Annotated in this window: 52 protein-coding genes (1 of these 52 cut by a window edge); 29 read left to right on the top strand and 23 right to left on the bottom strand. The window is 73.9% G+C overall.

Annotation, left to right across the window (positions count from 1 at the left end; all coding sequences use genetic code 11):
- Window positions 1–274 carry the final stretch of an alanine racemase gene (locus tag CFP66_RS08625; protein ID WP_094922011.1) on the top strand. The gene continues 719 nt to the left of window position 1, outside the view, so only the last 274 of its 993 coding nucleotides appear in the window; its start codon lies off the left edge, out of view; the stop codon is at window positions 272–274.
- Between the two features lies 1 nt (window position 275).
- On the opposite strand, the gene CFP66_RS08620 is transcribed toward CFP66_RS08625, so the two are convergent.
- Complete coding sequence (locus CFP66_RS08620; protein ID WP_094922009.1) at window positions 276–698, bottom strand: pyridoxamine 5'-phosphate oxidase family protein; 423 nt, start codon at window positions 696–698, stop codon at window positions 276–278.
- A 126-nt stretch (window positions 699–824) separates the two neighbouring features.
- Here CFP66_RS08620 and CFP66_RS08615 point away from each other — a divergent pair, with 126 nt between their 5' ends.
- Window positions 825–1,988, top strand: a complete 1,164-nt coding sequence (locus CFP66_RS08615; RefSeq protein WP_094922008.1) for a pyridoxal phosphate-dependent aminotransferase — start codon at window positions 825–827, stop codon at window positions 1,986–1,988.
- Window positions 1,989–2,021: 33 nt separating this feature from the next.
- Here CFP66_RS08615 and CFP66_RS08610 read toward each other — a convergent pair whose 3' ends face one another.
- The gene (locus tag CFP66_RS08610; protein ID WP_094922382.1) at window positions 2,022–2,999 is read right to left on the bottom strand and encodes a zinc-binding dehydrogenase; all 978 of its coding nucleotides are present in this window, start codon (window positions 2,997–2,999) and stop codon (window positions 2,022–2,024) included.
- Window positions 3,000–3,095: 96 nt separating this feature from the next.
- On the opposite strand from CFP66_RS08610, the gene CFP66_RS08605 reads away from it, so the two are divergent.
- Window positions 3,096–3,725, top strand: coding sequence for a hypothetical protein (locus CFP66_RS08605; RefSeq protein ID WP_094922006.1), 630 nt, complete (start codon window positions 3,096–3,098; stop codon window positions 3,723–3,725).
- A 9-nt stretch (window positions 3,726–3,734) separates the two neighbouring features.
- Here CFP66_RS08605 and CFP66_RS08600 read toward each other — a convergent pair whose 3' ends face one another.
- Window positions 3,735–3,989: a helix-turn-helix domain-containing protein gene (locus tag CFP66_RS08600; protein ID WP_198961321.1), complete on the bottom strand. Its 255-nt coding sequence runs from the start codon at window positions 3,987–3,989 to the stop codon at window positions 3,735–3,737.
- A gap of 106 nt (window positions 3,990–4,095) precedes the next feature.
- Between CFP66_RS08600 and CFP66_RS08595 the strand changes: the two genes are divergently transcribed.
- Window positions 4,096–4,974: an MOSC domain-containing protein gene (locus CFP66_RS08595; RefSeq protein ID WP_094922005.1), complete on the top strand. Its 879-nt coding sequence runs from the start codon at window positions 4,096–4,098 to the stop codon at window positions 4,972–4,974.
- Here the strand turns inward: CFP66_RS08595 and CFP66_RS08590 are convergent.
- Window positions 4,956–6,239, bottom strand: a complete 1,284-nt coding sequence (locus tag CFP66_RS08590; RefSeq protein ID WP_094922003.1) for an amidase — start codon at window positions 6,237–6,239, stop codon at window positions 4,956–4,958. The genes CFP66_RS08595 and CFP66_RS08590 overlap by 19 nt on opposite strands.
- An 815-nt stretch (window positions 6,240–7,054) precedes the next feature.
- On the opposite strand from CFP66_RS08590, the gene CFP66_RS08580 reads away from it, so the two are divergent.
- A complete protein-coding gene (locus CFP66_RS08580) occupies window positions 7,055–8,653 on the top strand; it encodes an acyl-CoA synthetase (protein ID WP_094922000.1) in 1,599 nt (532 codons plus the stop codon).
- Between the two features lie 568 nt (window positions 8,654–9,221).
- On the opposite strand, the gene CFP66_RS08575 is transcribed toward CFP66_RS08580, so the two are convergent.
- Window positions 9,222–10,037 (bottom strand): SDR family oxidoreductase, encoded by an 816-nt coding sequence (locus tag CFP66_RS08575; RefSeq protein WP_094921998.1) that lies wholly within the window; start codon window positions 10,035–10,037, stop codon window positions 9,222–9,224.
- A gap of 74 nt (window positions 10,038–10,111) precedes the next feature.
- Here CFP66_RS08575 and CFP66_RS08570 point away from each other — a divergent pair, with 74 nt between their 5' ends.
- Window positions 10,112–10,504, top strand: coding sequence for a helix-turn-helix domain-containing protein (locus CFP66_RS08570; RefSeq protein WP_094922379.1), 393 nt, complete (start codon window positions 10,112–10,114; stop codon window positions 10,502–10,504).
- Window positions 10,505–10,529: 25 nt separating this feature from the next.
- On the opposite strand, the gene CFP66_RS08565 is transcribed toward CFP66_RS08570, so the two are convergent.
- Window positions 10,530–10,931, bottom strand: a complete 402-nt coding sequence (locus CFP66_RS08565) for a VOC family protein (RefSeq protein ID WP_094921997.1) — start codon at window positions 10,929–10,931, stop codon at window positions 10,530–10,532.
- Window positions 10,932–11,065: 134 nt separating this feature from the next.
- Between CFP66_RS08565 and CFP66_RS08560 the strand changes: the two genes are divergently transcribed.
- A complete protein-coding gene (locus CFP66_RS08560; RefSeq protein WP_094921995.1) occupies window positions 11,066–11,668 on the top strand; it encodes a hypothetical protein in 603 nt (200 codons plus the stop codon).
- Window positions 11,669–11,694: 26 nt separating this feature from the next.
- A complete protein-coding gene (locus tag CFP66_RS08555; protein ID WP_233159241.1) occupies window positions 11,695–14,832 on the top strand; it encodes an ATP-binding protein in 3,138 nt (1,045 codons plus the stop codon).
- A gap of 8 nt (window positions 14,833–14,840) precedes the next feature.
- Here CFP66_RS08555 and CFP66_RS08550 read toward each other — a convergent pair whose 3' ends face one another.
- On the bottom strand, window positions 14,841–16,790 hold the full coding sequence (locus CFP66_RS08550; protein WP_094921992.1) for an acyl-CoA dehydrogenase: 1,950 nt from the start codon (window positions 16,788–16,790) through the stop codon (window positions 14,841–14,843).
- Window positions 16,787–17,428, bottom strand: coding sequence for a TetR family transcriptional regulator (locus tag CFP66_RS08545; protein ID WP_094921990.1), 642 nt, complete (start codon window positions 17,426–17,428; stop codon window positions 16,787–16,789). Before CFP66_RS08545 ends, CFP66_RS08550 begins: the two co-directional genes overlap by 4 nt.
- Window positions 17,429–17,484: 56 nt before the next feature.
- Here CFP66_RS08545 and CFP66_RS08540 point away from each other — a divergent pair, with 56 nt between their 5' ends.
- From CFP66_RS08540 to CFP66_RS08520, 5 genes are all read left to right on the top strand, one after another.
- On the top strand, window positions 17,485–18,768 hold the full coding sequence (locus tag CFP66_RS08540) for an acetyl-CoA C-acetyltransferase (protein ID WP_094921989.1): 1,284 nt from the start codon (window positions 17,485–17,487) through the stop codon (window positions 18,766–18,768).
- The gene (locus tag CFP66_RS08535; RefSeq protein WP_094921987.1) at window positions 18,768–20,093 is read left to right on the top strand and encodes a 3-oxoacyl-ACP reductase; all 1,326 of its coding nucleotides are present in this window, start codon (window positions 18,768–18,770) and stop codon (window positions 20,091–20,093) included. The genes CFP66_RS08540 and CFP66_RS08535 overlap by 1 nt, the downstream gene beginning before the upstream one ends.
- A complete protein-coding gene (locus tag CFP66_RS08530) occupies window positions 20,093–20,938 on the top strand; it encodes a MaoC family dehydratase (protein ID WP_094921985.1) in 846 nt (281 codons plus the stop codon). The genes CFP66_RS08535 and CFP66_RS08530 overlap by 1 nt, the downstream gene beginning before the upstream one ends.
- Window positions 20,939–21,030: 92 nt before the next feature.
- A complete protein-coding gene (locus CFP66_RS08525; RefSeq protein ID WP_094921984.1) occupies window positions 21,031–22,551 on the top strand; it encodes an adenylate/guanylate cyclase domain-containing protein in 1,521 nt (506 codons plus the stop codon).
- A gap of 81 nt (window positions 22,552–22,632) precedes the next feature.
- Window positions 22,633–23,532 (top strand): DMT family transporter, encoded by a 900-nt coding sequence (locus tag CFP66_RS08520; protein ID WP_094921982.1) that lies wholly within the window; start codon window positions 22,633–22,635, stop codon window positions 23,530–23,532.
- A 12-nt stretch (window positions 23,533–23,544) separates the two neighbouring features.
- Here the strand turns inward: CFP66_RS08520 and CFP66_RS08515 are convergent, their stop codons facing one another.
- From CFP66_RS08515 to CFP66_RS08470, 10 genes are all read right to left on the bottom strand, one after another.
- Window positions 23,545–24,693: an epoxide hydrolase family protein gene (locus CFP66_RS08515; RefSeq protein ID WP_094921980.1), complete on the bottom strand. Its 1,149-nt coding sequence runs from the start codon at window positions 24,691–24,693 to the stop codon at window positions 23,545–23,547.
- Between the two features lie 36 nt (window positions 24,694–24,729).
- Complete coding sequence (locus CFP66_RS08510) at window positions 24,730–25,512, bottom strand: putative hydro-lyase (RefSeq protein WP_198961320.1); 783 nt, start codon at window positions 25,510–25,512, stop codon at window positions 24,730–24,732.
- Window positions 25,509–26,390, bottom strand: coding sequence for a biotin-dependent carboxyltransferase family protein (locus CFP66_RS08505; protein ID WP_094921976.1), 882 nt, complete (start codon window positions 26,388–26,390; stop codon window positions 25,509–25,511). The genes CFP66_RS08510 and CFP66_RS08505 overlap by 4 nt, the downstream gene beginning before the upstream one ends.
- Window positions 26,387–26,992: an allophanate hydrolase subunit 1 gene (locus CFP66_RS08500; RefSeq protein WP_094921974.1), complete on the bottom strand. Its 606-nt coding sequence runs from the start codon at window positions 26,990–26,992 to the stop codon at window positions 26,387–26,389. The genes CFP66_RS08505 and CFP66_RS08500 overlap by 4 nt, the downstream gene beginning before the upstream one ends.
- Window positions 26,989–27,780: a LamB/YcsF family protein gene (locus tag CFP66_RS08495; protein WP_369804986.1), complete on the bottom strand. Its 792-nt coding sequence runs from the start codon at window positions 27,778–27,780 to the stop codon at window positions 26,989–26,991. The genes CFP66_RS08500 and CFP66_RS08495 overlap by 4 nt, the downstream gene beginning before the upstream one ends.
- Window positions 27,781–27,791: 11 nt before the next feature.
- Window positions 27,792–29,003 carry an NRAMP family divalent metal transporter gene (locus CFP66_RS08490; protein ID WP_198961319.1) on the bottom strand — a complete coding sequence of 404 codons (1,212 nt, stop codon included), beginning with the start codon at window positions 29,001–29,003 and terminating at the stop codon, window positions 27,792–27,794.
- A gap of 173 nt (window positions 29,004–29,176) precedes the next feature.
- Window positions 29,177–30,115: a YncE family protein gene (locus CFP66_RS08485; protein WP_094921973.1), complete on the bottom strand. Its 939-nt coding sequence runs from the start codon at window positions 30,113–30,115 to the stop codon at window positions 29,177–29,179.
- Entirely contained in the window at window positions 30,112–32,097 is a 1,986-nt protein-coding gene (locus tag CFP66_RS08480) for a protein kinase (protein WP_143517173.1), read from the bottom strand. Before CFP66_RS08480 ends, CFP66_RS08485 begins: the two co-directional genes overlap by 4 nt.
- Window positions 32,098–32,470: 373 nt before the next feature.
- A complete protein-coding gene (locus CFP66_RS08475) occupies window positions 32,471–33,592 on the bottom strand; it encodes a serine hydrolase (RefSeq protein ID WP_198961318.1) in 1,122 nt (373 codons plus the stop codon).
- Between the two features lie 50 nt (window positions 33,593–33,642).
- Window positions 33,643–34,263 (bottom strand): TetR/AcrR family transcriptional regulator, encoded by a 621-nt coding sequence (locus tag CFP66_RS08470; protein ID WP_094921969.1) that lies wholly within the window; start codon window positions 34,261–34,263, stop codon window positions 33,643–33,645.
- Between the two features lie 97 nt (window positions 34,264–34,360).
- Here CFP66_RS08470 and CFP66_RS08465 point away from each other — a divergent pair, with 97 nt between their 5' ends.
- Window positions 34,361–36,748, top strand: coding sequence for an ATP-binding protein (locus CFP66_RS08465; RefSeq protein ID WP_143517172.1), 2,388 nt, complete (start codon window positions 34,361–34,363; stop codon window positions 36,746–36,748).
- On the opposite strand, the gene CFP66_RS08460 is transcribed toward CFP66_RS08465, so the two are convergent.
- Window positions 36,724–37,398 (bottom strand): response regulator transcription factor, encoded by a 675-nt coding sequence (locus tag CFP66_RS08460; RefSeq protein WP_094921966.1) that lies wholly within the window; start codon window positions 37,396–37,398, stop codon window positions 36,724–36,726. The genes CFP66_RS08465 and CFP66_RS08460 overlap by 25 nt on opposite strands.
- Before the next feature lie 97 nt (window positions 37,399–37,495).
- On the opposite strand from CFP66_RS08460, the gene CFP66_RS08455 reads away from it, so the two are divergent.
- Window positions 37,496–37,921, top strand: coding sequence for a hypothetical protein (locus CFP66_RS08455; RefSeq protein WP_094921965.1), 426 nt, complete (start codon window positions 37,496–37,498; stop codon window positions 37,919–37,921).
- A gap of 23 nt (window positions 37,922–37,944) precedes the next feature.
- Here the strand turns inward: CFP66_RS08455 and CFP66_RS08450 are convergent, their stop codons facing one another.
- A complete protein-coding gene (locus CFP66_RS08450) occupies window positions 37,945–38,466 on the bottom strand; it encodes a three-helix bundle dimerization domain-containing protein (RefSeq protein WP_094921963.1) in 522 nt (173 codons plus the stop codon).
- A gap of 168 nt (window positions 38,467–38,634) precedes the next feature.
- Here CFP66_RS08450 and CFP66_RS08445 point away from each other — a divergent pair, with 168 nt between their 5' ends.
- The 5 genes from CFP66_RS08445 (at window position 38,635) to CFP66_RS47075 (ending at window position 45,447) form a co-directional block, all read left to right on the top strand.
- On the top strand, window positions 38,635–40,215 hold the full coding sequence (locus tag CFP66_RS08445) for a carboxyl transferase domain-containing protein (protein ID WP_094921961.1): 1,581 nt from the start codon (window positions 38,635–38,637) through the stop codon (window positions 40,213–40,215).
- Window positions 40,216–40,301: 86 nt separating this feature from the next.
- A complete protein-coding gene (locus tag CFP66_RS08440) occupies window positions 40,302–42,293 on the top strand; it encodes an acetyl/propionyl/methylcrotonyl-CoA carboxylase subunit alpha (RefSeq protein WP_094921960.1) in 1,992 nt (663 codons plus the stop codon).
- Window positions 42,293–43,441 (top strand): acyl-CoA dehydrogenase family protein, encoded by a 1,149-nt coding sequence (locus tag CFP66_RS08435; RefSeq protein ID WP_094921958.1) that lies wholly within the window; start codon window positions 42,293–42,295, stop codon window positions 43,439–43,441. Before CFP66_RS08440 ends, CFP66_RS08435 begins: the two co-directional genes overlap by 1 nt.
- Window positions 43,442–43,575: 134 nt before the next feature.
- On the top strand, window positions 43,576–45,024 hold the full coding sequence (locus tag CFP66_RS08430; RefSeq protein ID WP_094921956.1) for a fused MFS/spermidine synthase: 1,449 nt from the start codon (window positions 43,576–43,578) through the stop codon (window positions 45,022–45,024).
- 33 nt (window positions 45,025–45,057) lie between these two features.
- Window positions 45,058–45,447, top strand: coding sequence for a hypothetical protein (locus CFP66_RS47075; RefSeq protein ID WP_143517171.1), 390 nt, complete (start codon window positions 45,058–45,060; stop codon window positions 45,445–45,447).
- A 33-nt stretch (window positions 45,448–45,480) separates the two neighbouring features.
- Here the strand turns inward: CFP66_RS47075 and surE are convergent, their stop codons facing one another.
- Entirely contained in the window at window positions 45,481–46,281 is an 801-nt protein-coding gene (surE, locus tag CFP66_RS08420; RefSeq protein WP_094921955.1) for a 5'/3'-nucleotidase SurE, read from the bottom strand.
- Window positions 46,282–46,413: 132 nt separating this feature from the next.
- Here surE and CFP66_RS08415 point away from each other — a divergent pair, with 132 nt between their 5' ends.
- The gene (locus tag CFP66_RS08415) at window positions 46,414–47,382 is read left to right on the top strand and encodes a ribonucleotide reductase (RefSeq protein WP_198961317.1); all 969 of its coding nucleotides are present in this window, start codon (window positions 46,414–46,416) and stop codon (window positions 47,380–47,382) included.
- The gene (locus CFP66_RS08410; protein ID WP_094921953.1) at window positions 47,379–47,816 is read left to right on the top strand and encodes a hypothetical protein; all 438 of its coding nucleotides are present in this window, start codon (window positions 47,379–47,381) and stop codon (window positions 47,814–47,816) included. The genes CFP66_RS08415 and CFP66_RS08410 overlap by 4 nt, the downstream gene beginning before the upstream one ends.
- Before the next feature lies 1 nt (window position 47,817).
- Here CFP66_RS08410 and CFP66_RS08405 read toward each other — a convergent pair whose 3' ends face one another.
- A complete protein-coding gene (locus tag CFP66_RS08405; protein WP_094921951.1) occupies window positions 47,818–49,152 on the bottom strand; it encodes an MFS transporter in 1,335 nt (444 codons plus the stop codon).
- A 157-nt stretch (window positions 49,153–49,309) separates the two neighbouring features.
- On the opposite strand from CFP66_RS08405, the gene CFP66_RS08400 reads away from it, so the two are divergent.
- The 4 genes from CFP66_RS08400 to CFP66_RS08385 all read left to right on the top strand — a co-directional run bounded on the left by CFP66_RS08400 (window position 49,310) and on the right by CFP66_RS08385 (window position 51,941).
- The gene (locus CFP66_RS08400; RefSeq protein ID WP_094921950.1) at window positions 49,310–49,762 is read left to right on the top strand and encodes a MaoC family dehydratase; all 453 of its coding nucleotides are present in this window, start codon (window positions 49,310–49,312) and stop codon (window positions 49,760–49,762) included.
- Between the two features lie 14 nt (window positions 49,763–49,776).
- Entirely contained in the window at window positions 49,777–50,997 is a 1,221-nt protein-coding gene (locus tag CFP66_RS08395) for an acetyl-CoA C-acetyltransferase (RefSeq protein ID WP_094921948.1), read from the top strand.
- A gap of 100 nt (window positions 50,998–51,097) precedes the next feature.
- The gene (locus CFP66_RS08390) at window positions 51,098–51,340 is read left to right on the top strand and encodes a hypothetical protein (RefSeq protein ID WP_094921946.1); all 243 of its coding nucleotides are present in this window, start codon (window positions 51,098–51,100) and stop codon (window positions 51,338–51,340) included.
- Between the two features lie 100 nt (window positions 51,341–51,440).
- Window positions 51,441–51,941, top strand: coding sequence for a MarR family winged helix-turn-helix transcriptional regulator (locus tag CFP66_RS08385; RefSeq protein ID WP_233159240.1), 501 nt, complete (start codon window positions 51,441–51,443; stop codon window positions 51,939–51,941).
- A 39-nt stretch (window positions 51,942–51,980) separates the two neighbouring features.
- On the opposite strand, the gene CFP66_RS08380 is transcribed toward CFP66_RS08385, so the two are convergent.
- Window positions 51,981–52,517 (bottom strand): inorganic diphosphatase, encoded by a 537-nt coding sequence (locus CFP66_RS08380; RefSeq protein ID WP_094921945.1) that lies wholly within the window; start codon window positions 52,515–52,517, stop codon window positions 51,981–51,983.
- 149 nt (window positions 52,518–52,666) lie between these two features.
- Here CFP66_RS08380 and dacB point away from each other — a divergent pair, with 149 nt between their 5' ends.
- From dacB to tilS, 3 genes are all read left to right on the top strand, one after another.
- Entirely contained in the window at window positions 52,667–54,094 is a 1,428-nt protein-coding gene (gene dacB, locus CFP66_RS08375) for a D-alanyl-D-alanine carboxypeptidase/D-alanyl-D-alanine-endopeptidase (protein ID WP_158228046.1), read from the top strand.
- A gap of 35 nt (window positions 54,095–54,129) precedes the next feature.
- Window positions 54,130–55,200, top strand: a complete 1,071-nt coding sequence (locus tag CFP66_RS08370; RefSeq protein WP_094922367.1) for a zinc-dependent metalloprotease — start codon at window positions 54,130–54,132, stop codon at window positions 55,198–55,200.
- Window positions 55,201–55,295: 95 nt separating this feature from the next.
- The gene (gene tilS / locus CFP66_RS08365; protein ID WP_094921942.1) at window positions 55,296–56,333 is read left to right on the top strand and encodes a tRNA lysidine(34) synthetase TilS; all 1,038 of its coding nucleotides are present in this window, start codon (window positions 55,296–55,298) and stop codon (window positions 56,331–56,333) included.
- Window position 56,334 lies beyond the last annotated feature (1 nt).

The raw sequence follows: 56,334 nt of genomic DNA, 5'->3' as shown, positions 1-56,334 counted from the left end.
GGTGGTGTCGGTGTCGGCCGGGCACGCCGTGGCGGACGTGGGCCTCAAGGCGCTCGGCATGGACCACGGGCTGCCCAGCATCGACGGCGCGCAGGTGCGCCGCTGCGCCGACGAGCACACGACCTTCGTGCGGGACGAGCCGGTGCGGGTCGGCGAGCGGGTGCGCGTGCTGCCCGCGCACGTCGACCCCACGGTGGCGCTGCACGAGCGGATGCACCTCGTGGACGGCGACACCGTGCTGGAGACGTGGCCGGTGGACATGCGCGGCTGGTGAGCTACGACGTCAGATCGGCCGAGAGCCAGCGCTCGGGGCGCACGACGTAGACGACCTGCTCGCCGTGTTCGGCCAGCGCGAACTCGACGTACGACGCCACCCGCTCCGCGGGCAGGTACCGGGCACTCATCTCCCGTACGACCTCGTCGGTGCCCGGCTCGGTGCGCACGACCGGGCCCTCCACCGAGACGTAGCAGATCCGCTCGTCCGCTACGTCGACCATCAGCGACACGCGGCCCGCGGCGTCGATGAGGCGGGCCTTGCGCGAGCCGACCGGGGTGTGGAACCAGAGCTCGCCGCCGGGCGAGTACTGGTACCAGATCGGCACGGTCAGCGGCCCGCGTTCCGGCCCGGCGGCCACGGACAGCGCCGCGACGTGGGGCTCGGCGAGGAACTGCTCGCGATCGTGTTTCGAGAGTGGCATGGCTCGCACGGTAGGCGGGCCTCCCGACAGTTTCGGGTTTGCGCGCGGTCGAGTGCGATCTTGTCGGTACGGCTGGTGCGTTGACCCCTGCCCGGTGGGCGATCCCGGCGCCGTACCGTGCACCCCATGCTGGTCGAACGCATGCGCGCCCACTCGTCGACGATCTTCGCCGAGATGTCGGCGCTCGCCCTGCGCACCGGCGCGATCAACCTCGGCCAGGGCTTCCCCGACACCGACGGCCCGGCGTCGCTGCTCAGCGACGCCGCCGCCAACATCCAGGGTGGGATCAACCAGTACCCGCCCGGCATCGGCATCCCCGAGCTGCGCTCGGCGGTGGCCGAGCACCAGCGGCGCTTCTACGGCCTCGACGTCGACCCGGACACGGTGCTCGTCACCACCGGGGCCACCGAGGCCATCGCCTCCGCCATGCTCGCTTTGTGCGAGCCGGGCGACGAGGTCGTCACGTTCCAGCCCTACTACGACTCCTACGCCGCCACGATCGCGCTGGCCGGAGCGCAGATCCGCCCGGTCCCGCTGCGGCCGAGCGGTCTCTCGTTCGCCTTCGACCCCGACGAGCTGCGGGCCGCGTTCTCCGCCCGCACACGAGTGGTGCTGGTCAACACCCCGCACAACCCCACCGGCACCGTGCTCGACCGCGCGCAGCTCACGTTGATCGGCGAGCTCGCGGCCGAGCACGGCGCGGTGATCGTCACCGACGAGGTGTACGAGCACATGCTCTACGACGGCCGTCCGCACATCCCGATGGCGAGCCTGCCCGGGATGGCCGAGCGCACGCTCACGATCTCCTCGGTCGGCAAGACGTTCTCGGTCACCGGCTGGAAGGTCGGTTGGGTGCACGGGCCCGCCGAGCTGGTGTCGGCCGTCCGCGCGGTGAAGCAGTTCCTCACCTACGTCAGTGGCGCGCCGTTCCAGCCCGCGCTCGCCGCGGCACTCGGCCTGCCCGACTCGTTCTACGCGGAGCTGGCGGGCGACCTGCAGCGCAAGCGCGACCTGCTCTCCGGCGGGTTGCGCGAGGCCGGCTTCACCGTGTTCGACACGGCAGGCACCTACTTCGTGGTCACCGACGTCACCCCGCTGGGGTTCACCGACGGCGCCGAGTTCTGCTGGAGCCTGCCCGAGCGCGCCGGCGTGGCCGCGGTGCCGGTGTCGGTGTTCTGCGCCGACCCCGAGCTGGGCCGCTCGCTGGTCCGCTTCGCCTTCTGCAAGCGCGACGAGGTGCTCGCCGAGGCGGTGTCCCGGCTCGTCACGTTGCAGCGCGCGGCCGGCTGAGCCGGGCCCGCTCCCCGCGCGCGACCGTCCGCGTCAGGGCGCGACGGTGAGCAAGGTCTTGCCGAACACCGTCCGCGCCTCGATGCCCGCGTGCGCGTCGGCGGCCTTCGTCAGCGGGTGCGTCTGACCGATCACCGGAGCCACCCCGCCGGCGGCCGCCTCGGCCAGCGCTCCGGCCGTGAGCCGGCGAACGTCGTCGGGGGAGAGCTGCACGTCGGCGATCCCGGTGAGCCGGACGCCCCGGCGCTGCGCCTCGGCCGGGTCGATCTCGGTGAACCGCCCGCTCGGCGTGCCGTGTGCGGAGAAGCGGCCACCCGGTTCCACCAGGGTGAACGCCGCTTCGCCGACGGTGCCGCCGATGTTGTCCAGCACCACCGTGGCGCCCGTGCCGCCGAGTGCCCGGCGGGCCCGATCGACCCAGTCCGGGGCCTCGGAGTCGATGACCGCATCGACGCCCAGCTCGCGCACGCGGGCGATCTTGCGCTCGTCGCGGGCGGTGGCCACGACCGTCGCGCCGCGTGCCTTCGCCAGCTGCACGGCGACGATGCCCAGCCCTCCGCTCGCCCCGACCACCAGCACCCTGTCCTCCCCGCCGATCCGGGTGATCTCGAGCAGGGCCAGCGCGGTGACGCCGTCGTGCAGCAGCGCGGCCGCAACCTGCAGGTCAACACCGTCCGGCACCGGGGTCACCTCCGACGCCCGCACCGCCACCTGCTCGGCGTACCCGCCGGTGCCGCCGGTCCGCGCCACCACCGCCCGGCCGAGCAGGCCCGGATCGACCCCGCTCCCCACCGCCAGCACGTGCCCGGCCACCGCGTTGCCCGGAACGTAGGGCGGCGTCTGGGGCCAGTGCGGCCTCCCGTCGCCGCTCCGGATCACCGTCTCGATCCACAGGGTGTCGGCCGCCCGCACGGCGACGACCACCTCGCCCGATGCGGCCACCGGGTCCGGCGCGTCCCGGGCCACCAGGACCTCGGGCCCGCCGAACCGCTCCACCACGATCTGTTGCATCACGTCATCCCCTCGTCCGTCGCCCCAGTCTTGAACATGAAGCTGACTTCAGGGCAATAGTGCGGCGACGGGTGGCGCGACGGGATGCTGGGCTGCATGACGGACTGGGCGAGCTGGCACCTGCAGTACGAGGACCCCGGGAGCGAGCTCTCGCAGCGGCTGGTCGCGGTGCAGGAGCAGATCGCACTGGCTCTCCAGCGGGCTGCACCCGGCTCGCCGAGGTTGCTGTCGTTGTGCGCGGGCGACGGGCGCGACGTGCTCCCGGTGCTCGCCGGGCACCCCCGGGGGCGCGATGTCACGGGACGCCTCGTCGAGCTCGACCCGGTGCTGTCCGGCGCGGCGCGCGCGGCAGCGCCGCCCTCGATCGAGGTTCTGACGGCCGACGCGGGCAGCACGGCGGCGTGCGCGGGGGCGGTCCCGGCTGATCTGCTGCTCCTCTGCGGGATCTTCGGCAACGTCGGTGACGCGGACGTCGCACGGACGGTGGCGGCGGTTCCGGCTCTGCTCGCGACCGGGGGCACGGTCATCTGGACCCGCCACCGCCGCGCGCCCGACCTCACCGTCCGGATCCGCTCGTGGCTCTCCGAGGCCGGGGTGGAGGAGGTCGCGTTCGCCACCGCGCCCGGGTCGGGTTGGTCCGTCGGCGCCGGTGTGCTGCGGGCGCGGTCCGCCCCGATGCCGACACCTGGCGGGCGGCTCTTCACCTTCCAGGCGCGGGAAGGCTGATCGGGATCGTCAGGGCACCGCGCTGCGGCAGATCGCGCCCGCGAGGGTGTCGAGGGACAGGTCGAGGGTCGCGGCGAGCGCGGACACCGTGAAGAACGCGGGTGTGGGGATGCGGCCGGTCTCGATCTTGCGCAGGGTCTCCGCCGAGATGCCGGCGGCCGTGGCCACGTCGGCGAGGCTGCGCTCGCCCCGGGCCTCGCGCAGCAGCACGCCGAGCCGCTCGCCGCGCTCGCGGTCGGCCGGGGTGAGGGGGACGCGCACCATGCGTCCGATAGTAATACCGGTGTGGCCGGGCCGCGGGTCGCCCACGGCGGGTCGCCCCTCCGACCGGCCAGGTGTGCGGCGCGCCGCCGCCTGCTAGAACCGGGTGATGCCCGTCACCGCGCTCTACCGCTACCCGGTCAAGTCGATGCTCGGCGAGCCGCTCGAGAGGTGCCGGATCGACGCACGAGGTCTCGTCGGCGATCGCACCTACGCGCTGGTCGACGTCGAGACCGGCACGGTCGCCAGCGCGAAGGTGCCGCGCCTGTGGGCCGGACTCCTCGACTTCTCGGCCCGCTGCCTCGGCGAGCCGGAACCCGGCATCCCGCCGGACGTCGAGATCACCTTCCCCGACGGATCGGTGCACCACAGCGGCGAGGACGACATCGACGACGCGCTCAGCGCCGCCGTCGGCCGCCGGGTGCACCTGGCCACCACCCCGCCCGACGGCGCCGCCTTCGAGGAGGTGTGGCCCGAGATCGAGGGCCTCGCCCCCGATGCGGTCATCGCCGCCACCCGCGTTCGCGAGGAGGAAACCGGCGAGGTGGTCAGCCGGTTCGACCTCGCGGCCATGGCGCCGCAGCCCTCGTTCGTCGACCTCGCCGCGCTGCACCTGCTCACCGCGGCCACGCTGGACCGGTTGCGCGAGCTCGGGCCCGGCGCCGACTTCGACGAGCGGCGCTACCGGCCAAACGTCGTGCTCGACACCGACGAGACCGGCTTCGTGGAGAACGGCTGGCCCGGACGCGCGCTCGCGTTCGGCGGCGGCGCGTCCGTCACCGTCTCGATACCGACGATGCGCTGCGTCATGACCACCCTCGCCCAGGGCAGCGGGCTCCCGCGCGACCCGGCGACGCTGCGCACGATCGCCAAGCACAACCGCGTCGAGATCCCGGAGTTGGGCACGTGGGCCTGCGCCGGCGCCTACGCGGACGTGACCACGCCAGGCGAGCTGGCGGTCGGCGACCCCTATGAACTGCGGTCCTGACTGACGGCAGGGCGCGCGCGGAGCGCGTCCACGAACCCCGGGGCCCAGGCGAGCAACTGTTCGTCGGCACCGGGGCGGGCGACGCACTGGAGCCCGATCGGCAGGGCCGGGCCGCCCGGCTCGCGCGCGACCACCCCGGCCGGCAGGGACATGGCCGGGAGCCCGGCCTGGGTCCACGGCACGCTCATCGCCGGGTTGCCGGTGGCGTCCAGCCCGCGCGGGGCCGGACCGGTGGCCGACGGGCAGATCCAGACGTCGATCCCGGCGTCGGCCATCCGCGCCGGCATCGCCTGTCGGAAGGCGTGGACGCCGTCGAGCGCCGCCTCGTAGGTCGGGGCGTCGATCGTGGCGCCCTCGCGGATCGCGGCCGCGGACTGCGGCCGGTAGCGATCGGCGTACCGGTCGAACCAGGCGTCGTGGCCGCGGGCGAACTCGACGAGGTTCACCACGCTCTGGCGCCGGTTGACCTCCGCGACGTCGTCGAGCGCCGCGACCTCCCGCACCTCGTAGCCCGCCTCGCGCAGCGCGATGATCTGGGCGGCGAACTCCCCGCACGCGCCGAGGTCGGCCTGGTCGAGGTAGGGGCCGGTCGGCACGCCGAGAACCGGCGTGCCCGAGGGAGCGTGCGGCGTCCACCCGTCGCACAGCGCCGCGGCCGCCGCCGTGGCGAGCGCCGGGTCGGCGGCGAAGAAGCCGACCGTGTCGAACGTCGGCGCGTTGGCGACCACCCCGTCGCAGGGGATCCGGCCGTACGTGGGCTTGAAGCCGATGCACCCGCAATAGGCCGCGGGACGCACCACCGACCCGACGGTCTGCGTGCCGAGCGCCAGCGGGACCAGGCCGGCCGCCACCGCGGCCGCCGACCCGCTGCTCGACCCGCCCGGGGTGTGCTCCGGGTGGTGCGGGTTGCGCGTCGGGCCGGGGGCGAAGTAGGCGAACTCGGCGGTGACCGTCTTCCCGGCGACCACGGCACCGACCGCGCGCAGCCGCGCCACCGCGGTGGCCTCCGGTCCTGCGAACACGTCCGCGGGCAGCGCGGACCCCGCCAACGTGGGCAGCCCGTCGGCCCGGAACACGTCCTTCACCCCGAGCGGCACGCCGTGGAGCGGGGGCCGGTGCGCCGGGTCCGGCCAGCGGGCGGCGAGCGCCTCGTGGGCGGCGCGGACCCGCCCGGCACGGCCGGGTTCGTCGACGAAGGAGCGCAGCTCCCGATCGGCGTGCGCGATGCGGTCGACGACGGCGGCGAGCTCAGCGGCGGTGGGCACCCGCTCACCGTAGGCGTCGCGGCCAGGCCGGAGCAGCTGATCGTTCCGACCCGCAGGCCGTGCCCGTGCGGCGCGACGGGAGCAGGAACACGACTCATGATCGGTCCGAGCCGTACGGCAGCGGCCCCCCGCGAGTCGCCCCCCGCGAGTCGGGCCTCCCGTCCCGCGAGTCGCGCTCGCCGTCCCGCGAGTCGGGCCTCCCGTCCCGCGAGTCGCGTTCCCCGCCCCGCGAGTCGCGCCTGCCGCCCCGCGAGTCGCGCTCGCCGTCCCGCGAGTCGCGTTCCCCCACCCGCGAGTTGGGTGCGGGACGCATCTGTCGCGGGCGGGGGAGTCGTTCGGCCCTCCAGGTGATCGCTCCCAGGCGCACACGATCGCGGTCACGTCAGCGCTGAGGTGCGTCCCGCATCGATCAGGGTCACCAGGTCGCTGGTATGCGGATCGGAGGAGGCACAGGCGGTCGATCGGCCCGAGTCGTACCTGGGCGCGGTCGCCGAGTTGGTGGTGTGCTTCTCGGAAGGATCACGGCCCTTGATCGGTCCGAGTCGCGCGTGAGCGTCGTCGCTGGTCGGTGGTGTGCGGGTCGGACGGATCAGGTGGGTGATCGGTACGAGGCGCACGTCAGGGCGGTCGACGGGTCGTGGTGTGCTTCTCGGAAGGATCACGGGCGGTTGATCGGTCTGAGTCGTGCAGCAGCGCGGTCTTGGGGCCCGTCTTGTGCTGCTCGGAACGGTCTCGGGTGTGGTGATCGATCCGAGTCGCGCACCAGCGCGTTCGGACAGGTGCGCTGCGGGCCCGGGGTCCGGCATCATCCGGGCATGCCCGACGCCGCGCCGTTCACCGTCGACACCGCCGCCGCGATCGCCCGCGCCCGCCAGCACGGCGTGGGGGATCTGCTGCGGCGCACCGCCCTGCGTTACCCGGACAAGCTCGCGGTGGTGACGGGCGAGCGCCGGGCCACCTACGCCGAGTTCGACGCGGCGGTGAACCGGGCCGCGAACGCGCTCGGCGCCCGCGGCGTCCAGAAGGGCGACCGGCTCGCGCTGCTGTCGCGCAACTGCTGGGAGTTCGCGGTGGTGGCGTTCGCGACCGCGAAGCTCGGTGTCGTGCTGGTGCCGGTGAACTTCATGCTCGGAGCCGCCGAGATCGGCTACATCCTCCAGCACTCGGGCGCCACCGGGATGGTCGCGCAGGCCGCGCTCGTCGACACCGCCGAGGAGGCGCTGACGATCGCGGGCGTCACCGCGGGTGTGCGCGGGCGCATCGGCGGGGCGGCCGAGGGCTGGGAGGACGTCGCGGACTGGTGGACGGCCGGCCCCGACCACGACCCCGAGGTGGTCGTGGCCGACGACGACCCGTTGCGGCTCATGTACACCTCCGGCACCGAGTCCCGGCCCAAGGGCGTGCTGCTGACGAGCCGCTCGCTGATCGGCCAGTACGTGTCGTGCGTGATCGACGGCGGAATGGAGGCCGACGACGTCGAGGTGCACTCGCTGCCGATGTACCACTGCGCGCAGCTGGACTGCTTCTTCTCCGTCGACGTCTACCTCGGCGCCACCAGCATCGTGCTGCCCGGCCCGGACCCGGCGGCGCTGCTCGCGACGATCGAGGCCGAGGGCGCCACGAAGCTGTTCTGCCCGCCAACGGTCTGGATCTCCCTGCTGCGCCACCCCGACTTCGACACCCGGGACCTGTCCAGCCTGCGCAAGGGCTACTACGGGGCGTCGGCCATGCCGGTTGAGGTGCTCAAGGAGCTGCAGCGGCGGCTGCCCGACGTCCGGTTCTGGAACTTCTACGGCCAGACGGAGATGGCCCCGCTCGCCACGATCCTGCGCCCGGACGAGCAGCTGCCGAAGGCGGGGTCGGCGGGCCGGGCGGCGATCAACGTCGAGACGATGCTGGTCGACGACGCCGGCGAGTCGGTGCCGCCGGGTGAGATCGGCGAGATCGTGCACCGCAGCCCGCACGCCGCGCTGGGCTACTACGCGGACGAGGAGAAGACGGCCGAGGCGTTCCGCGGCGGCTGGTTCCACTCCGGCGACCTCGGGATCATGGACGCCGACGGCTACCTGTCGGTGGTCGACCGCAAGAAAGACATGATCAAGACCGGTGGGGAGAACGTGGCCAGCCGCGAGGTCGAGGAGGCGATCTACCTCCTCGACGGGGTGGCCGAGGTGGCCGTGTTCGGGATCAGCCACCCGCACTGGATCGAGGCGGTCACCGCGGTGGTCGTGGCGAAGCCGGACGCGCAGCTCACCGCCGAGGCCGTCCAGACGCACGCCCGCGGGCAGCTCGCGGGCTACAAGTGCCCCAAGTACGTCGTGTTCGCCGACGCGCTGCCGAAGAACCCGAGCGGCAAGATCCTCAAGCGCGACCTGCGGGCGCAGCACGCGCAGCTGGCGGCAGGCGAGGCCTGAGGTCGGCCGGCTGTCGGCCCGGTCCGTGACGAGCTGCGCGCCGGGCGTCGCGAAGTACGGGTCGGCGGCGATGGCCGCCTCGGTGCCCGCGGCGTCCGAGCCGAGGATCAGCAGCACGTCGGAGTCGTCGTCCCAGGACCCGCGGCGTGCAGCACCCCTCGGGAGTGCAGGTCCCGCAGTCGCCCCCGTGTGTCGGGCAATCCGCCGCTGAGGGCAGCGGGACCCGCCGTGATCGGTCCGAGAAGCACGGCCGGGTGTTGACGACCGCGCCGGCGCGCGGCTCGGGCAGATGCCGGCGCGCGGCTCGGGCTGATCAACCGTCCTGATTGCGACGAGTCGAACGCCGTGGTGGTGGGGATCGCGGGGGTGTGCGGCTCGGGTTGATCAGCCGTTGTCGATCGCTGCGAGCCGGACGTCATGGTGGTGGGGATCGCGGGGGTGTGCGGGTGGGGTTGATCAGCCGTCTTGATCGCTGCGAGTCGAACGCCGTGGTGGTGGGGACCGCGGGGATGTGCGGCTCGGAGCGATCACGAGGCGAATCGTCCCGGGCCGCCGGCGGGCCGGGCCCTCACGACCGCAGCACTGCCTCCACTGCGGCCCGCAGGCCCACCGGCGGACGCCCGAGCAGCTTCTCCAGGTCGCCGGAGGGCTGGCTGAACAGCCCGGACGCGATGAGGTCGTGGACGAACGCGATCGGGCCGACGTCCGCGGCGGGCACCGCGCGGTAGACGACCGGGCGGCCGGAGACCTCGGTGAGCGTCTGTGCGAGGTCGGCGACGGTCCACAGCGGCCCGCGCAGCTCGTAGACCTGCCCCACGTGCCCGTCGCCGACGAGCGCGGCGGCCGCGGCGCGACCGAGGTCGTCGATCGTCGCGAAGTTGACGGGCACGCCGCCGTCGGCGCCGCGCAGCTCGCCGGCCTCGACGGCCGCGTGCAACCCCGGGTTGACGAGGGCCTCGGTGTAGAAGGTGTTGCGCAGGATCGTGTGCGGCACGCCGGAGTCACGCAGCAGGCCCTCGGTGACCGTGTGGTCGGCCAGGAAACCCGGTCCGTCGTCGGCGCCGACGGCGCTCGTGTAGACGATCCGGCCGACGCCGACCGCGCGCGCGGCGTCGATCGCGTTGCCGTGCTGGCGGGGCCGGGTGCCGGGAGTGGTGTCGGGCGAGGAGACGAGCAGCACGACGTCGGCGCCGGCGAACGCGGCTCGCAGCGACTCCGGGTCCTCGTAGTCGCCCGCGCGGACGTCGACCCCGCGCCCGGTGAGGTCGGCGGCCTTGCGCGGGTCCCGCGCCACGGCGGCGACCTGATCGGCAGGAACGTGTTCCAGCAGGTCTTCGACGGCCACCCGGCCGAGCTTCCCGGTGACCCCGGTGACGATGATCATCGTTCCACGGTAGCCGCGGTACTCTCTTCTGGTAAGTACGTACCTCGCCGTAAGTGCCGGAGGTGGACGTGAGCATGCAGCTACTGGGGGCCGTCGGGGGCGGCCGGGGTGACGTGTTCGACAGCGCCTGCCCGGCCCGCACGGTGCTCGACCACGTCATGGGCAAGTGGGCGGTGCTCGTGCTGGTGGCGCTGCGCCGCTCCCCGCTGCGGTTCAGCGCGCTGCGCCGCGCCGTCGGCGGGGTGAGCGAGAAGATGCTCGCGCAGACCCTGCGCACGCTCGAGGCCGACGGCTTCGTGCACCGCGAGGTCGCCCCCACCACACCCCCGCAGGTGACCTACAGCCTCACCGTGCTCGGGCAGGAGCTCACCGGACACCTCACCGGGCTGCTCGACTGGATCGACACCCGCCTGCCCGACGTGCAGGCCGCGCGCGCCGAGCGCGCGGCGGTGCGGGCCGGGACCTGAACGGACCGCGCGCCCGCGGCAGGGCTCAGCCTTCGAAGCCCTTCGGGTCCATCCACATGATCTCCCAGTGGTGGCCGTCGGGGTCGAGGAACGAGCGGCCGTACATGAAGCCCATGTCCTGCGGGTCCTTCGCCTTGGCGCCGCCGTTGGCGAGCGCGGCATCGGCGATGCGGTCGACGTCCTCGCGGCTGTCCACGCCGAGGGCGATGATCGCCTCCGTGCTGGCGCCGTCGGAGGTCGGCTTGACGGTGAAGTCCGCGAAGCGCTCCGGAGACAGCAGCATCGCGAACAGCGAGTCGCCGAGCACGAGGTTGAGGGCGTTCTCGTCGCTGAACGCCTCGTTGAAGGTGAAGCCGAGGGCGCTGAAGAACGCCTTCGTGCGCGCCTGGTCGGCGACGGGCAGGTTCACGAAGATCTGGCTGGCCATGGGGCCCTCCCTCTGGTCGGTTCGAGTGGTGGACCAACGCCGCGCCCGGAACTCATCGGTGCTCCGAGCACGGGTTTGTGACGTCCGGGGCTCCACCGACGATGCCCGGGTGGACCCGACACCGGAGGACGACCGTGCCCCATGATCAGCTGACCCTGCGCGAGCGGGCGGCCCTGCTGGCGCTCATGGCCGAAGCGCGGGAGCTGACGAACGCCGAGCTGCGCGCCGTCGCCGGTTTCCCCCTCGACGGCCGGCCGCGACGCCGGCTGAACGAGCAGAAGCTGGTGGCCTCGCGCAGGACCGGGCGGAGCTTCACCCACGAGCTGACCGACGACGGCTGGGCCTGGTGCCGCGCGGAACTCGGTGCGTCCCGTCCGGAGCGGGCCGGCTACGGCGGCGGCGCCCTGTACGCGCTGCTGGCCGGGCTCGACCGGTACCTGGCCCGCACCGGTCTGCAGCTGTCGGACGCGTTCCGTCCGGACGTGGAGATGCAGGTGCGCGCCGCCTACCGCCGGCTGGGCGAGCCCGGCCACTGGGTGGGCATCGCCGCGTTGCGCGAGGAGCTCCCCGACGTGCCCCGCGCGGCCGTGGACGCCGAGCTGGAACGGCTCGCAGCCACCCCCGGCGTGCACGTGCGGGCGGCGTCGGACCAGAAGGCGCTCACCGAGGCCGACCACGCCGCCGCCGTGCGGTTCGGTGGCGACGACCGGCACCTGCTGATGGTCGAGGCGGGATGACGTCCGTCGGAACGCAGCGGAGGCCGGTGAGCCCCGACGAACAGGCCGCGCTCGAGGCCGTCCAGTTCAACTCGGCGCTCACGCCCGACGACATCTGGAGCCCGGTCCGCAACCACGTCGAGGGCCTGCACACGCGCGTGGCGTCGGCCCTGTTGCGCGACGTGCAGGCGGCGCGCCGGAGCAGCGGGAGCAGCCCGATCGGCGTCGCGTTGCAGGGCGAGCGCGGCGTGGGCAAGACCCACATGCTGCGTTGGGTGCGCCAGCAGGTGCAGGACCAGGACGGCTACTTCTTCCTGGTCAAGCTGTTCGACTCCGAGGACTTCTGGTCCAGCGCCGTCCGCGGGATCGTGGACGGTTTCGACGGCGGGCAGGTCGACCAGCTGGGTCCGCTGCTGCGCCGGCTCGCGGTACGGGCGGGCCTGCTCGCGGAGCAGCAGAGCCGCATCGCCGGGATGATCCCGGTGTTCCGGAAGGACCTGGACGACCTGCTGGCCGGGTTGCGGCTCGTCGACCGGCAGGTGTGGGCCGACTGCCAGAACACGCTGCGGGCGCTCGTGCTGTTCCGGGCGGCGGAGCCCGAGGTGCAGGAGATCGGCTACAACTACCTGAACCTCGACGGTGACGTGGAGGACGCGGCGCGGGCGGAGTGGGGCTTCCGGCCCGGCGCCCGCCCGAAGCAGGTGGTGCTGCGCGACATCTCCCGGCTGCTGGGGCTCACGGGCCCCACCGTCGTGGCGGTGGACCAGATCGACGGGATGCTGAACCTGCGCTCCGGGCCGGGGCCGGTCGACGCGGCCACCGCACGCCGGCAGGCCGACGCCGTGGGCCGGATCGCGGACGGGCTGATGGAGCTGCGCGACGCCGCACGCCGCACCCTCACGGTCGTCGCCTGCCTGCCCGAGACCTGGGAGATGATCGCGACCCGGGCGGCGATCTCCGCCGCCGACCGCTTCCACCCGGCGTTGCTGCAGGGCGCGCTGCCCGACGCCGACGTGGCGCGCGCGATCGTCGAGCAGCACCTCGGCGGCCTCTACGGCGAGGCGGGCTTCACGCCGCCGTACCCGTCGTGGCCGGTGCTGCCGGAGGCGTTCGACGGTCCCGCGGTCCGCACCTTCACCCCGCGCAAGCTGCTGCAGCAGGTGGATGCGCACGTCCGCCGCTGCCTGGACGCCGGAGAGCTGCGTGAGCTCGCCGACTTCGCCGAGCCGGTGGGCACCGGGGGCGGGAGCACGGGGCCCGACGCTGACGCGCTGCGGCGCCTCGACGAGCGCTTCGCGCAGCTGCGGGCGGAGGCGGACGTCGCGGCCCCGCTCGACCCGGACACCGAGGACCAGCGGATGCCTGCGCTGCTCGCCGCCGGGCTCAAGGCCTACGTCGCGGAGCTCGGCGAGGGCGGGCAGGTGCTGGCCGTCGACCAGGTGCGCGGCAAGAAGCCGGCGCTGCACGCCCGGCTGCGCCGCACGGTCGACGAGCGCACCGAGGACGAGGTGCACGTCGCCTTCCGCGCGATCGCGCACGGCCACCACCGGGCGGTGCAGAGCCGGCTCGCCACGGCCGTGACCGAGGCGGGCCTGCGCGCCGGCGCGGACCGGCGCCGGCTGGTGCTGATCCGCAACCTCGCCTGGCCCTCGGGCCCGAAGACGGCGGCGGCGGTCGCGGACGTCCACGACCTCGGCGGGCGCACCGTGGCCGTCGGCGAGGACGACGTGCGCACGCTCGCGGCGCTCGAGGTCATGCAGCGTCCGCCGCTGCCCGGGCTGCTCGAGTGGCTCGCCGCGCGGAAGCCGGCCGGTACCACCGAGCTGTTCCGCCGCACGCTGGGCGACCTGGCGATCCCGGCACCCGGGGCCGCGCCCGACGAGGACCGCCGGCCGGCGGCGTCCGTGGCGCAGGCCCCGCGGCCGGAGCCCGCGCGGCGGCCGAGCCCGTTCCCCCGACCGCGGGTGCCGAGCGTGCCGGTGGGGCGTTCAACCGCGACCGGGCAGGACGTCCTCGTGCCGCTGGAAGGGCTGCGCAAGCACACGGTCGTGTTCGCCGGTTCCGGGTCGGGGAAGACCGTGCTGCTGCGCAGGATCGTCGAGGAGTGCGCCCTGCAGGGCGTGTCCGCGATCGTGCTGGACCCCAACAACGACCTGGCGCGGCTCGGGGACGCGTGGCCCGCGCCGCCCGAAGGCTGGTACGAGGGCGATGCGGCGCGGGCCGAGGCGTACCTGGCGGAGACGGACGTGGCGATCTGGACGCCGGGCCGGTCGAAGGGGCGGCCCCTGGCGTTCCAGCCGCTGCCCGACTTCGGGTCCGTGCTCGACGACGAGGACGAGTTCCGGCTGGCGGTCAGCTCGGCCGTCGCGAGCCTGGCGCCCCGCGCGCAGCTCACGGCGCGCAAGCTCGGCCAGGGTCAGGCTGTCCTGCGGGAGGCGCTGGAGGCGTTCGCCCGTTCCGGCGGCTCGTCGCTCGGCGCGTTCGTGGAGTTCCTGGCCGACCTGCCCGACGGCACCAGCGGGCTGCGGAACGGGCGGAAGCTGGCCGGGGAGATGGCCGAGGAGTTGCAGGCAGCCACGATCAACGATCCGCTGTTCGGCGGCGCCGGGCAGACCGTCGACCCGTCGGTGCTGCTCACGCCGCCCCCGGGGAAGCAGGCCCGCATCTCGGTGATCAGCTTCGTCGGGCTGCCGGCCGACGACCAGCGGCAGAGCTTCGTGAACCAGCTGCAGATGGCGCTGTTCTCGTGGGTCAAGGCGAACCCGGCCGGGGACCGTCCGCTCGGCGGGCTCTTCGTGATGGACGAGGCGCAGACGTTCGCGCCGTCCGGCGCGCTCACCGCCTGCACGCAGAGCACCCTCTCGCTGGCCTCCCAGGCCCGGAAGTACGGGCTGGGGCTGGTCTTCGCGACGCAGGCGCCGAAGGGCCTGCACAACCGGATCCCCGGCAACGCCGCCACGCAGTTCTTCGGCTTCCTCAACTCGGTCGCCCAGATCAACACCGCCACCGAGCTGGCCCGGGCGAAGGGCGGCCGGGTGGACGACATCTCGAGGCTGGGGGCCGGCCGGTTCTACGTGGCCGGTGAGGGCCTCGCGTTCGAGCAGGTCGCCACGCCGATGTGCCTCAGCTTCCACCCTCCGAGCCCACCCTCGGCGGAAGAGGTGATCCGCCGCGCAGCCTCCTGAGGCCGGGGTCAGCCCACCGACGCCAGGTCGGTCGGCTCCTCCTGGGCCGGCGACGGGTCGCTGCCCGCGGCACCGGCGTCGCGCTCGCCGTCCAGCAGCGGGCAGGCGAGCCACGGCTCCGGGATGCCGAACGCGTCGACCAGCGTGCGGGCGTGCGGACGCAGCCGCCCGCAGAGCGCGTTGACGGCCTGCGTGACGGCCTTGGCCCGGCCCGTCGTGAGGTAGGCGTGCTCGGTGAAGAACGCGCGGTCGCCCTCGATCACCGTGAGCGCGTGCAGCGCGAGCACGTCGGCGAGCAGCGCGCGCACCTGCGCGTCCTGCACGCGGTCGACCGTGGCGGCGAACGAGTCGAAGACGAGCCGGTCGACGTGGGCGCGGGCCGCGGCGAGCAGGTGGTCCTGCGCCCCGTTGAAGATGCCGAACTGGTCGGCACCCGGCGCGAGCGCCTTGCGCATCCGCTGCGCCGCGTTGGCGAGCAGGTGCTGCTCGCGTTCGGCCAGCAGCCACCGCTGGTAGGTGCGGTCGCGCAGGTCCCCGCGCCGCACGAGTGCGCGCACGCCGGTGCGCTCGGCCACGGCACCGGCCACGAGGTCGGCGGCGAACCGGGCCTTCCCGGTGAGGTCGAGCTTCCCGACGCGGCGTCCGTAGTCCGACAGCAGGGTCTTCGCGACCAGCTGCAGCAGCACGGTGTTGTCGCCCTCGAACGTGGTGAACACGTCGGTGTCGGCCTTGAGCTGCGGCAGCAGGTTGTCGGCGAGGTAGCCGGCCCCGCCGCACGCCTCCCGGCAGGTCTGGATCGTGGCGGTGGCGTGCCAGGTGCCGACCGCCTTGATCCCGGCCGCGCGGGTCTCCAGGTCGCGCTGGCGCCGCTCGTCGACCTCGGCACCCGGGTTCTGCAGGTCGTGCATGTCGGAGACGAGGTCGCTCTGCGCGAAGTGCAGCGCGTACGCGGTGGCGAGCGCGGGCAGCAGCTTGCGCTGGTGCACGAGGTAGTCCAGGACCACGACCTCCTCGCCGGTGGCCGGGTCGGCGAACTGCCGGCGCGTGGCGCCGTAGCGGATGGCCAGCGCGAGCGCCTTCTCGGTGGCCGAGGCCGCGCCGCCGGCCACGCTGATCCGGCCGCGGACGAGCGTGCCGAGCATGGTGAAGAACCGGCGCGTCTCGTTCTCGATCGAGCTGGTGTAGGTGCCGTCCTCGGCGACGTCCGCGAACCGGTTGAGCAGGGCCTCCCGCGGCACACGCACGTGGTCGAAGGTCAGCCGGCCGTTGTCGACGCCGTTGAGGCCCGCCTTCACCCCGCAGTCCCCGATCGTGACGCCCGGCATCGCGTCGCCGGCGTCGTCCCGGATCGGGACGAGGAGGGCGTGCACGCCGTGGGTCTCCCCACCCGTCACCAGCTGCGCGAAGACCACGGCCATCCGGCCGTCGCGGGCGGCGTTGCCGATGTAGTCCTTGCGCGCGCCCGCGTCCGGTGTGTGGACCACGAACTCGCGGGTGGCCGGATCGTAGGTGGCCGTGGTGCGCAGGTGCTGCACATCGGAGCCGTGGCCGGTCTCGGTCATGGCGAAGCAGCCGAGCAGCTCGCCGTCGACGATCCGCTCGAGGTACTCGTCGTGATGACGGGAAGTGCCCAGCACCTGCACCGCACCGCCGAACAGGCCCCACTGCACCCCGGCCTTGACCAGCAGCGACAGGTCGCCGTAGCCGAGCATCGCGAACGCGGTGACGACGCCGCCGACGTCGCCACCGCCCCCGTACGCCGGGTCGAAGCCCTGCCGCGGACGGCCGCTCTCGGCCAGCCGGTGCAGGTTCTCGGTGGTGAGGGCCCGGTAGTCCGCGGTGCTCAGGTCCGGGTCCGGGTGCACCGACAGCGTGCCCATCTGGGTGCGGACGTCGTGCCGGACGTCCGCCCAGCGCCCGTCGAGGACGCTCTGCAGCGTGCGCGGGTCGACGGTCATGGCGTCTCCTCCTCGGTGCGGCCGACCACCCCGGACAGTCCGGTCCACGCGAGCGCGGTGAGGTGATCGGCCAGTTCGTCCTTGGTCGTGCCCGTGGGGCGGGCGATCCAGTTGTCGGCCGCCGCGCGGACCATCCCGACCACGCCGTGGCCCCACGCCACTGCGGGTTCGGGATCGGCGCCCACGCGCGCGAGGTGCTCGGCGATCACGTCCGCGACCTGGTCGCCGATCAGCGAGACGAGGTCGGCGAGCGGGTCGGCACCGGGTGCCCGCTCGACGAGCGGCCGATGCGCCACGAAGCGGTACACCTCCGGGTCGTGCTCGATCAGCCGCAGGTACGCGGCGATGGCCGCGGCGGCTCCGGCACGCGGTCCCGCGGCCCCGTCCATCGCGGCGCGTACCTGGCCGAGCAGCACCTGCGCCACCCGCTCGCAGACGGCGAGGTAGAGCGCGGTGCGATCGGCGAAGTGGCGGTAGACCACGGTCTTGCTGGTGCCGGCGGCGGCGGCGACGTCGTCCATCCCGACGCCTGCCCCGTGGCGGCGGATGGCGGCGACGGCGGCGTCGGTCAGTTCGGCACGACGGGTGCGCCGGTGGTCGTCCCACCGGCTGGCGCGCCGATCCCGTGCCGCCTTCACGGCACTCACGGTACCGGGTACGTTGAGTACCGGCTACTGATGGGTAGGAGACCGACATGCCGGAGACCCGGAGGAAGGCCGCTGTCATCGGCGGCAACCGCATCCCGTTCGCCCGCGCGAACGGCGCCTACGCCCGCGCCTCCAACCAGGACATGCTCACCGCCACGCTCGATGGGCTCGCCGCCCGCTTCGGGCTGGCGGGCGAGCGGATCGGCGAGGTGGCCGGCGGCGCGGTGCTCAAGCACAGCCGCGACCGCGACCTCACCCGTGAGGCGGTGCTCGGCAGCTCGCTCTCGCCCTACACGCCGGCCTACGACGTCCAGCAGGCGTGCGGCACCGGTCTGGAGACGGCGGTGCTCGTCGCGAACAAGATCGCGCTCGGGCAGCTGGAGAGCGGTATCGCCGCCGGGGTCGACACCGCGAGCGACGCGCCCGTCGCCCTCAACGACGACCTGCGGCGCGTGCTGATGGCGCTGAACGGCGCGAAGACGCTGGGAGCGCGGCTCGTGGCGCTGCGCGGGTTGCGGCCCGGCCAGATCGTGCCCGAGATCCCGCGCAACGCCGAGCCGCGCACGGGGCTGTCGATGGGCGAGCACGCGGCGCGCACCGCACTCCAGTGGCAGGTCGGACGTGAGGAGCAGGACGCGCTCACCGTCGCGAGCCACCGCAACCTCGCCGCCGCATACGACCGCGGCTTCTTCGACGACCTGGTCACGCCCTACCTCGGCCTCACCCGCGACCAGAACCTGCGAGCCGACAGCTCCGTCGAGAAGCTCGCCAAGCTCGAGCCCGTCTTCGGGAAGGGCGAGGGCGCCACCATGACGGCGGGGAACTCGACGCCGCTCACCGACGGGGCCTCCGCCGTGCTGCTCGGCTCCGACGAGTGGGCCGCGGAACACCGCCTGCCGGTGCTCGCCCACGTCGTGGACGCCGAGACCGCGGCCGTCGACTTCGTGCACGGGGATGACGGGCTGCTCACCGCACCGGTGTACGCGGTGCCGCGGTTGCTGGAACGCAACGGCCTGACGTTGCAGGACTTCGACTTCTACGAGATCCACGAGGCCTTCGCCTCCACCGTGCTCGCCACGCTCACGGCGTGGGAGGACCCGGCGTTCGCGAAGGAGCGGCTCGGCCGCGACACCCCGCTGGGGGCGATCGACCGCGCGAAGCTGAACGTCGCGGGCTCCTCGCTGGCCACCGGGCACCCGTTCGCGGCCACCGGCGGCCGGATCGTCGCCACGCTGGCGAAGCTCCTGCACGAGAAGGGGTCCGGCCGCGGCCTGATCAGCATCTGCGCGGCGGGCGGCCAGGGCGTCGTGGCGATCCTGGAGGCAGCGTGATGAGCAACGACGCGTTGCGGGACCTCTCGCAGAACAAGATCGTCCAGCGGCTCGGGGTGCCGCGCATCCCGGTGCTGCGCCGGTACGCGCCCGGGCAGCCGTTGCTCGAGGGCCCCGCGCTCGTGGGAGCGGTCGGGAAGGGCGGGCACGCCGACGGCGTCCGCGCGCTGCTCGCCGGCGCCGGCATCACGGAGGCGGGCGAGGAGGGGAAGGTCGCCGCCGCGGTGCTGGACGCCACCGGCGCGCGCACCCTCGACGACCTCGCCGCGGCCCAGCAGTTCCTCACCCCCGCGGTGCGGCGGCTCGCCCCGTCCGGGCGGCTGCTGCTGCTCGGTCCGGTCGCCGACGCGCAGGACGCGGAGGCGGCGGCGGTCGCGCAGGCGTTCGAGGGGCTGGTCCGGTCGGCGGGCAAGGAGGTGCGAGCCGGCGCCACGGCCAACCTGCTCGTGGTGGCGCCCGACGCCGGCCCGGACGCGCTCGCCTCGACGCTGGGGTTCTTCCTGTCCACCCGTTCGGCGTTCGTGTCCGGGCAGGTCGTGCGGATCGGTGCGCCGGTCGGCGCCGTCGAGCCGGGAGATCCGGCGCGTCCGCTCGCCGGGCGCGTCGCCGTGGTCACCGGCGCCGCGCGCGGTATCGGTGAAGCCATCGCCGACACCGTGGCACGCGACGGCGCCACGGTGGTCGCCGTCGACGTCCCGGCGGCGGGCGACGCGCTGGCCCGGGTCGCGAACCGTACCGGCGGCACCGCGCTGCAGCTCGACATCACCGCTCCCGACGCGCCCGCCCGGCTGCTCGCGCACCTGCGGGAGCGCTACGGGCGCGTCGAGATGGTGGTGCACAACGCCGGCATCACCCGCGACAAGCTGCTCGCGAACATGGACGCGGAACGCTGGAACGCCGTGCTCGCGGTGAACCTGCGCTCCCAGCTCGCGATCAACCAGGCCCTGTCGGCCGAAGCCGGCCTGCTCGGCGACAGCGCGCGGATCGTCAGCATCTCGTCGATGAGCGGCATCGCGGGCAACCGGGGCCAGACGAACTACGCGGCGAGCAAGGCGGGCGTGATCGGGATGGTCCGCGCGCTCGCCCCGCGGCTCGCCGAGCGGGGGGCCACGATCAACGCGATCGCGCCGGGCTTCATCGAGACCGCGATGACGGCGAAGATGCCGCTCGGCACCCGCGAGGCGGGCCGGCGGGTCAGCAGCCTGCGCCAGGGCGGGTTGCCCGTGGACGTCGCCGAGGCGGTCGGCTGGCTCGGCCAGGCCGCGTCGGGCGGGGTCACCGGGCAGGTCGTGCGGGTCGACGGCCAGAACATGTTGGGGGCCTGATGCCGACGATCCTGGACGCGGCGCCGCGCCTCGGTCCGCTGTACGCGAAGGCCGCGCTCGGCGCCGTCGGGTCCCGCGGGACGACGCTGCCCGACACCGAGCTCGCCCGCGAGGACGTCACCGTCGACCGGGACCGCCTCGCGGAGTACGCGCGGGTGTGCGGCTTCCCGGTGGCCGACGCGCTCCCGGTGACCTACCCGCACGTGCTGGCGTTCCCGCTGCAGGTGGCGCTGATGGCGCAGCGGTCGTTCCCGCTGCCGCTGCCGGGGCTCGTGCACATCCGGAACGTGATCACCACACACCGCCCGATCGACGCCGCCGAGCCGCTCGGTGTGGCTGTGCACGCCGAAGGGCTGCGGGCGCATCCGAAGGGCGCCCAGGTCGACCTCGTCGCGCAGGTCCAGGCCGGCGGGTCGATGGTGTGGGACGCCCGCAGCACCTACCTCGCCCGCGACGCCACGGCGCCCGAGGGCCCGGCCGAGGCGCCCGAGCCGTCCGGGGTCGAGGGCGGAGCGCCGGCCGCCACGTGGCACGTCGACGCCGCCACCGGCCGCCGGTACGCGCACGTGAGCGGCGACGTCAACCCGATCCACCTGCACAGGTGGACGGCGAAGGCGTTCGGCTTCCCGCGGGCGATCGCGCACGGCATGTGGACCGCCGCCCGAGCGCTCGCCGCGCTGCAGGGCCGCCTGCCCGAGGCGTTCACCGTCGACGTGGCGTTCGGCAGGCCACTGCTGCTCCCCTCGACGGTGGACCTGCGCACCCACCGGTCCGCCGAAGGCTGGGCAGTGGAGGTCAGCGGCAAGAAGGGCTCGCACCTGAAAGGCGCACTCACCCCACCCTGACCCACCTTGGAGCCAACCTGGCTGTTCTCGAGGGCTGATTTCGGCAGTAAGGCTCCAAGGTGCGGGTGGTGGGCGGCCTAAGATCGCCGGTCATGGCGCGGTCCAGGCGGGTTCGGCGATGGGTCATCGACTGGCCCGCCCGGATCGCGCTGTCGGTCGTCGTCGTGCTCGCGAACGTCGTCGGTGCCGCGGTGGTGTTCGCGCTCGCTGCGTGGGTGCTCCCGGAGGGCCCGCTCGTCGACCCCGGCCGGGTCCGCGTGCTGAACATGATCGCGTTCGGGTGCTACCTGGTGGTGGCGTTGCCCATCGGGCTGTTCTGGGGCGGCCGCCGGTTCCGCCTGCGCCGCGGCGAGGCGGACGCCGAGCAGCGCCGGGAGCGGCGGATGGTGCTCTTCGGCCCGCTGCGGCTAGTCACCGTGCAGGCGGTGCTGTGGGCGCTCGCGGTCGCGGTCTTCGTCCTGCTCAACCTGCCCTACTCGGTGCGGCTGGCGATCTCGGTCGGCGAGACGATCCTGCTCGGGGGCATCACCACGTGCGCGCTGGCCTACCTGCTCAGCGAGCGCATCCTGCGCCGCACGGCCGCTCGCGTGCTGGCCGCGCGCCCGCCGAAGCCGCGGCGGGGCCTGCCGGGGATCGTCGTGCGCTCGCTGCTGTTCTGGGCGCTCGGCACCGCCGTGCCGGTGGTCGGCCTGATGCTGACGGCCGTCTCGGCGCTCGTGTACGGCGACGTGCCGGCCACCCGCCTCGCCGTGATCGTGCTGGCCATCGGGGGCGTCGCGCTCGGCGCCGGGCTGCTGGTGAACGTGGGCGCGGCCCGCGCGGTGGCCGACCCGGTCAACGCGGTGCGCATCGCGATGCGTCGCGTCGAGAAGGGTGAGCTCGACGCGGGTGTCACCGTCTACGACGGCACCGAGCTCGGCCAGCTGCAGTCCGGCCTCAACACGATGGTCGCCGGCCTGCGCGAGCGGGAGCGCATCCACGACCTGTTCGGCCGGCAGGTCGGCCGGGACGTCGCGCGGGCCGCCGCGGCGGCGCAGGAGGTCCGGCTCGGTGGCGAGGTCCGCTGCGTCGGCGTCCTGTTCGTGGACCTCGTCGGGTCGACGGCGCTGACCGCGCGGCGACCGCCCGCGGAGGTCGTCGAGCTGCTCAACCGCTTCTTCGCGGTGGTGGTCGAGGTCGTCGAGGAACACGACGGCTGGATCAACAAGTTCGAGGGCGACGCCGCGCTCGCCGTCTTCGGCGCGCCCGTGGCCGGGGAGGACCCGGCCGGGTGCGCCCTCGCCGCCGGACGCGTGCTGGCGGCGCGGCTCACATCGGAGCTGTCGGACGTCACCGCGGGGATCGGGATCTCAGCCGGCGACGCCGTCGCGGGCAACGTCGGCGACGTGCGGCGCTACGAGTACACGGTGATCGGCGACCCGGTGAACGAGGCGGCGCGCCTCACCGACCTCGCGAAGTCGGTGCCGGGCCGGGTGCTGGCCGCGGCGGACGCCGTCGGGATGGCGGCTCCCGAGGAGGCCGCCCGGTGGCAGCTGGGCGACCCGACGCAGCTGCGCGGCCGCCCGGCCCTCACGAGGCTGGCCACGCCGGTGCAGCTGACACGGCTTTGCTGACACCGAGAACGGCGGGATCTTGCGGCTGCATGTCCGTAATCCGCGCGTTCCGCGTCGGGGTCCGGAGCTAGCGTCGGTGTCATGAGCTCTCCGGCCACCCGGGCCGCCGTCCCGACCTCCCGCTACCGCTGGGGCGCGTTCGCGGCCGTCACGGTCACCGTGTTCGCCTGGGCGTCGGCGTTCGTGGCCATCCGCGCGGTCGGGCAGGCCTACGAGCCGGGCCCGCTGACGCTGGGCCGGCTGCTCGTCGGGTCCGTCGCGCTCGGCGCCGGGCTGCTCGTCACCCGCCGCTGGGTGTGGCCCACGCGGCGGGAGTGGGCGCTGGTCGCGCTCTGCGGGCTCTCGTGGTTCACCGTGTACAACCTCGCCCTGAACGCGGCGGAGCAGAGCGTCGACGCCGGCACCACGGCGATGCTGGTGAACGTCGGCCCGATCCTGATCGCGCTGTTCGCCGGGCTGTGGCTCGGTGAGGGCTTCCCCCGGTGGCTGGTGATCGGCGCGCTGGTCGCGTTCGGCGGCGCGGTGCTCGTGGGCGCCGCCACCTCCCGTGCCGAGGAGTCCGACCTGCTCGGTGTGGTGCTGTGCCTCGTCGCGGCCGTCACCTACGCGATCGGGGTGCTGGCGCAGAAGCCGGTGCTGCGCCGGCTGCCCGCGCTGCAGGTCACGTGGCTCGCCTGCACGATCGGCGCCGTCGTCTGCCTGCCGTTCACCCCGGGTCTGGTCATGGAGCTGGCCTCCGCCCCGGCCGCGGCCACGGCCGGTCTCGTCTACCTCGGCGCCGTGCCCACGGCGCTCGCGTTCAGCACCTGGGCCTACGCGCTCGCCCGGATGGATGCCGGGCGCCTCGGCGTGAGCACCTACATCGTGCCGCCGATCACGATCCTCATGTCGGCCGTGCTGCTGGGTGAGCTGCCGGCGCTGCTCGCGATCGTGGGCGGGGCGGTCTGCCTGGCGGGTGTGGCGCTCTCCCGCCGCCGCTGACCGCCACGGCTCCTACCGGAGCTTCCCGAAGAACTCCCGGATGTCGGCCACGAGCGTGTCCGCATCGACCATCGCCACCATGTGGCTCGCGGCGTCGTGGCCCGACCAGTGCACGACGTCGTTGGCCCGTGACGCGATCCGGCGAAAGGCATCGGGGCCGCCGTGGGACACGCCCGTGGGTACGAGCGCCTGGTCGACCGGCATGCCGGCGGCGCCGTCGTAGTACGTCCACGACGACGTGCCGCCGGTGCCGGTGAACCAGTACAGCGACACCGTGGTGAGCAGCCGGTCGCGGTCCAGGCGCGGCAGGAGCTCGGCGGCGCCCTCGGGCCAGCCGTCGAACTCGGCGAGCCGCTCCAGCACGAAGGCGAGCTGGGCGACCGGGGAGTCGAGCCAGCCGTAGGCGAGCGTCTGGGGCCGGGCCGCGAGGTAGGGCGCGTACCCGCTGCCGCCGCTGAACAGCGACGCCAGCCGCTCCAGCCCGGCGCGGTCCTGCGCCGTCATCCCCTCCAGCTCGGCCGGGTCGCCGGTGGGTATGCCGAGCCCACCGGTGAGGTGCACCCCGACGACGTGCGCGGTGTCCACGAGCGCCAGCTGCGGCGACACCAGCGCGCCCGCGTCGTTGCCGTGCGCCCCGTACCGCTCGTAGCCGAGCCGGGACATCAGCTGAGCCCAGGTGCGGGCGACGCGCGCAGCGGTCCACGGGCGCTCGTCGGCTGGCTCGGGGAACGTCGAGTAGGCGAACCCGGGCAGCGAGGGGATCACCACGTGGAACGCGCGGTCGGGATCGCCTCCGTACGCGCGCGGGTCGGCGAGCGGCCCGACGAGGTCGAGGAGCTCGGCGAACGAGTTCGGCCAGCTGTGCGTGAGCACGAGCGGAAGGGCCCCGGGCTCCGGCGACCGGACGTGCAGGAAGTGGATCTGCTGACCGTCGATCTCCGTCCGGAACTGCGGGAACGCGTTGAGCTCCGCCTCCCGCGCCCGCCAGTCGAACCCGTTGCGCCAGTGCTCGGCCAGCTCGCGCAGCTGCGCGACCGGCACCCCGCGGCTCCACCCGCCGGGCAGCTGCCGGGGCCAGCGGGTGCGGGCGAGGCGGTCGAGCAGGTCGTCCAGGTCGGCCTGGGGGACAGCGATGCGGAAGGGGTGGATCTCCTCGTTCATGCCGGTGACGGTAGGACCGGAGTAGGTCAGCTCCTGTCACACATGGGTGACGCGGTAGTCCTCGTCCTCGGCGTCGGTGATGAGCATGTGGCCAGGCGCGTGCGCGATCGCCAGCGGCGGTCGTGACTCGACGACCGCGGCCTGCGGCGTCACCCCGCACCCCCAGAACACCGGCACGTCACCCGGCTCGAACGCCACCGGGTCGCCGTAGTCGGGGGTGTGGAGGTCGCGGATGCCGAGCTCGCGGGGGTCGCCGACGTGCACGGGCGCACCGTGCACCGCCGGGTAGGCGGCGGTGACCCGCACCGCCGTCTCGACGAGGGCCGCCGGCACCGGGCGCATCGACACGACCAGCGGGCCACGGACGGAGCCCGCGGGCCGGCAGCGTCGCGACGTCCGGTACATCGGCACGTTGACGCCCTGCTCGACGTGCCGCACCGGCACCCCGGCGATGCCGAGGGCGCGCTCGAACGTGAAGCTGCAGCCGATCAGGAAGCTGACGAGGTCCGCGCGCCACCAGCCCTGGACGTCGGTGGGCTCCTCGACCAGCTCCCCGTCGACGTAGACGCGGTAGCGCGGGATGTCGGTGCGGATGTCGCCGGCGAGCAGCGGTCCGGCGACGGCGCCCGCCTCCAGGACGTCGAGCACCGGGCAGGGCTGCGGGTTGCGCTGGGCGAAGAGCAGGAAGTCCCAGGCCAGGTCGCGCGGCACGGTGATGAGGTTGGCCTGGGTGTAGCCGTCGCACCAGCCCGCGGTCGGGGTGACGAGCCCGGCGCGGAACCGGGCGCGGGCAGCGGAGGGGAGCTCGGAACCGTTCACGGGCAGTCCTTCCAGACGGGGGCGACGAGGACGAACCGCACCCGCTGCCCGGGCCGCACCTGGGCGGCGCGGTCGACGTCGGCGTCCAGCACGACGGCGACCACGGGGTAGCCGCCGGTCACCGGGTGGTCGGCGAGGAACAGCACCGGCTCGCCGCCCGGCGGCACCTGGAGGGCGCCGCGGACGATGCCTTCGCTGGGCAGCTCTCCGGGGCCGGCCCGGTCGAGGGCGCCGCCCTCCAGGCGCATGCCGACCCGGTCGCTGCGGCTGGACGCGGTCCACGTCGTGCGGGCCGGGGCGGTGGGGTCGGCGAGGAAGTCCGCACGCGGACCGGGAACGGCCCGGAGCGCGACCTCCCCCGCGGGCGGGACCGCCACCGGGGCGACGTCGATGAGCGGCACCGCGTCCGGCTCCGGCCCCACCGGCAGCACCGCTCCCGGGGCGAGCTTCTCGGGCCCGAGCCCGGACAGGACGTCGGTGCTGCGCGACCCGAGCACCGGCGCCACGGCGATGCCGCCGCGCACCGCGAGGTAGGTGCGCAGGCCGGTCGGTGGCGTCCCGAGCCGCAGCACCTGGCCCGCGCGGAGGCGGACCACCGCGTGGTGCCCGACGGGAGTGCCGTCGACGTCGGCGGGCGCCGGGGCGCCGGAGAGCGCCACGGTGAGCGGACCGCGGGCCCGCACGATCAGGCCGCCGAACACGACCTCGATGCCGGCCGCGCCCTCGGCGTTGGCCACGAGCCGGTTGGCCAGCCGCAGCGCGGCGCGGTCGGCCGCCCCCGACCGCCCGACCCCGGTGGCGGCGAGCCCCGGCCGCCCGAGGTCCTGGACGAGGGCGAGCGCCCCGGTGGCGAGCACCTCGATCGCGCGCGCGCTCACCGCGTCTCCCGGAACACGACCGTGCAGCCCGGTTGCAGGAGCGCGCCGCGGTCCGGGTTCCACAGCTCCGCCCGGGTGTGGCCGATCAGCTGCCAGCCGCCGGGGGACGCGCGCGGGTAGATGCCGCTGAACTCCCCCGCGAGCCCGACCGAACCGGCCGGCACCGACGTCCGCGGTTCCGTGCGGCGGGCGACCTCGAGCCGGGCGTCGCCGCCCACCAGGTAGGCGAACCCCGGGGCGAACCCGCCGAACGCGACCCGCCACGGCGTGCCCGTGTGCGCCGCGACCACGCCTTCGGCTCCCAACCCGGTGAGCTCACCGACCTCGGCGAGGTCGGGCCCGTCGTACACGACCTCGATCTCCACCCGCTCCCCGTCGGGCGGCGCCGCGCCCGGCTCGACGTCCAGGTCCAGCACGGCGCGCCGCACGGCGGCGAGGTCGGTGCCCGGTTCCACGCACAGCAGCACGGTGCGGGCGGCCGTGACGACGTCCAGGACACCGGACGGCGGCGCGGCGCGCACGGCGTCGGCCAGCGCGAGGACCTCGGGCAGCCCGTCGACCTCGATGAGCAGCCCGGTGTCCCCGCAGGGGAGCAACCTCAACCCGGTTCCTCCACGAACGCGCGCAGCGCGACGCCGGCGGCCTCCAGCCCGGCGCGCACCGCGGTGGCCATCTCGACCGCGCCCGGTGAGTCGCCGTGCACGCACGCCGACTCCGCGGACACGCGCACGTCGTTGCCGTCGACCGCGGTGACGACCCCGTCGGTGACCATCCGCAGGACGCGTGCGGTGACCTCGTCCGGGTCGTGCAGCAGGGCCCCGGGCTGCGACCGCGGTACGAGCGTGGCCTCCGGTGTGTAGCCCCGGTCGACGAAGAACTCGCGGACGACGCGCAGCCCGGCCGCCGCGGCGGCGTCGAGGAACTCCGAGCCCGGGAGCCCGAGCACGGGCAGCGTCGGGTCGTAGGCCCGCACGGCGGCGACCACGGCCCGGGCCTGCGCCTCGTGGTGCACGATCGCGTTGTAGAGCGCGCCGTGCGGTTTGACGTACCGCACGCGGGCGCCGGCCGCTCGGCACATGCCGTCGAGCGCCCCGATCTGGTAGAGGACGTCGTCGGCGAGCTCCTGCGGCGCCACGTCGAGGAAGCGGCGGCCGAAGCCGGCGAGGTCGCGGTAGCCGACCTGCGCCCCGACCGCGACCCCTCGTTGCGCGGCCAGGGTGCAGGTCGTGCGCAACGTCGTGGGATCGCCCGCGTGGAAGCCGCACGCCACGTTGGCGGAGGTGACCAGTGCCAGCATCGCCGCGTCGTCGCCGAGCTCCCACCGGCCGAAGGACTCGCCGACGTCGGAGTTGAGGTCGATCCTGTTCGCGTCCATCCTGTTCGCGTCCATGGCCTGCATGCTCACAGCTTCGCGAGGTTCGTGAGGGCCGCGTAGCCCATGTAGAGGGTGAGCAGCCAGGCGAGGACGCCGATGGTGAGCAGCCACGCCGGGTAGCGGTAGCCGCCGAGCAGGTCGCGGCGCCGCCACGCGACCCACAGGATCACCGTGAAGCCGATCGGCAGGATCAGCCCGTTGAACGCGCCGGCGAACACCAGCAGCGTGGCCGGGGCCGTCCCGATCACCAGGTAGATCACCGCCGAGAGCGCGATGAACGCGACGGTGAGCAGGTTGCGCCGCCGGTCGCTGCTGGTCCGCGAGGTCATGAACGACACCGACGTGTAGGCGGCGCCGATCACCGAGGTGATGCTCGCGGCCCACAGGATGATGCCGAACAGCCGCAGGCCGACCTGCCCGGCGGCGGCCTCGAACGCGCTGCCGGCCGGGTCGTTCGCGGCCAGCGTGACCCCGCCCGCCACGACGCCGAACACCGCGAGGAACAGCACCACCCGCATCACGGCGGTGACCAGGATGCCGATCACCGAGCTGCGGGCGATGCCGCCGGCGTGCTCCGGGCCGGTGAGGCCGGAGTCGAGCAGCCGGTGCGCCCCGGCGTAGGTGATGTAGCCGCCGACGGTGCCACCGATCAGCGTCGTGATGATGAGGAAGCTCACGGTGTCGGGGAGCACGGCGTTGCGCAGCGCCTCGCCGACCGGCGGTCCGGACACCACGGCGACGTAGGTCGTCAGCACGATCATGATCCCGCCGAGGACCACGACGATGCGGTCGAGCGCCACCCCGGCCCGCTTGCTCAGGAAGATCGCGATGGCGATCGCCGCCGAGATGCCGCCGCCGATGCGGACGTCGACACCCAGCATGGCGTCGAGACCGAGCCCGGTGCCCCCGACGTTGCCGATGTTGAAGACGAGCCCGCCGATCACGACGAGCGCGGCGAGGACGTACCCGACGCCCGGCGCCACCTTGTTGCCCAGTTCGTGCCCGCGCTGACCGGACACCCCGATCACGCGCCAGACGTTCAGCTGGACCGCTATGTCGACCAGGGTCGAGGCCACGATCGCGAACGCGAACGCCGCGCCGAGCTGCGCGGTGAACGTCGCGGTCTGGGTGATGAAACCCGGACCGATCGCGCTCGTCGCCATCAGGAACATCGCGCCGATCACCGCACCGCGGCTCGTGGCCGAGCCGGCCGCGGACACCGCCTTCGCGTCGCTCATGTCGTTCCCCTCCGACGGGACGTGACCGGCGGCACAGCACGCGCCGGTGGATGGCAGCGTAAGGATCGTTCAACGATCCGGCAATACTTTCGGCGGGTTTTCCGCGCGCCGGAGCCTCTCGGCACAGGCGGGACTTCCGCTGGGTCGTGTTCGAACTCCAGCGATCGGAGCTGTCAGGCGTAGGCGTCGACGGCGAGGAGCCGGTCGGCGAGGGCGGCGTAGAGCGTCGTGCCGTCAGGAGAGAGCGCGATCCCGCTCGCGCCCGTCCGCCCACCGGTCTCGACCGTGGCGACCACGCCGCCGTCCAGCGTGCGCACGGTGATCCGCGAGTCGCCGGGTTCGTTGATGAACACGTGCTCGTCGTCCGCGGCGAGCAGGACCGTCCAGTCCTCCGCCTTGATGATGTCTGGGCCGTACACCGGCGGGATGTCCTGCTCGATCCGCCCGGTCGCGGTGTCGACCAACAGCGCGCGACCCCGGGTGACCGCGTAGAGCGAGCGGCCGTCGGGTGCGATCGACATGTGGTAGTAGATTTCGGGCCCCGAATTCGGGACGCCGTCGATGCCGTCGGGCACCGACCGCCACACCCGCCCGTCCGCACCCACCGCGAGAACGCCCCCCGGCCCCTTGCCGGTGATCGCGGCGCCGCTGCGGTCCACGGCGAGCGATCGCACGGACGGGACGCTGTCGGCGGCCACATCCCCGTTCTTGATCACCGACGTGACCGCCGTCCGGTCGATGTCCACGGTAACGGTCACGGCATTCCGGTAGGGCGCCCTCGCGGGCACCGTCGCGAGTACCACCGCATTCGACGTCGCGGGCACCATCGCGATGCCGGGGCCCGGGACGAGGGAGCCCAGCGGGACCGTCGCCGTCACCTCGCCGGTCGCGGCGTCGACGATCGCGATCGCGTGCTCCTGCTGCACGAGGAGCCTGCTCCCGTCCGGATGGGCGACCACCGACTGGCCCGACACGGGAAACGTCCTGACCTGGAGCGGCAGCGGCACCTGGATGAGCGAGACCACGAGACCGGCCACCAGTACCGCGGTGAAGGCCGACGCACGCCGGGTGGCGGCGTTCGCGTCGCGGTACCAGGTGCGCAGGGCGTTCACGCGACGAGCACGCTCGTGTCGTAGACGAGCACACCGTTGCGTTCGCCCTCGACGCTCACGTACAGCCTGCGGCCGTCGGGGCTCAGGCCGGCCCCGTTCACCTTGCCGCCGGTGTCGATGTCCTGGCGAGGCACGCCGGTGCTGTCGGCGATGTGCAGCACCGGGTCTCGCCAACTCCACCCGACCATCGCGTTGCCCCCCGGGGTCACGACCAGCGAGCTCACGCCCTCGGGGAAGCCCTGCACCGGCGGACCGAGCAGTGTGGCCGACGCGGCGTCGACGATCGTCATGCCACCGAGCGGCTGCAGCACGAAGGCGCGATCGCCCGCCGCGTCGACGGCGACGTCGAAGGCGCTCCCGGGCAGGGTTCCGACGACCCTCCTGGCTGCCGGATCGACGACGACCATCCCCAGCTCGTCACGTCCCGCGTCGACGGGGTCCTCGCCGCGGACCACGTACAGGCGCCCGTCGTCACCCCGGAGGAGCGAGCCGCCTACCGTACCGATCGGGACGGCTCCGATCTCGCGCCCGTCGGTCAGGTCGATGATGCCCAGGTCGGTGCGGCCGTCGAACGTGACGTAGGCGGTCCGCCCGTCCAGGGCGATCAGGGTGTCGCTCGTGGTGCTGCGGATGCTGTCGGGGAACTGGCCGATCACTCCGGTCACCGTCCTGGAACGGACGTCGAGCACCGAGACGCTGGGGCCGACCAGGTAGACCCGCGTGCCGTCGGGGGTGAACGACAGCGTCGACGTCCCGGCGGGCAGCGGGACGGCCGGCGACACCGAGCGGGTGGCCGTGTCGATGAAGCGGACCCCGCCGTCGGTGACGACCATCAGGGTGCGCCCGTCCTCGGTCATGGCGATCCCGCCGGTCGGCGCGTCCAGCGGGATCTCTGCCACCTCGGTGACCTGTGGGAGGACCCCGTCGGGGCGGGACGCCACCGCCGCGGCCGTGGGCGCGGCCGAGGTGGGCACCCAGAGGAACGCGAGCGCGAGCGCGGCCGCGACCAGCACCGCGAGCACCGCGTTCGCGACCACCCACGGACGCGGGGCGCGCGCCGGGGGAGGCGCGACGGAGGAGGTGGAGATCCGCGTCGCGGCGGGTCTGCTCGTTCCGGCCGTCGGTGCGGTCGGGGACGAGGCAGCCCGGGTGCGTCCCTCGTCGGGGTCCCGGTCGGCGGCCAGTTGCGCCGCGGTCGGGCGGTCCGCGGGCTCGCGCGCGAAGCACGGCACCAGCCGATCGCGCAACGGGGCCGGTACCGCGTGGAGGTCGGGATCCTGCTGCATGACCCGCAGGAGCATCGCGGCCGGATGCGCCGCCGTCCCGAACGGGCCGCGGCCGGTCGCCGCGAACACCAGCACCGACGCCAGGGAGAACACGTCGGACGCCGCGCCGGCCGCCTCCCCCGACGCCTGCTCCGGTGCCATGTAGGCGGGCGTCCCGACGACGTGTCCGGTGTGGGTGATCTTCGTGGCGTCGACCGAGCTGGCGATCCCGAAGTCGATCAGCCTCGGCCCGTCGGCGGCGAGCAGCACGTTGGACGGCTTGAGGTCGCGGTGCACCACCCCGGCCCCGTGCAGCCCGGCCAGTGCTTCGGCGAGACGCCGGGCGAGAACGTCCAGCGCCGACGCCGGCAGCGGGCCGGCGCGTCCCACCTGCTCCTCGAGCGATGGCCCCGCGACGTACTCCGTGGCGAGCCACGGACGCGGCGCGAACGCGTCGGCATCGATCACCCGGGCCGTCCAGGGTGTGTCGACGCGGTGGGCCAGCGCGATCTCCCGGCCGAACCGGGATCGGAAGTCGGGGTCGCCGATCAGGTGCGGGTGCACCACCTTCACCGCGGCCGGGCGGCCGTCGTCGTGACGGCCGAGGTAGACGACGCCCATGCCGCCCGATCCCAGCCGGGCGGTGAGCGCGAAGGGCCCCAGCCGATGTGGGTCCTCGGGCAGCAACGGGTGCGTGCTCGGTGCCGTCCCGGTCATCTGCACCGCCACGAGGTGCCCGCGCGGGCGCTGCGACCAGCCCGGATCGAGCGCGTCGACGCCCCCCGGATCGTCACGCGCCGACCATAGCGCTCGCGTCGCGGAGGGAGAAGACGATCAGCAGAGCTGTGAGGCCCCGTGGAGGCGCGGCGACCAGGACCGGGACGTGGTCCGGAAACAGGTCGTACAACCTGATCACGAAAAAGCCGTTCGGCGGCGGAGCGGTTCCCCTGTACACGGGCCGGGCGCGGGCGGACACTGAATGCGACCGCGCGGGGAAACGTCGGCGTCGGGTGTGCCCGCCCGGGCCGGAGCGCGGTCAGGGCCGTCGACCGATCCCCCCTCCTCGGTCGACGGCCGTCCCCGCCGTCGGTCAGCGTGTCTGCGAGGGCGGGCAGAAGGCACTGGAGAAGAGCCCGACGAGGGTCTCGGCAGTGCTTTCTGCGCCGTCTGTGCGCCCCGACGGGTTGTAGGAGAGGGTCAGCCGCCGTCCGCTGTCCGTGGACATGGCGTACGTGGTGTAGCCGAGCAGCTCACCGCTGTGCCCGACGAGCGTGACGCCGCACGGGAGCGCGAACTCCTGGAGGCCGAGCCCGTACCGGAACCCCTGGCCGGTCTCGACCGTGTCGCGCATCGCGGCGAGGGCGGCCGGGCCGATGAGCTCGCCGCCGAGCAGCGCGGCCAGGAAGCGGTTGAGATCGCTCGTCGTCGAGATCATCTCGCCCGCAGCCCAGTCGAGCGAGGGGTTCATCCCGGTGGCGTCGACCTCGATCCCGTCGACCGCCGTGACGGCGCGCACGTGCGGTTCGGGGAGGTGGGGATCCGATCCCGGGACGGTCGTGTGGCTCAGCCGGAGCGGTCGCAGGATCCGGTCGGCGATCGCGGTGCCGTAGGGCCGGCCCGTGAGCCGTTCGACGAGCAGCCCGGCGAGGACGTAGTTGGTGTTCGAGTAGTGCCAGCCCTGTCCCGGCGGGAAGTAGGGCGGCGTCGCGAACGCCGCGTCCAGCAGCTCCTGGGGCTGATAGGTGCGGAAGCGGGCCTCGCCCCGCCAGCGGTTGGTGGACCGGTCGCGCTCGTGGGCGTAGTCGTAGATGCCGCTGGTGTGGTCGAGGACCTGCCTGACGGTGATGCCGTCACCGCCGGGCACCAGGCCGGGCAGGTGCCGCGCGATCGGGTCGTCCAGGGCGAGCCGACCCTCGTCCACCAGTTGCAGGACCACGGTGGCCACGAACGTCTTCGTCACGCTGCCGATCCGGAACCGGCTGGATGCGCTGGCCGGGACGGTCGAGGAGGGCTCCTGCGGCCCCGCGCTCGCCGACCACTCGTGCTCCCCCTCCTCGATCCGCAGCAGAGCCGCTGACGCCGCTCGCGTCTCGACCAGGCGGTCGAGCCCGGCCTGCAGCGCAGAACGGGGGAAGGGATCGGGGGCCGGGAGGGCGCACGCGGCCGTGGCGGCGGTGACCACCAGCGCAACGAGGACGGATGTCGATCTCACTGGAGCGACGCTAGGAACGAGGGACGTGCGCGCCCATGGGGTGTTCGGCGTCAGCCGTTGTGGTTCTCCGCAGTCCAGGGCGGTGGGGGGCCCGAGGCTCGGGGCAGGTCGTGCAGGGCGGCAAGGGCCATGCGGCGCAGGAGCGCCGCGGCCTCCGAGGTGCGGCCGGCGTGCGGCGTGGAGTTCAGCAGCCCGAACGCGCCGTGGGCCGCGGTGCGCGCGGCGTCCACCGGGAGGCCGGGGTGCGCCCGGCGCAGCGCCTGCACCCAGATCTCGACGTACGTGCGCTGCAGGCGGCGGACCTTCTGCCGCTCGGCCGCGGGCAGGTTCGCGAGGTCGCGGTCCTGCACGACGATGAGCTCCGGCTCGCGCCGCGCGAAGTCGGCCTGGAACTCGACGAGGGAGGCGAGCAGCTCGTGCGGGTCGGTCGTGGCCGCGGCGAGCGCCTGCCCGCCGGCGAGCAGGTGCTCGCTGATCCCGACGAGCATCTCCGCGAGCAGGGCCTCCTTGCCCGGGAAGTGCCGGTAGAGGGCGGGGCCGCTGACGCCGACGGCGGCACCGAGGTCGGCGATGCTCACGCCGTGGAAACCGCGCCGGGCGAACAGCTGTGCGGCCACCGCGAGGATCTGCTCGCGCCTGCTCCCGGCAGGAGGTGCGGCAGGGGTGGCCATCGGCGCAGCCTAGCCGCCGGTTAACGTCCGCTAACAGCGCTGGAGGCCGTTGGTCGCGTTCAGCGCGCCCACAGGCTCGCTCGCCTACCCTGTTGTGATGCCCCGGCCGCTGGGATGGCTGCGCGCGCGCATGGGCGTGCGCGCGGTGTCGGCGCTGTCCGCGGCCGTCGTGGTCGCGCTCGCGTTGCTGGTCGCGGGTGCGGCGCTGCTGTTGCTGCTGCAGCAGTCGTTGCGCGCGTCCGTGGAGGCGGAAGCCGTGCAGCAGGCCGGGCTGATCACCACCAGGCTCGACCAGAACTGGCAGGGCTCGGCCAACGAGAACGCCCGCGAGGCGCTGAGCGCCCTCACCCGGGAGTCCGAAGACCTCGCGCAGGTGATCGTCGAGTACGGCGACACGCCGCAGCGCACCCTCGAGGCGGGCACGGACCCGCTGGGTGGCTACCGGGACGGCGCTCCCCCGATCTCCGACATCCGGCCCGACGACGGCGAGACCGTCGTCCGGACCGACGTTCCCGTCCGCAAGGTCGACGGCAGCGTGGTGGACGCCGTGCTCGTGGCGACCGCAGGTCAGTCGGCCGGCAACGACGTGGTCGTGCTGTACGCGGCGCCGCTCACCGCCGTCGACCACACGACCGGCACGCTGCTGTTCTACCTGCTCTTCGGCGTCCCGCTGCTCATCGTCGTCGCGGGCCTCACCACCTACCTGTTCTCCGGGCGCGCGCTGCGTCCGGTGGAGGCGATCCGCGCGCAGGTCGCGGAGATGACGGAGAAGGACCTGGGGCAGCGCGTGCCGGTGCCGCCCTCGCGCGACGAGGTGGGCCGGCTCGCCGAGACGATGAACGGCATGATCGCCCGGCTCGAGGACGCGCAGGGGGTGCAGCGGCGGTTCGTGGCCGACGCGAGCCACGAGCTGCGCAGCCCGCTCGCCACGATCGCCACGGGTCTCGAGCTCATGCAGAGCGGCACGGTCGACCGGAGCACGATCACCGCGCTGCGGGGCGAGACCACGCGGCTCAACAAGCTGGTCGAGGCGCTGATCCTGCTCGCTCGCGCCGACGAGCGCGGGCTGCAGCCCCGCCGCGAGGAGGTGGACCTCGACGAGGTCGCCGAGGGCGAGCGCGGCCGGCCCGCCGACGGGAAGGTGGTCGCCGAGGTGCGCACCGTCCCGGTGCGCGTGGTGGGTGACCGCGGCCAGTTGGCCCGGGTCGTCCGCAACCTGGTCGACAACGCGCGCCGCCACGCCCGCTCCCACGTTCTCGTCACCGTGGGGCAGCACGACGGCAAGGCGGTCCTCGAGGTCTCCGACGACGGTCCGGGCGTGCCGCCCGCCGACCGCGGCCGGGTCTTCGAGCGGTTCGTCCGCCTCGACGACGCCCGCGCGCGTTCCGACGGCGGCTCCGGGCTCGGGCTGGCGATCGTCGCCGAGGTCGTGGCCGCCCACGGAGGCAGCGTCGAGGTCACCGATGCGCCGAGCGGCGGAGCGCTGTTCCGGGTGCGGTTGCCGGTGGCTGCCGCCCCGGAGTCGGAGTCGGAGCCGGGGCCGGAGCCGGACGAGGCGCCCGTCCCGGTGGCGGCGCCGTCCCCCCGCCCCGCAGCCTCCACCGGGCCGGCCCGCGCATCGCAGCCCGCGCCTGTGGGGCCCGCCGCGACATCGGGCCCTGCTGCCGGCGCGGCCCCTGCCGGGGAACCGGCGCCCGCCGCCAAGCCGGCTGCCCCGGTGGCCGCAGGCTCTGCGGAGAAGCCGTCGCCCGCCCGGAAGCCGGCTCCCGCCCCGCCGGCCGGCGCGCGGAAGCCGGTACCCGCCGAGAACCAGGCACCTTCCGGGACGCCGCTCCGCCCCGCGTCACAGCGGGGCATGGCACCGCAGGGCAGGCCGTCACGGGGCACGCCGCAGCAGGGCACGCCGCCACGGGGGACACCCCCGCGGGGCACGCCGACACCGGGCACGCCGCCGCAGGGAGTTCCGGCTCGTCGCGACTCCGCCGGTGCCGCCCCTGCTCCGCCCGCCCGCCCCGCGTCGCCTCGCCCCGTCACCCGGTGGTCTGCACCCCCGTGGTCCGCATCCCCCCGGCAGGCATCCCCGTTGTTCGCGTCGCCGCGGCCCGGCAACGGCCGCCCGGCTGCCGACCGCGGGTCCGCGCAGCCCGCGAACGGCCGCTCGGCCGCCGAGCCCGCGAACGCGGAAGGCGGCTCGCGGGCCGAGACCGCATCCGCGGGCGGCCGGTCGGAGCCCGTGCCGTCGGAGAGCGATCGAGCGTCGGTGGAGCGGGCGAACGGACACGTTCCGCCCGCCGAGGCCGGCACCGGCCCCGTACCGCAGCCACGGGACAGGGTTCAGCGCCCGGTCCGCGACGACGAGGCCCGCCGTGATCCGGCCACCGCGCCGTACGGCGTCCCGGCCGTTCCGCCCGGGGAGCGCACGCCCGATCCCGCCCGGCGCGACGTCCCGGAGCGTCGTCGTCAGCCCGGTTCGGCCATCCGGTAGCCGACCCCGCGCAGCGTCTCGATGCTGGCGGTGCCGAACGGAGCGTCGATCTTGCGGCGCAGGTAGCCGACGTAGACCTCGACGACGTTGACCTCGCCCTCGTAGTGGGCGTCCCAGACCGCGCGCAGGATGTCGGTCTTCGTGACGACCTCGCCCGCGTGCCGCATGAGGTGCTCGAGCACGCCGAACTCGCGGGGCGTCAGCGTGATCTCGACGTCGCCGCGGTGCACGCGGTGTCGGGCCGGGTCGAGCCTGAGGTCGCCGACGGTCAGCACGGTGGGGCGGGCTTCGCCCGCGCGCCGCAGCAAGGCCCGCAGGCGGGCGAGCAGCACGACGAACGAGAACGGCTTGACCAGGTAGTCGTCGGCGCCCAGGTCGAACGCGTCGGCCTCGTCGTACTCGCCGTCCTTGGCGGTGAGCATGAGCACCGGCGTCCACACCTCGGCGGCGCGCAGGCGCTGCAGGATCCGGTAGCCGGACAGGCCCGGGAGCATGATGTCGAGCACCACGACGTCGTGCTCGCCGGTGCCGGCCGCGGCGAGGCCGGAGATCCCGTCGTGGACGACCTGCACCGAGTGCCCCTCGGCGGCGAGCCCGCGCCGCACCATCTCCGCGAGCGGAACCTCGTCCTCGACCAGCAGTACGCGCACCCCCGAACCGTAGCGGCCCACCCGGGCGAGCAGCGCGCCCGGAGCCCGGCCCTATGATCATCAAGGCATCAGCCGATCAGGTGAACCCGGGGGAAACATGGGCTGGGACGAGATCCGCGAGCTGCACGTCGAGTTCCTCGCGGAGCAGGGGTTCCGACCGAAGGTGGATGACGAGGGCGACATCCACTTCCGGTACGAGGGCCGCCACCACTTCATCATGGAGTCGCAGGACGACCAGTACTTCCACCTGCTGTTCCCGAACTTCTTCCCGCTCGCCACCGAGACCGAGGTCGAGGAGGCGGCACTCGCGGCGTCGGCGGCGTCGCGCGCCACGAAGGTCGCGAAGGTGTACCTCAACCCGGCGCAGGACAACGTGAGCGCGTCCGTCGAGCTGCTCGTGGGTGAGCCGGCCGACGTCCACGCCCACTTCCTGCGCTGCCTGGGCATCATCGGCACGGCCACCGGCAAGTTCCTCGAGGAGATGAGCAGCCGGCTCGCCGCCGCCACACCGGCCGCCGGCTAGGCCCGACCCGAGCCGGCCCGTGCTCAGCCGCGGGCCGGTTCCTCGGGGTCGAGCAGGCGCCGGACGGACCGCTCGACCAGCACGGGCAGGTAGTCGCGGACGGTCGCCGAGTCGAGCTGCCTGCGCTGCTGCGCGATGTGCTGCAGCACCACCTCGGCGTCCGCACCGCCCGCGGGGGCGAAGTCACGGCAGAGCCGGCTGGTCACGTCCTCCCACTGCATGGCCATGCGCTCTTCCCACGCCTTGGCGAGGACGTCGTCATCGGTCTCCGGCGCGTCGCCGGCGGGCCCTGCGGCGGGCGCCTCGTCGCCGGGCTCGCGCTGGGCCACCCGGGCCATCAGACCGGGCGCGCCGGGGAGCACGGGGCGCGCCGAGCGTGGATCGACGCCCGGGGCGTTGTCCACGAGCGGCACCCGGGACTGCAGGTTCTGGTCGATCTTGCGGTGCACGTGCTTGAGGTTCTCGTCGGTCCGGGACGGCCCGGGCTGCGTCCAGCGGGACGAGGGGGTCGGTAGCCCGGGCTCGGATCCGGTCGGCGAGGTCACGGGTGCGGTCCTCCGGTCGGTGGGCGGCGCGGCGGTCGCCGCTGCTGGCGATGATCAAGCCCGTTGGAGGTTATCGGATACGGATCGGGGGACCTCACCCGAACGGGGGCTGTGGCGCAGTCGGTTAATGAACGTTAACATCGCGACCGTCCTGACGGAGGAGGTCCGATGTCGGTTGGCACGTCCGGAGCCGTGGTGCGCACGGCCGCCGACACGGGGGGCGAGGGTGCCGAGCGCAACGTGGCCGCCCACCGGGAGCTGGTCGCGGACCTGCAGGCGCGGCTCGCCACCGCCGCCCGCGGCGGATCGGAGCGCGCGCGCACGCGGCACGTCGAGCGCGGCAAGCTGTTGCCGCGCGACCGCGTGGACGCGCTCGTGGACCCGTCGAGCCCGTTCCTCGAGCTCTCCCCGCTCGCCGCGGGTGGCATGTACGGCGACGAGGCGCCGGGCGCGGGGATGATCACAGGTGTCGGCCGGGTCGCCGGGCGCGAGGTCGTGGTGGTGGCGAACGACGCCACCGTCAAGGGCGGCACCTACTACCCGATGACGGTCAAGAAGCACCTGCGCGCCCAGGAGGTGGCGCTGCACAACCGGCTGCCGTGCGTCTACCTGGTCGACTCCGGTGGCGCGTACCTCCCGGAACAGGACTCCGTGTTCCCGGACCGGGAGCACTTCGGCCGCATCTTCTACAACCAGGCGCAGATGTCGGCGCGCGGCATCCCGCAGATCGCCGCGGTGCTCGGCTCGTGCACGGCGGGTGGGGCGTACGTGCCGGCCATGAGCGACGAGGCCGTGATCGTCCGGAACCAGGGCACGATCTTCCTGGGCGGCCCACCGCTGGTGAAGGCCGCCACCGGCGAGGTCGTCACGGCGGAGGAGCTGGGCGGCGGCGACCTGCACTCACGGGTGTCGGGTGTCACCGACCACCTGGCCGAGGACGACGCGCACGCGTTGCAGATCGTCCGCTCGATCGTCGGCACCCTCGGGCCCCGCGCGCCGCGGCCCTGGGACGTCGCGCCGACCGAGGCGCCGGTCGCCGATCCGGACGAGCTCTACGCCGTGGTCCCCACCGACTCGCGCACGCCCTACGACGTGCGCGAGGTGATCGCCCGGATCGTCGACGGCTCGCGGCTGCACGAGTTCAAGGCCGAGTACGGCACCACGCTCGTCACCGGCTTCGCCCGCATCCACGGCCACCCGGTCGGCATCGTCGCGAACAACGGGATCCTGTTCTCGGAGTCGGCGCAGAAGGGTGCGCACTTCATCGAGCTGTGCGACCAGCGCGGCGTGCCGCTGGTGTTCCTGCAGAACATCTCCGGCTTCATGGTCGGGCGCGAGTACGAGGCCGGGGGGATCGCCAAGCACGGCGCGAAGATGGTCACCGCCGTCGCCACCACCCGCGTCCCCAAGCTCACGGTGATCATCGGTGGCTCGTTCGGCGCCGGGAACTACTCGATGTGCGGACGTGCGTACTCGCCCCGGTTCCTGTTCATGTGGCCGAACGCCCGGATCTCGGTGATGGGCGGCGAGCAGGCGGCCACGGTGCTCGCGACGGTGGGTTCGGGCGCCGACCCCGACGCGGTGCGTGCCCAGTACGAGTCGCAGGGCCACCCCTACTACTCCACGGCCCGCCTGTGGGACGACGGCGTGATCGACCCGAAGGACACCAGGACGGTCCTGGGCCTGGCGCTCTCGACAGCCGCGAACGCGCCGCTGGAGGCGCCGGGCTTCGGGGTCTTCCGCATGTAGCCCGATCCCCGTCGGACGAGCGGCACGTTCGTACCGCTCTATCGGACCAAAGTGCCGTTCGTACAGGGCCGTCGTCAGGAGGGTGTGTGTTCGACACCGTGCTCGTCGCCAACCGGGGCGAGATCGCCGTGCGCGTGCTGCGCACGTTGCGTCGCCTCGGCATCCGGTCCGTCGCCGTGTACTCCGATGCCGACGCCTGTGCGCCGCACGTTCGGATGGCCGACACCGCCGTGCGGATCGGGCCCGCCCCGGCCGGGCAGAGCTACCTCTCGATCCCGGCCGTGCTGGAGGCTGCGCGCGTCACCGGGGCGCAGGCGATCCACCCGGGCTACGGGTTCCTCTCGGAGAACACCGCGTTCGCGGCGGCCTGCGTGGACGCCGGGGTCGTGTTCGTCGGGCCGCCCGCGTCGGCGATCGAGGCGATGGGCGACAAGATCGCGGCCAAGGCCACGGTGGCGAAGGCCGGGGTGCCGGTGGTCCCCGGTTCCGACGGCGCGGGCCTGTCCGACGACGAGCTCGCGGACGCCGTCGCCGGGATCGGCTACCCGGTGCTGCTCAAGCCGAGCGCGGGCGGCGGCGGCAAGGGCATGCGCGAGGTGCACCGGCACGAGGACCTGGCCGAGGCGATCACGTCGGCACGACGAGAAGCCCGCGGCTCCTTCGGTGACGACACGCTGCTCGTCGAGCGCCTGGTCACCACGCCCCGGCACATCGAGATCCAGGTGCTCGCCGACGCCCACGGCACCGTCGTGCACCTCGGCGAGCGCGAGTGCAGCCTGCAGCGGCGGCACCAGAAGATCGTGGAAGAGGCCCCGTCGGCCCTGCTCACGCCCGCGCAGCGGGAGGCGATGGGCGCCGCGGCCGTCGAGGCGGCCCGCGCGGTGGGCTACACCGGGGCCGGCACCGTGGAGTTCATCGTCGGAGCCGATGACCCCGAGCGCTTCTACTTCATGGAGATGAACACCCGGCTGCAGGTGGAGCACCCGGTCACCGAGCTCGTCACCGGGATGGACCTGGTGGAGCAGCAGCTGCGGGTCGCGGCGGGCGAACCCCTGCCGATCGGTCAGCACGACGTGCGGCTGTCCGGCCACGCGGTCGAGGCGCGGGTCTACGCCGAGGACCCGGCGGCGGGGTTCCTGCCCACCGGCGGGCGCGTCCTCGCCCTGCGCGAGCCCCACGGTGCGGGGATCCGCGTCGACTCCGGGATCGGCACGGGCACCGTGGTCGGCAGCGACTACGACCCGATGCTCGCCAAGGTGATCGCCTGGGGCGAGGACCGGGCGCAGGCCCTGCGTCGCCTGGACGCCGCGCTGCGCGACACCGTGCTGCTCGGGCTCGACACCAACATCGGCTTCCTGCGCGCCCTGCTCGCCGACCCGGACGTCCGGGAGGCGCGCCTGGACACCGGCCTCGTCGGGCGCAGGCTCGCCGACTGGAGCGCCGCCGACCTCCCGGCCGACGTCCTCGTCGCGGCCGCGGCGCACGCCCTGCTGGAGCTGGAACCGAGCGGCGCCGTGGTCGACCCGTTCGACGTGCCCGGCGGGTGGCGGGTCGGTGAGCGCGCGTGGACGACGTGGCGGATGACCGCGAGCGGCCACGAGCCGGTCGGTGTGCGCATCCGCGGGCGCGCCGCCGCTGCCGAGGTCGCGGTCGGGGACACCGGGCCCGTGCCGTGCACCGCGAGCCGCGACGGCGACGCGCTGTCCGTCACGGTCGAGGGCGTCACCCGGACCTATGCCTGCGCACTCGACGGCGAGACGCTCTGGCTCGGCCGCGACGGGCGCGCGTGGGGCATCCGCGAGCAGGCCCCGCTCGACGCGGCGACGTCGGCCGAGAGCGGTGCGGGCGGCCCGGTGCTCTCGCCGATGCCGGGCACCGTCACCGCGGTCGAGGTGGCCGAGGGGCAGGCGGTCGCGGCAGGCGACCGGCTGGTCGTCGTCGAAGCCATGAAGATGGAGCACGTGCTCACCGCCCCCGTCGACGGGGTGATCCGCGACCTGCGTGCCCGGCCGGGCGGCACGGTCGCGAAGGACGCCGTGCTGCTGGTCGTCGAACCGCCGAACCCGGAGGGGAACTGATGGACCTCACACCCAGCGAGGAGCACGAGGCCCTGCGGGCCACCGTCGAGGACTTCGCCCGCAAGGAGGTGGCGCCGGTCATCGGCGAGCTCTACGAGCGCGGCGAGTTCCCGTACGCGCTGGTGGCGCGGATGGGAGCGATGGGCCTGTTCGGGCTGCCGATCGACGAGGAGCACGGCGGCATGGGCGGTGACTACTTCGCCCTCTGCCTCGCGCTGGAGGAGCTCGCCCGCGTCGACTCGTCGGTGGCGATCACCCTCGAGGCCGGCGTCTCGCTGGGCGCCATGCCGCTGCACCGCTTCGGCACCGCCGAGCAGAAACGCCGGTGGTTGCCCGAGCTCGCGGCCGGCACGAAGCTGGGCGCCTTCGGCCTCACCGAGCCCGGCGGCGGGTCCGACGCGGGCGCCACCCGCACCACGGCCCGCCTCGACGGCGACGAGTGGGTGATCAACGGCTCGAAGGCGTTCATCACCAACGCGGGCACCGACATCACCTCGATCGTCACCGTCACGGCGATCACCGGCACCCAGGACGACGGCCGCAAGGAGATCTCCGCGATCGTCGTGCCGGCCGGCACCCCGGGGTTCCGCGTCTCCCAGAAGTACTCGAAGGTCGGCTGGTCCTCCTCCGACACCCGCGAGCTGTTCTTCGACGACTGCCGCGTGCCGGCGGAGAACCTGCTCGGCGAGCGCGGCCGCGGGTACGCGCAGTTCCTGTCGATCCTCGACGAGGGGCGCGTCGCGATCGCCGCGCTGTCGGTCGGGCTCGCGCAGGGGTGCGTGGACGAGTCGGTGCGCTACGCCCGCGAGCGCGAGGCGTTCGGCGCGCCGATCGGCAGCTACCAGGCCATCCAGTTCAAGATCGCCGACATGGAGGTGCGGGCCCACACCGCCCGGCTGGCCTACTACGCGGCCGCGGCGAAGATGCTGCGTGGCGAGCCGTTCAAGAAGGAGGCGGCGATCGCCAAGCTCGTGGCGAGCAACGCGGCGATGGACAACGCCCGCGACGCCACCCAGGTCTTCGGCGGCTACGGCTTCATGAACGAGTACCCGGTGGGCCGCTTCTACCGGGACGCGAAGATCCTGGAGATCGGCGAAGGCACGAGCGAGGTCCAGAGGATGCTGATCGCGAGGCAGCTGGGCCTCTAGCCGGCCCCGGAAGGCTCCGGAAGGCTCCAGAAGTTCAGGAAAGCCACTTTCCTGTCCTGCAGGTTCATGAAAGTGGCTTTCCTGAACCTGGGGCCGGGCGGGGGCGGCGCGGGGGTGGGCGCGAGGATGGTGGGGTGAACGCCCTGTTCGCCCGGATCGTCGTACTCGTGAGCGGTGCCGCGATCCTGGTCGTCGAGACGCTGGCGACGCGGCTCGTGGCGCCGTACGTCGGGCTGACCCTCGAGTCGACCTCGGCCGTCATCGGCGTGGCGCTCGCGGGCATCGCCGCCGGTGCGTCGCTGGGCGGGCGGTGGGCCGACGTGCTGCCGCCGCGGCGGGTGGCGGCCGGTGCGCTCGCCGTGGGCGGGCTCGGGGTGCTCGCGGTCCGGCCGCTGGTGCGGGTGCTCGGGCCGGCGCTGGGTCCCGGGCCGCTGGCCGCGGTCGTTCTGGTGGCGGCGTCCACGCTGGTGTCGGTCACGGCCCTGGCGATGGTGACGCCCGCGGTCACGCGCGCCCGGATCGCGCAGGTGGAGGGCGCCGGCGCGGTGATCGGGGGGCTGTCCGCCGCGGGCACGGTCGGGTCGCTCGCCGGGGTGTTCCTCACCGGGTTCGTGCTGGTCGCGCTGCTGCCCGTGGCGGTGATCCTGCTGGTCACGGCGGCGGCGTGCCTGCTGATGGCGGCCTTCACCGCCGTCGAGCGCACGCGGAACGCGGTCGTCGGCACCGCGGTCACCGCCGCCGTGCTCGCCGCCGCGCTGGTGGCGGTGCCGGGGCGGTGCGACGTCGACACGGTCTACTACTGCGCCAGCGTGGAGACCGACCCGGCCGACCCGCACGCGCGGGTGCTCGTCCTCGACGACCTGCGCCACTCGGCGATCGACCTCGCCGATCCCACGCACCTCGAGTTCGCCTACACGCAGCGTTTCGCGGACGTGATCGACACCGCGTTCGCGCCGGGCGTGCCGCTCGACGCGGTGCACGTGGGCGGAGGCGGTTTCACGATGCCCCGCTTCCTCGCCGCCACGCGTCCCGGCTCGGCGTCCACGGTGCTGGAGGTCGATGCGGGCGTCGTCGAGCTGGGACGCCGGGAGCTGGGCGTCGCGGAGATCCCCGGGGTCGACACGCGGATCGGGGACGCGCGCAGCCTGCTCGCCGCGCTGCCGTCGGCGTCGGCGGACGTGGTGGTGGGCGACGCGTTCGGCGCCCGCTCGGTGCCCTGGCACCTGGCCACCGCCGAGTTCGCCGCGGACGTGCACCGGGTGCTGCGCCACGACGGCATCTACGTGCTGAACGTGATCGACCACGAACCCTGGGACCTGCTCGCGGCCGAGCTGGCCACGCTCGCCGCCCGGTTCCCGCACGTCGCGCTGCTGGCGCGTCCCGAGCAGCTCGCGCCCGGCGGCGGGGGGAACGCGGTCGTGGTGGCCTCGGACCTGCCCATCGACGTGGCCGCGCTCGCCGATCGGGCAGCGGCGCGCGGCGAGCCGGGCTCGGTGCGGGGCGATGAGGGAGCACGCCGATTCGCAGGCGATGCCCGGGTGCTCACCGACGACCGGGCACCGGTGGACCAGCTCATGAGCTGACCCCGGTACGGTCCGCGCAAGGGAGGTGGCGGGGTGGCGGAATGGGACGACCTCGTGGCGTTCGTGCGGGTGCGCTACGAGATCATGAGACAGGTCGGCGGCGAGCTGTGGTTCCGCCTGCCCACGCGGGAGGACCGCACGCAGATCGTGGCCGTCAGGCCGGTCACCGGCGAGGACGACCACCCGTGGGCGCAGATCACCTCACCGATCGGGCGTGCGGCCGACATCGACCTCACCCGGATGCTCGAGCTGGCCGGCGAGTGCGTGGCCGGTGGTGCCGTGGCCGTGGACGGGCTGGTGCTGTTCCGCCACTCCATCCCGCTCGGAGACACGGCGCTGGACGGCTTCGACCGTTCGTTCCGGCTCGTCGTCGAGGTGGCCGACCGGCTCGAACACGAGCTCACCGGCGCCGACGAGCACTGATCCGCCGCCCGCTCGGCCGAGGCGCCCGACGGGTCAGCCCGCTCGCCTGTCCATGTCGGCGCCGTCGAGCAGGCCGGGCCGGTCGGACACCGACTGCAGCTCGGTGATCGTCGGGTGCCCCGCGGCGAGCAGCGCCGTGTCGGTGCCCGGCTCCGGCGGGGTCGCGAGCTCCGCGGCGTGCGAGTGGAGCAGGTCGTTGTCGTCGCCCGCGATGTGGTCGACCCGAACCTGCACGGAACCGAAGCGGGCCAGCCGCGCCTCGCGCAGCTCCCGCAGCTCGGAGACGGGCACGTCGGGCACGTTGAGCGACAGGACGGTGGCGTCGGGGGAGGCCAGCAGCAGGTCGAAGACGTCGGGCAGCAGCTTCAGCGCGCTCTCCCAGTGCGGGCGCTGCGGCGTGACCGCGGGTGTGCCCAGCGAGACGGCCAGCCCGCGCCAGCCGTGCAGGGACGCCGCCAGTGCGGCGCCGATGGTGCCGGAGTGCAGCACCGAGTGCCCGAGGTTCGCGCCGATGTTGATGCCGGAGAGCACCACGTCGGGCTCGGGGTCGAGCCAGCCGCGACCGGCCGCGTGCACGATGAACGCCGGGTGGCCCTCCACGGCGAACGCGGGAACGTCGGCCAGTTCGGGCAGCTCGCGGCGGTGCAGCCGGGTGCGGCCGTCCTCCCGCACCGCGAGCACCGAACCGCCCACGCCGCTCGCGTCGACGTGCGGGGCGGCGACCACCACGTCGAACCCCGCGTCCCGGGCTGCCGACGCCAGTGCCCACAGGCCCGGCGACTCGATGCCGTCGTCGTTGGTGATCAGGGCGCGAAGACGTCGGGAAGAGGCCACAGGTCCACCGTAGGCGAGCGAGGTGGCCGTCGGACGGCGTCGCGATGACGCTCACGGGGTTCAGCATCGGCGAATCTGGTTCTAGGATGCGGGTCACGGCGTTGCCGGCCTCGACGAAGAGGAGTGGCGTTCATGACCATCGAACAGCACACCGTCCTGCGGCAGGAGGCGGTGGACGCGTCCACCCTCGCCGAGATCCGGGACGTCGACATCGACGACGTGCTCGACTACGTGCACGCCGACCTGAAGAAGCTGCCCGGTTACCTGGACCTCTACCGGCGCTACCTGCGCCAGCGCTGGGACGTCTACGAGCTCGACTTCGGCCAGGACGTCCTCGACTGGCGCACCCGCATGACGCAGGAGGAGCGCGACGCGTTCGTGGCCATCTCCTCGGGCTTCCACCACGGCGAGCGCCAGGTGGAGGTGGAGCTGCCGGTGTTCATGCTGGCCGGCAGCGAGGAGTCGAAGATCTACATGTCGAGCCAGATCGAGGACGAGGCCCGGCACACGATCTTCTTCGACCGCTTCTACCGCGAGGTCGTCGGGCTGGCGGGCGAGAGCGTGCAGGACGTGCTCGACGCGTCGTTCCCGCACATCTCGGAGACGTTCGTGGGCCCGTTCGGGCTGCTCGCCTACCAGGCCGACGAGCTGCGTCGCGACCCGGAGGACCCGGCGGCACGCGTGCGCTACGGCACCACCTACTTCCTGTGGATCGAGGGCGTGCTCGCCCTGTCGGTCATGAAGATCACCCTCACCTACTGCCGCGAGCGAGGTCTGCTGCCGGCCTACTACGCGGGCTTCACGGCCACCTGTCGCGACGAGGCGCGCCACGTCCAGGGCGGGATGCGGTTCCTGCGTGACGCGGTGCGGGCCGACCCGCCGCTGCTGCGTGAGATCCACGAGACGCTGCGCACGATCCTCGCGATGAACGGCGCCGTGAGCCGCAGGCTCGCCCTCGAGGCGCTCGGCTGGACCCCGGAGGAGGTGCGTCGGCTGATGATCCGGCAGCTGTCGATGAAGCTCTCGGACGTGGGCATCGACCTGCCGCCCGACCTGCAGGAGAAGATCCAGCAGATCGAGCCGGAGGTGGCGGGCGGATGACTGCACCGACGCTGTTCGCGCCCGACTGGGCCCAGGCCGTCCGCGAGGCGGTCGACCGCGGCCCGGACGACGACGTGCGCGCCGGCAAGCTGCCCACCTACTGGGAGTGGATCGACAACGCCCGCGCCCCGCACGACGGTGTGTGGGCGCTCGTGGCCACCGACCTGCCCGCGCACCTGCTGCTCGAGTGGGAGCAGGGTCGCTGCACCCGTGCCGAGATCGCCGGACCCGATGCCGTCGCCACCGCCTCGTACGTGCTCGCCGCCCCGCTCGCGGTCTGGCAGGAGCTGCGCGACGGCGCCGACGCCGGGCGGCTGGTGATGTACCGGCGCATCCGGCTGGAGCGCGGCGACGTGCTGGCCTTCTTCCGGATGATCTACTTCGTGGTGGAGTCGCTGGCGGCGATAGGCCGCGTCCCGGCCCGGGCGACCTGACCTACGTCGAACGAACGGCACTTCCGTCGCTACCCAGCCGACGGGAGTGCCGTTCGTCGCGCGGGGGGTTGCGCCACGGCCCGCCGAAGAAGCAGATCGCCACGGCGAACAGCGCCATGCACCCGGCCGTGCACGCCATCCAGAACTGCCAGCTCGTGGCCGCGACGACGTGCGGCACCACGAGCAGCACGACCACGGCCATCCCCTTGACGAGGAACGAGAACATGCCCCACGCCGTGCCCTGCAAGCGAGGGTCGATGTTCTCGGCGTCCTCGGAGAAGTTGGCCATCCACGGCGAGTAGGCCGCGCCGAGCACGCCGCCCAGCACCACGCCGGTGACCATGAGGACCGGCAGCGACACCGTGGGCTGCCCGAGAACGGACACGAAGAACAGCAGCACGGCCAGGCCCGCGATCGTGCCGCCGAGCGCGAACGGGCGGCGCAGCTGCACCCGGTCCGACCACCGACCCGCCACGACGAGCGTCACCAGGTTGAGGACCCAGAAGACCGTCATCACCGCGGAGGCCTGCGCGGTGCCCATCTCGAAGGTCTGCACGAGCATCGTCTGGCCGAAGAGCGTGAGCGTCAGGTAGAGCACGAGCCAGAACGCGATGCCCACGACGTGCGCCCACATCGTGGGGTGGGTGAACAGCGCGCGGGCGAGCGCCGGACGTGCCTCGTCGACCACGGTCACCGCGCTGTGCTCGGTCTGCACGACCTTCGCGCGCAGCGCGGGCGACAGCTCGGCGATGTTGGTCGCGATCACCACCGAGGCCACCAGCGAGACCGCGCCCATGATCACGAGCTGGGACTGCCAGGCGCCACCGAACAGCGGCAGCGTGAGCCCGGCGATCGCGGCGGCGAGGAAGTTCGCCCCGACCGGACCCCACGTCCAGAACCCGAACGCCTGCGCGCGGCCCATCCGCGGCGAGAAGTCGCGCACCAGCGGGGCCGTGCAGGCGATCGCGGCTCCCTCGATGAACGACATCGCCGCCTTGGCGGCGAAGAACTGGCCGGGCGTGCGGACCAGCGCCATCCAGAAGCAGCACAGCGCGGTGAGCACCATCAGCGGGATCAGCAGGCGCACCCGGCCGACCTTGTCGGTGTACCGCCCGCCGACGATCCCTGCCACCGCACCGGCCACGGCCGCGACCGCGGAGATCGCGCCGTAGGTGGCGAGGGACATCTCCAGGTCCTCGAGCAGCAGTGGGACCACGGGTGCGATCTGGCCCTCGTAGGAGCAGATCAGGCTGGCGAGGACGGCCATGCCGAGGATGCGCAGCCGCCGACGGCCGGTGGGGTACTCGTCGAGCAGGCGCACGTACCGCGGACCCATCGCGACCTCCTCGTCGCCCGATTCCGAATCGCGCTCTAGAACCGTTTCCCAGATTCGACTCGTGGCGCGGGAGTGTCAAGAGGTGCTCGATCTCACGCACCGATCCCCTCGGTCACCTGTGGCAGGGTGACCGGGAGGCCGAGGATCGGAGCGAAGGATGCGCGTCTTCAACGGGGTCGACGAGCTGCGTGCGGCGGTGGGGTCGACGCTCGGGGTGAGCGACTGGGTGACGGTGGACCAGTCCCAGATCGACACGTTCGCCGACGCCACGGGTGACCACCAGTGGATCCACGTCGACCAGGAACGGGCGGAGGCGGGGCCCTTCGGTGCCACGATCGCGCACGGGTTCCTCACGCTCTCGCTGCTGCCCGTGCTCGTCGCGCAGACCTTCCAGGTCGAGGGCACGAAGATGGGCGTCAACTACGGGCTGAACAAGGTGCGGTTCACCTCGCCGGTGCCGGTCGGCAGCAAGGTACGGGCCGGCGCCGAGCTGGTCGACGTGGCGGACGTCGAGGGTGGCGTCCAGCTGACCACGAAGGTGACGATCGAGATCGAGGGCTCCGAGCGGCCCGCTCTCGTCGCCGAGTGGCTCACCCGACGGTACGTCTGAGAGAGGTTCTTGCGATGCGCGATGCTGTGATCTGCGAGCCGTTGCGGACCCCGGTGGGCGGGTTCGGCGGTGCGCTGCGCGACGTGCAGGCCCACGAGCTCGCGGCCACCGTGATCCGGGCCCTGCTGGAGCGCACGGGTCTGCCGGGGGACGAGGTGGACGACGTGGTGCTGGGCCACTGCTACCCCACGATGGATGCTCCCGCGATCGGGCGGGTGGCGGCGCTCGATGCCGGCCTGCCGGTGAGCGTCAACGGCCTGCAGATCGACCGGCGCTGCGGCTCCGGCCTGCAGGCGGTGCTCTACGCGGCCATGCAGGTCCAGGCGGGGGCGTCGGAGCTGGTGCTGGCCGGTGGCGCCGAGTCGATGTCGAACGCGCCGTTCTACTCCACGGCGATGCGTTGGGGCTCCAAGAGCGGGCCCGGCGTGATGCTGCACGACGCGCTGGCGCGCGGGCGCGTCACGGCGGGCGGGGTCAACTTCCCGGTGCCGGGCGGCATGCTCGAGACCGCCGAGAACCTGCGCCGCGAGTACTCGATCCCCCGGGCGGAGCAGGACGAGTTCTCGGTCCGCTCGCACCGCCGCGCCGCGGCCGCGCGGGACGAGGGGCGGTTCGCCGACGAGATCGTTCCCGTCACCGTGAAGGGCCGCAAGGGCGACACCGTGGTCGATGCCGACGAGCACATCCGCGCCGACTCGTCGGTGGAGAAGCTCGCCGGCCTGCGCCCCATCCTGGGCCGCGACGACCCGGAGGCCACGGTCACCGCCGGCAACGCCAGCGGTCAGAACGACGGCGCCGCCATCTGCGTCGTCACCCATCCCGCGAAGGCCGCCGAGCTGGGGCTGCGGCCGCTGGTCCGGATCGTGTCGTGGGGCATCGGCGGCGTGCCGCCCGCCACCATGGGGATCGGCCCGGTGCCCGCCGTCGCCAAGGCGCTCGCCACCGCCGAGCTGACGCTGTCCGACGTCGACCTGATCGAGCTCAACGAGGCCTTCGCCGCCCAGGTGCTGGCCTGCACGCGGGAGTGGAAGCTCGTTCCCGACGATTTCGAGCGCGTCAACGTCAACGGGTCCGGCATCTCGCTGGGGCACCCGGTCGGGGCCACCGGCGGGCGGATCCTCGCCACGATGGCGCGCGAGATGGTGCGCCGCGACGCCCGCTACGGCCTCGAGACGATGTGCATCGGTGGCGGCCAGGGCCTCGCGGCGGTCGTCGAACGGGTGAACGCAGCCTGACGCCCTGTGCCCCGCTCGGGTGGCGTGGTGTGAAACGCCGCACGCGGGAGGTACGACACCCCTTGTGAGGGATCGCCGAGCGCGAGGGGAGTCGAGGGAGATGCCGGGCGCGGAGACGTCCACGTTGAGCCGCCGGGACCAGGCGGTGCTGCGGGCCGTCGCGGAGGGTCGTTGCCAGCTCGGGGCCGGGTGGGCACCGCTGCTGCTGGTCGACGGCCTGGTCTGCGCCGATTCGGCCGCGGGCCGCAGGCTCGTGGCCGCCGGGCTCGTCCACGAGCCCGACCCCGCTCGTCCGCTGGGGCCTGCGCGGGTCACCTCGGCCGGGCGCGCGGCCCTCGGCTGACGTCACAGCGCGGGGAGTTGCCGTCGCGGTGGGTTCCGGTACACGCTTGCGCGAGTCAAGTTCTTTCCGCCCCGCCCGCGAGCAGCCTCAGGAGCGCGCCGTGCCGTCCGACGACGACCTCGCCCTCGCCGATGAGGTGAGCGGCCAGCTCATCCGGCTGGTCCGCCTGATGGAGCGCAAGCAGGCGCAGTACCACGCCGACCATCCCGATGCGGTGGAGCGCGCCACCTACCTCCTGCTCGTCCACCTCGTGAAGGACGGGCCGCGCCGCGCGGGGGCCCTCGCCGAAGCGGTCCACTCCGACCCGTCGACGATCAGTCGCCAGGTGGCGCACCTGGTGCGGCTCGGCCTGGTCGAGCGCACCACCGATCCCGAGGACGGCAGGGCCACCCTGCTCGCCGCGTCCCACGAGGGGCGGCGGGTCTTCGAGGAGAACCGCCGGGTGCGGATCGAGCGGATCGCCGAGATGCTCGACGACTGGCCGGTGGACGAGCGCCGGAAGCTGGCGGAGCTCCTCGGCCGGTTCACCAGCGATTTCGCGAAGAGCAGCATGCGGCCCCCGGCACGGCCGGTCGAAGCCGCGGCCGGGGGCCTCCCCTGAGGAGGCGCCCCGAGGAGGCGCCCCGAGCCGTGGGGCGGCTCAGTGGTCCTCGCGCGCCTCGGCCTCGCGCTCCGCGGCCGCCTGCTCCTCGGCCTCGTGGTCCCTGGCCCGCTGCCACGACGCCTTGATCTCGCGCTCGGCGTCGGCCCGGCCCACCCACATGGCGCCCTCGACGCTCTTGCCCGGCTCGAGGGTCTTGTAGATCTCGAAGAAGTGCTGGATCTCCGCCCGGTCGAACTCGGGCATGTGATGGATGTCGCGCAGGTGCTCCTGGCGCGGGTCGTCGCTCGGGACGCAGAGGACCTTGTCGTCCCCGCCCTTCTCGTCCTTCATCCGGAACATGCCGATCGCGCGGGAGCGGATCAGGCACCCGGGGAACGTGGGCTCCTGCACGAGCACCAGCGCGTCCAGCGGGTCGCCGTCCTCCCCCAGCGTGTCCTCGATGAACCCGTAGTCGGCCGGGTACTGGGTGGCGGTGAACAGCGTCCGGTCGAGCCGGATGCGTCCCGTCTTGTGGTCCACCTCGTACTTGTTGCGGCCGCCCTTGGGGATCTCGATCGTGACGTCGAAGTCCACTGGCGCTCTCTCCTGCGGGTCTGTGCGGTCGGTCGATGGGGTGCCGGTACCGGTCGGGCGACCGGCTCCGGCGCCTGGCTCTAGTGTGGGGGACGGCGCCGGCGGTGCCGACATCGCGGGGGCACCGGACGACGTGGAGGAGCGTGCGCGTGGGTCTCGGGCAACGGATCGGTGACACGCTGCGACTTCCCGGTCCCGGAGCGCGACGCAGTGTCGCCGTGCTCGCGGTGTTCGCCCTCGCCGGCGCGGCCGGCGGGGCCATCGCGCTCACCAGCCCGGCGCTCGTGCAGCGGTTGGGCCTGGTCGAGGAAGTGACCGAACTCGCGCCACCGGTGCCGCAGGCGGCCCTTCGCCCGCTGGCGGCCGACGCGCCCACGCCGAGCACCGCCGGGCTGCGTGACGTGCTGGACCCCGCCGCGGACGAGATGCCGGGGCAGTTCGCCGGCGTCGTCATCGACCCGGCCAGCGGAGCGCAGCTGTGGAGCCACACGCCGGAACGCGCGCTCGTCCCGGCGTCCACCGGGAAGGTGCTCACCGCGGCGGCGGCGCTGCTCACGCTCAACCCCACCGACCGGCTGGACACCCGGGTCGTGGCCGGGGCGGAGCCGGGCACGGTGGTGCTCGTCGGGGGCGGTGACCCCACGCTCACCGCGCTGCCGGAGGGCGAGGAGAGCCTCTACCCGGACGCGCCGCGGGTCAGCGAGCTCGCCGACGAGGTGCGCGCGAACGTGCAGGGGGAGATCGACACCGTCCTGGTCGACACGAGCCGGTACTCGGGCCCGCAGCTCGCCGAAGGTTGGCTCCCCGGCGACATCGCGGCCGGGTACATCACCCCGATCGAGCCCCTGATGGTCGACGGTGGTCGTGTCGACCCCGGCTTGCAGGACGGGCCGCGCGTCGAGGACCCGGCGCTGGGCGCCGGTCGGGCGCTCGCCGAGGAGCTGGGCGTGGACACCGTCGACGAGGGCACGGCGCCTCCGGGTGCGGTGGGTCTGGCCTCGGTGTCGTCGGCGCCGGTCGTGGAGCTGGTCGAGCACGCCCTGCGCACCTCGGACAACACGCTGGCCGACATGCTCGCCCACGAGGTGTCGATCGCCCGTGACGACGAGGGCTCCTTCGACGGTGCGGCGCGCCAGGTTCTCGCCGCACTCCGGCAGGCGGGTATCGACCCGGCGGACGCCCACCTCGTCGACGGCAGCGGGATGTCCACCCTCAACAAGGTGCCGCCGCAGCTGCTCGGCGCCGTGCTCGCCGCCGCGGCGGCTCCCACCGAGAACCCGCTCGAGCCGCAGTTCCTGCGTCCGATCCTGTCCGGCCTCCCGGTGGCCGGCGGCAGCGGCACGCTCGTGAACCGGTACGCCCGCGACGGTGACGCGGCGCTCGGTCGTGGCGTCGTACGGGCCAAGACGGGCTCGCTCACCGGGGTGAGCAGCCTCGCCGGGATCGTCACCGACACGGACGGGCGCCTGCTCGTCTTCGCCCTGATGTCCAACGGCGCGAACCCCGGTGACGTCCGCCCACTGCACGACGAGATGGCGGCCGACCTCAGCCGCTGCGGTTGCTCCGCAGCCGGCTGACGCATCCGGTGCGTAGCGTGGGGCGGGTGTCGCACGTGACCGAGGAATCCCAGCCCAGCCCGAGCGCCGCGGTGGAGCGCGGGCTCCCGGTCGATTGGGAGCTGGCGAGCCGCACGGCGGGCCGCCTGATGCAGCCCGGCCCGGACGCCACCCCGCAGGAGGCCACCGAGCTGGTGCGGCGCCTGCGGTCCGACGCGGCGGTCGCGGAAGGGCACGTCCGGGAGGTCACGGGGCTCGGCCACGGGTTGCCCCTGCTGCCCGCCGACGTCGTCGACCGCAGGGCATGGGCCGCGGCCGCGGTGTCGGGCATGGCGGCGCTGACGGCCGGGGCGGAGCTGCCCGAGGTGTCGCGCGTCGCGCGTGCCGTCACCGCACGCACCGCCGGCCTGCAGGTCGGCGGCGTCGTCGCCTACCTCGGCGGCCGCGTCCTGGGCCAGTACGACCCGTTCGGCGGCGCGGACGGCAGCGGGCGGCTCCTGCTCGTGGCGCCCAACGTCCACGCGGCGCGCACGGCCCTCGACGTCCCCAGCGCCGATTTCGGGCTGTGGGTCTGCCTGCACGAGGCCACGCACCGGCTGCAGTTCACGGCGGTGCCGTGGCTGCGGTCCTACTTCGCCGACGAGGTCGGCAAGTTCCTGTCGATCGCGCAGGGGGACCGCAGCGCCGTCCTGGACCGCCTCCCGGACGTGGTGCGCTCGCTGCGGGAGTCCGGTGGCGATTCGCTCGCCGTCGTGGAGCTGCTGCAGGGCCCGGAGCAGCGGGAGGTGCTCGACCGCCTGCTGGCGCTCACCACGCTGCTGGAGGGCCACGCCGACCACGTGATGGACGCCGTCGGTCCGGACGTCGTGCCGAGCGTGGCCACGATCCGCAACCGGTTCACGGTGCGCCGCCGCGGGGGTGGCCTCGTCGACCGCCTGCTGCGGGCTCTGCTGGGGGTGGAGGCCAAGGTGCGCCAGTACGCCGTCGGCTCGGCGTTCACCCGCCACGTCGTGCTGGCGGCGGGGATGGAGGGCTTCAACCGCGTCTGGGAGAGCCCACAGACGCTGCCCACGCGCGCGGAGCTGTCCGACCCGGGCACCTGGCTGGGTCGCATCCACAACCTCTGACCCCACCGAACGCACTGTGGAGCCCTACTGCTGTTCTTGGGGCCGGGAAACTGCAGTAAGGCTCCGAGGTGCGGTTCTGGTGAGGGGAGGGCGGCTTGGGTGCGCCTGATCCTTCCGTTGCCGCTGTGCGGCTCGCGGTGCGCTCCGGCCTCGCTCGGCTGCCGGGGCCGCTGAGCGACGTCCCGCTGCTCGTCGGCTGCTCCGGTGGCGCCGACTCGCTGGCGCTGACGGCGGCCGCGCTCGCCGTCCGCGGGGGCGGCGTGCACGCGGCCGTCGTCGATCACGGCCTGCAGGACGGCTCCGCCGAGCGGGCGGCGGCCACCGCGGAGCTGCTCACCGGCCTGGGCGCGACGGCGGCCGTGCACCGCGTGGACGTCACCGGGCCGGGTGGCACCGAGGCCGCGGCCAGGCGCGCCCGCTACGCCGCGCTGCGGGCGGCGCGTCCGCACCCCGACGCACCCGTGCTGCTCGGGCACACCCTCGACGACCAGGCGGAGACGGTCCTGCTCGGTCTGGGCCGCGGGTCGGGGGCCCGCTCGCTCGCCGGGATGCGGGCCTGGGAGGCGCCGTGGTGCCGCCCGCTGCTCGGGGTGCGCCGGACGGTGACGCGCGCCGCGTGCGCCGCGCTCGGCCTGCCCGTCTGGGACGACCCGCACAACACCGATCCCCGGTTCACCCGGGTCCGGCTGCGCCACGAGGTACTACCGCTGCTGGAGGAGGTCCTCGCGGGCGGTGTGGCCGAGGCGCTCGCCCGGACGGCGCGGCAACTGCGCGAGGACGGTGACGCCCTCGACGCCGTCGCCGCCGACCTGCTCGCGCAGGCGCACGACCCGGCCCCGCCCGACGGCACGGTCCCCTCCGACCCCCGCGCCGGCGCCGCCCACCGGGCGGGTTCGCTGCGCACCGACCCGCTCGCGTCCGAGCCCCCCGCGCTGCGCCGGCGGGTGCTGCGGGCCTGGCTGGCCGCGGCGTCCGTCACAGCCCTCACCGACGAGCACCTCCGTGCCGCGGACGTCCTCGCAGGTCGCGGGCCCGATCGGGGTGGTGTCGCCCTCCCGGGCGGGTTGGAGCTGGTGCGTGCACGTGGCAGGCTCACCCTGCGCCCCGTCCGCTGGCCACCACCCGGCGGCTGAT

The sequence above is a fragment of the Pseudonocardia sp. MH-G8 genome (assembly GCF_002262885.1).
Taxonomy (GTDB): domain Bacteria; phylum Actinomycetota; class Actinomycetes; order Mycobacteriales; family Pseudonocardiaceae; genus Pseudonocardia.
Note: the sequence above shows the minus strand (reverse complement) of the source record. Positions and strands in the feature narration are given on the sequence as shown.

Excerpts from the sequence above, each read along its gene's own strand:
- CFP66_RS08400 (WP_094921950.1), top strand. The coding sequence starts at position 49,310 with ATGCGCGTCTTCAACGGGGTCGACGAGCTGCGTGCGGCGGTGGGGTCG.
- CFP66_RS08415 (WP_198961317.1), top strand. The coding sequence starts at position 46,414 with ATGACCATCGAACAGCACACCGTCCTGCGGCAGGAGGCGGTGGACGCG.
- CFP66_RS08390 (WP_094921946.1), top strand. The coding sequence starts at position 51,098 with ATGCCGGGCGCGGAGACGTCCACGTTGAGCCGCCGGGACCAGGCGGTG.
- CFP66_RS08565 (WP_094921997.1), bottom strand. The coding sequence starts at position 10,931 with ATGGCCAGCCAGATCTTCGTGAACCTGCCCGTCGCCGACCAGGCGCGC.
- CFP66_RS08490 (WP_198961319.1), bottom strand. The coding sequence starts at position 29,003 with ATGAGCGACGCGAAGGCGGTGTCCGCGGCCGGCTCGGCCACGAGCCGC.
- CFP66_RS08395 (WP_094921948.1), top strand. The coding sequence starts at position 49,777 with ATGCGCGATGCTGTGATCTGCGAGCCGTTGCGGACCCCGGTGGGCGGG.
- CFP66_RS08595 (WP_094922005.1), top strand. The coding sequence starts at position 4,096 with ATGCCCGTCACCGCGCTCTACCGCTACCCGGTCAAGTCGATGCTCGGC.
- CFP66_RS08405 (WP_094921951.1), bottom strand. The coding sequence starts at position 49,152 with ATGGGTCCGCGGTACGTGCGCCTGCTCGACGAGTACCCCACCGGCCGT.
- CFP66_RS08575 (WP_094921998.1), bottom strand. The coding sequence starts at position 10,037 with ATGATCATCGTCACCGGGGTCACCGGGAAGCTCGGCCGGGTGGCCGTC.
- CFP66_RS08480 (WP_143517173.1), bottom strand. The coding sequence starts at position 32,097 with ATGACCGGGACGGCACCGAGCACGCACCCGTTGCTGCCCGAGGACCCA.
- CFP66_RS08530 (WP_094921985.1), top strand. The coding sequence starts at position 20,093 with ATGCCGACGATCCTGGACGCGGCGCCGCGCCTCGGTCCGCTGTACGCG.
- CFP66_RS08540 (WP_094921989.1), top strand. The coding sequence starts at position 17,485 with ATGCCGGAGACCCGGAGGAAGGCCGCTGTCATCGGCGGCAACCGCATC.
- CFP66_RS08610 (WP_094922382.1), bottom strand. The coding sequence starts at position 2,999 with ATGCAACAGATCGTGGTGGAGCGGTTCGGCGGGCCCGAGGTCCTGGTG.
- CFP66_RS08515 (WP_094921980.1), bottom strand. The coding sequence starts at position 24,693 with ATGAACGAGGAGATCCACCCCTTCCGCATCGCTGTCCCCCAGGCCGAC.
- CFP66_RS08455 (WP_094921965.1), top strand. The coding sequence starts at position 37,496 with ATGGGCTGGGACGAGATCCGCGAGCTGCACGTCGAGTTCCTCGCGGAG.
- CFP66_RS08410 (WP_094921953.1), top strand. The coding sequence starts at position 47,379 with ATGACTGCACCGACGCTGTTCGCGCCCGACTGGGCCCAGGCCGTCCGC.
- CFP66_RS08620 (WP_094922009.1), bottom strand. The coding sequence starts at position 698 with ATGCCACTCTCGAAACACGATCGCGAGCAGTTCCTCGCCGAGCCCCAC.
- CFP66_RS08445 (WP_094921961.1), top strand. The coding sequence starts at position 38,635 with ATGTCGGTTGGCACGTCCGGAGCCGTGGTGCGCACGGCCGCCGACACG.
- CFP66_RS08520 (WP_094921982.1), top strand. The coding sequence starts at position 22,633 with ATGAGCTCTCCGGCCACCCGGGCCGCCGTCCCGACCTCCCGCTACCGC.
- CFP66_RS08470 (WP_094921969.1), bottom strand. The coding sequence starts at position 34,263 with ATGGCCACCCCTGCCGCACCTCCTGCCGGGAGCAGGCGCGAGCAGATC.
- CFP66_RS08570 (WP_094922379.1), top strand. The coding sequence starts at position 10,112 with ATGCAGCTACTGGGGGCCGTCGGGGGCGGCCGGGGTGACGTGTTCGAC.
- CFP66_RS08495 (WP_369804986.1), bottom strand. The coding sequence starts at position 27,780 with ATGGACGCGAACAGGATGGACGCGAACAGGATCGACCTCAACTCCGAC.
- CFP66_RS08605 (WP_094922006.1), top strand. The coding sequence starts at position 3,096 with ATGACGGACTGGGCGAGCTGGCACCTGCAGTACGAGGACCCCGGGAGC.
- CFP66_RS08580 (WP_094922000.1), top strand. The coding sequence starts at position 7,055 with ATGCCCGACGCCGCGCCGTTCACCGTCGACACCGCCGCCGCGATCGCC.
- CFP66_RS08435 (WP_094921958.1), top strand. The coding sequence starts at position 42,293 with ATGGACCTCACACCCAGCGAGGAGCACGAGGCCCTGCGGGCCACCGTC.
- CFP66_RS08600 (WP_198961321.1), bottom strand. The coding sequence starts at position 3,989 with ATGGTGCGCGTCCCCCTCACCCCGGCCGACCGCGAGCGCGGCGAGCGG.
- CFP66_RS08535 (WP_094921987.1), top strand. The coding sequence starts at position 18,768 with ATGAGCAACGACGCGTTGCGGGACCTCTCGCAGAACAAGATCGTCCAG.
- CFP66_RS08615 (WP_094922008.1), top strand. The coding sequence starts at position 825 with ATGCTGGTCGAACGCATGCGCGCCCACTCGTCGACGATCTTCGCCGAG.
- CFP66_RS08550 (WP_094921992.1), bottom strand. The coding sequence starts at position 16,790 with ATGACCGTCGACCCGCGCACGCTGCAGAGCGTCCTCGACGGGCGCTGG.
- CFP66_RS08525 (WP_094921984.1), top strand. The coding sequence starts at position 21,031 with ATGGCGCGGTCCAGGCGGGTTCGGCGATGGGTCATCGACTGGCCCGCC.
- CFP66_RS08465 (WP_143517172.1), top strand. The coding sequence starts at position 34,361 with ATGCCCCGGCCGCTGGGATGGCTGCGCGCGCGCATGGGCGTGCGCGCG.